The organism is Pseudomonas sp. 06C 126, from assembly GCF_001855215.1.
GTDB lineage: Bacteria > Pseudomonadota > Gammaproteobacteria > Pseudomonadales > Pseudomonadaceae > Aquipseudomonas > Aquipseudomonas proteolytica.
Window position 1 is genome coordinate 112,793 of sequence record NZ_MIFU01000086.1, and the last position, 56,268, is coordinate 169,060.

Sequence of the window (56,268 nt, forward strand, 5' to 3'; positions counted from 1 at the left end):
TACCCAAGTGGGTAATCGCGTCTTCACGGCTCATGCCGATACCGTTGTCTTCGAGGGTGACGGTCTTGGCGTCCTTGTCGAAGCTCACACGGATTTTCAGTTCCGCGCCACCTTCCAGCAACTCAGGCTTGGACAGGGCTTCGAAACGTAATTTGTCGACAGCGTCAGAGGCGTTCGAGATCAATTCGCGAAGGAAGATTTCCTTGTTGGAATACAGCGAATGGATCATGAGGTGCAGCAGCTGCTTCACCTCGGTCTGGAAGCCCAGGGTTTCCTTTTGAGTTTCCACACTCATGGTCATCAAACTCCAATTGGATGGCAGTGGCCGCGCCCGAGAGGGTTGGCGGCGGGTTGTCATCAAAGTTGGGGGCTAAGACCAGGATTTCAAGGGTGGCCCTGCTCCTGAATCTTGAAATGCGCACGAGCGGTGGCGATAGGCTCGGCCGGGGTGCTTTGCCAGGCGGTGATTGCCACATTGGCCACACGCCGTCCCTGACGCCATACCTGGCAGGTGGCGTAAGTGTCGCGAAACTGCCCGGCCCGCAGGTAATCCAGGGAAAAATCGACGATCTTGGGCAGGCCTTTTTCAACCCCCGGGGCCTCCGTGGCCACCCAGAGATGAAAGGCCGCCGACAACTCCATAAAGCCTGCGATCACGCCACCATGGATAGCTGGCAATATCGGGTTACCAATATTGTCCTTGTTGGCCGGCATGCGGAACAACAACTCATCCCCCAGGCGCGTGCACTCGACGCCGATCAGTCGGGCGTAGGGAATCAGCTCAAGCAACGCCTTATAGTCGCCGCGTTGGTGGGCCTGCTGCATCCGGGTCTTGAATTGATGGGTCATGCCTGTTCTCCCTTGATGCTGCTGCCCAATCCCTTGGTACCCTTCAACCGTTTGCCCATACGCATGAACGTACCCACCACATGGGCAATCGGCTGCTGGGGGTCGTCCTGGTAGGCAAAACCACGGGTAAAAATCACGTCACTGGTCACTCGATAACATTGGGCAAAGCCGAACACCGTCTTGTGGGGTTCGGCCGGGTGCATGTAGTCAATGCGCAGATCCAGAGTCGGGCAGACCTCGAACTCCGGCAACACGCACAGGGTTGCCATGCCACAAGCGGTGTCCATCAGCGAGGTCAAGGCGCCGCCATGGATGATCCCGGTTTGTGGATCGCCGACGATCTGCGGGCTGTAGGGCAAGCGCAGGGTCATGCCCTCGGCGTTTGCATCATGCACCTCGATGCCCAGCACCTGACAGTGACGCAGGGCCGAGACAAACCGTGCGGCACGCTCTAAAAGGGGGCTATCGGTCATTGGATAAAGACTCTTATTAGTAGTGATCCGGCGAAAGAAATACCCCGGAAGAAAGTTCCTTGGCGAAACGTCTTATATATCTGTGGGATTAAAGGAACTAATGCAGGCACCCCATGCTCGAAAGGCCAGTAGATATCTTCAATAAGGAGAAACACCCCATGCGCAAGACTTTCGCTGTTTCCTTGATGTTGGCTGCCGCCCTTGGCCTCGCTGCCTGCGATAAAAAATCCGAGGACAAAGCTCAGGATGCCAACCAGCATGCTGAACAAGCTCAAGAAAAAATGAGCGAAGCTCAGGATAAAGTGAACGACGCTGCAAAAGAAAACGCCGAAGCCGCCAAAGCCCAAGCTGAATCTGACGCAGCCGCCGCTAAAGAAGCTGCTCCAGCTACACCTGCAACCGGTTCCTGATACCGCGGTTTAAATACCATGTTGCAAAAGAAAGCCCGCTTACATAGCGGGCTTTACTTTGTGCGGGACTTTTATCAGATCAGCAAAGTGCGAAATGTAGGACTAACCATCAACAATAGTGAGCACAGCAACCCCACCAACCACACCAGGCTGCGTTGCCAGGCCAAGTCGGCCCAATAGCAGGCCAGATAGATTACCCGCGCAATCACAAAGATGATCGCCAGCCAGTCAATCAGGTAGCCCTGGGTCTGGGTGGTATGAGCCATCAAGACTCCCACCGCAAACAAGATAAAAGCTTCAAAACTGTTTTGATGCGCAGCCACTGCCCGCGCGCCGAAGCCGGTCAACTGCGCCTGTTGGTGGCGTGGAAGGTGGTTGTCATAACCCCCCTGCTCTTTCATGGCCTTGCCCACCGGCATGCGCGCCACGAAAATCAGCAGTGCGCTGATAAATACACACCAGAACGGAATACTCACGATATTGCCTCCTTGGGCGCTTCAGGCATCGGTGCCTCTGTAGGGGTATAGACCATCACCTCCAGAACGTCAGAATGAAATTCGCGCCGGTACAGTACCAGCACCACCCCGCTGCTCATCAGCATGAACAGCCAGGGGCTGACAAACCAGGCAAGCATGGTCATGCCGAAGTAATAGGAACGCAGACCGAAGTTGAACTGGTTGGCAGCCATCGAGATCACCCGCGCCGCCCGCGAGGCAAACGCCTTGCGTTCCTGCTCGGAGACGTGACGCTCACCGACCATCGGCGCCGAGCCAATCAGGATCGCCGCGAAGTTGTACTGGCGCATGCACCAACTGAAAGTAAAGAAGGCATAGACAAACACCAGGGCCAGGCACAGCAGCTTGATCTCCGACATGCCCTGGGATGCCTGTTGCACCATGGGAATGTCCGCCAGCAGCGATACCGCGCGCTCCGAAGCCCCCAGCACGGTGAGGATACCGGCGAGGATGATCAGGGTACTGGAGGCGAAGAACGAGGCGTTGCGCTCCAGGTTACCGATCACACTGGCGTCGGCGATGCGGTTGTCCCGCAGGAGCATGCGGCGCATCCAGTCCTCGCGATACAGGTGCAACACACTGGCAAGACAAGCAGTGTCCCGGGCTTTCCAACTGGCGTAGCGGGTATAGCCGCCCCAGCAGATGACAAACCATAGCGCGGCAAGCAAGTGAATCAGGTTGGCTTCGACGAACGACATGCGGGTCCTCTGAACAATAGGGCTGGCTAACTCGGTCAATGTGGGCGCTGGCTTGCCGGCGATGGCGTCCTTTCAGTCAGTATCAGGCCGACCGATATACCGCTATCGCTGGGAAGCCGGCTCCTACACCAACCGCGCTTGAGCTTTAGAATTGCGTACCCGTTCGACGTTAGCCCACAAAAAAAGACACTGCCCATCGCCCATAAAAAATGCCCCGGATCGATTGATACGGGGCATTTCGATGTCAGCGTGTAACGGGGCGCTTTAGGCGATGGCTTCGCTGCGTTTGCCCAGCATACGGTCAACCCCGAATGCGGCCACCAGGGTAATCACACAAGGTACCAGCCAGGCCAGGCCTTGTTCGCTCAATGGCAGGTTAGCCATTTGCGCAGGCATCCAACCGGCCAGGCCGGCGCCCTTGAGCGCGTCGATGGTACCGAAGATGAACGACACCAGCATCACCGGGCCAAGGATGCGGCCATGCTCATGCCAGAAGTCCTTGCAGAAGCTCAGGGCCACCAGGACGATGCACGGCGGGTAGATGGCGGTCAGGACCGGGATCGAGAACGCGATCAGCTTGGTCAGGCCCAGGTTGGAGACCAACAGCGAGAACGCCGCCAGGATCACTACCAGGGTCTTGTAGGACAGTGGCAGTACCCGGCTGAAGTACTCGGCGCAGGCACAGGTCAGGCCCACCGCCGTGACCAGGCACGCCAGGGAGATCAGCACGGCGAGGAAACCGCTGCCCAGGGAGCCGAAGGTGTGTTGCACATAAGCGTGCAATACCGCCGCGCCGTTGGCTGCGCCGGCGGCCACTTCATGGCTGCCCGAACCGAGGCGGAACAGGCTGATGTACACCAGCGCCAGGCCCACGCCGGCAATCAGCCCGGCAATGATTGCGTAGCGGGTGATCAACTGTGGAGACTCGACGCCACGGGAGCGAATGGCATTGACGATGACGATGCCAAACACCAGCGCGCCCAGGGTATCCATGGTCAGGTAGCCATTGATGAAGCCTTGGGAAAACGGTGCGGCGACGTACTCAGGCGTAGCAACGCCGATATCACCTGCCGGCAGGGCAAAGGCCGCGATACCCAGTACCGCCAGCGCAATGATCTTCAATGGCGCGAGGAAACGGCCGACGGTATCCAACAGGCGCCCTGGGTACAGGGAGATGAAGAACACCAGCAGGAAGTACACCGAGCTGTAGAGGAACAGGGCCAGCGGGCTTTCACCGGTCAATGGCGCCAGGCCTACTTCGAACGAGACCGTTGCAGTACGTGGCGTGGCGAACAGCGGGCCGACAGCCAGGTAGCACGCTGCAGCCAGGATGCCACCGGCGACCTTGCCGATGGGGCTGCTCAATGCGTCCATGCCACCGCCGACCTTGGCCAGGGCGATGACCGTGACGACCGGCAGGCCGACCGCAGTGATCAGGAAGCCCAGTGCTGCCATCCAGACATGAGGCCCGGACTGCAAACCGACGATAGGCGGGAAGATGATGTTGCCGGCGCCCACGAACAGGGCAAAAGTCATAAAGCCCAACGCCAGGATGTCCTGGCTTTTCAACACTTTCATTTGAGGAAATACCACACTACTGAATCGGAATTTAGAGAGGGATTCCCTATGGATGAGGGAAATGCTACCGGCCCTTATGGGGACCGGCCGGTCTAGCACGCGGCTTCCTTTTGGGATGCGGGCACATAAAGAGGCGGCTAGCGTACAGAATTTGCCTGACAAACGCACTGTTGCGGGGCGCACTGTCCGATAAGCGACACTTTGATGTCGCGTTTTCATACTTAACTTAACAATGCAGTCCACTGTGGGAGCTGGCTCGCCTGCGATGCAGACGGCGCGGTAATACAGGCAAGCCGAGGTGATGCAATCGCAGGCAAGCCAGCTCCCACAATGGACCGCGTCATCCCCAGAATGCACAAAGGCCACCCGAAGGTGGCCTTTGTGTGGTGAAGCGTCAGCTAAGCGCGAGGCTTACTTGATCGCCCAACCTGTCAGCTCGGACAAAGCCTTGCCGATGTCTGCCAGCGAACGCACGGTTTTCACGCCTGCGTCTTCCAGGGCAGCAAACTTCTCGTCTGCAGTGCCCTTGCCGCCAGAGATGATTGCGCCAGCATGGCCCATGCGCTTGCCCGCAGGGGCAGTCACACCAGCGATGTAGGAAACAACCGGCTTGGTCACGTGTGCCTTGATGTAGGCAGCCGCTTCTTCTTCAGCCGAACCGCCGATCTCACCGATCATGACGATCGCTTCGGTCTTCGGGTCTTCCTGGAACAGTTTCAGGATGTCGATGAAGTTCGAGCCTGGGATCGGGTCACCGCCGATGCCGACGCAAGTCGACTGACCGAAACCGGCGTCAGTGGTCTGCTTCACAGCTTCGTAGGTCAGGGTGCCGGAACGGGAAACGATACCGACTTTGCCTGGCAAGTGAATGTGACCTGGCATGATGCCGATCTTGCATTCGCCTGGGGTGATCACGCCTGGGCAGTTAGGGCCGATCAGGGTAACACCCAGCTCGTCGCACTTAACTTTAGCGTCCAGCATGTCCAGGGTAGGAATGCCTTCGGTGATGCACACGATCAGCTTGATGCCGCCGAATGCCGCTTCCAGGATGGAGTCCTTGCAGAAAGGAGCTGGAACGTAGATCACGCTGGCGGTAGCGCCAGTTTGAGCAACAGCCTCTTTCACGGTGTTGAACACTGGCAGACCCAGGTGCTCGGTGCCGCCTTTGCCTGGAGTTACGCCGCCAACCATCTTGGTGCCGTATTCGATGGCTTGCTCGGTGTGGAAGCTACCTTGCGAACCGGTAATACCCTGGCAGATAACTTTGGTGTCTTTATTGATCAGGACGCTCATTATTTGCCCTCCGCAGCTTTGACAACTTGTTGAGCAGCGTCGGTCAGGCTGGTAGCAGCGATGATGTTCAAACCGCTTTCTGCCAGTACTTTAGCGCCCAGTTCAGCGTTGTTACCTTCAAGGCGTACAACAACCGGGATTTTCACGCCGACTTCTTTCACTGCACCAATGATGCCCTCGGCAATCATGTCGCAACGAACGATGCCGCCGAAGATGTTGACCAGCACTGCAGCGACGTTGGAGTCGGACAGGATGATCTTGAACGCTTCGGTAACGCGTTCTTTGGTAGCACCACCGCCCACGTCGAGGAAGTTGGCTGGCTTGCCGCCATGCAGGTTGACGATGTCCATGGTACCCATGGCCAGGCCAGCACCGTTGACCATGCAACCGATGTTACCTTCCAGGGCTACGTAGTTCAGTTCGAACTTGGCAGCGTGCGCTTCGCGCGGATCGTCTTGCGACGGATCGTGGAAAGTCTTCAGCTTAGGCTGACGGTACATGGCGTTGGCGTCGATGTTGATCTTGGCGTCGAGGCAATGCAGATCGCCGTCAGCCTTGATCACCAGCGGGTTCACTTCCAGCAGGGCCAGATCGTGATCCTGGAACAGTTTGGCCAGACCTACGAAGATCTTGGCGAACTGGGCAACTTGCTTGCCTTCCAGACCCAGCTGGAAAGCCAGCTCGCGACCCTGGAATGGCTGAGCGCCAACCAGTGGATCGATAGTGGCCTTGAGAATTTTTTCTGGGGTTTCGTGAGCGATCTTCTCGATGTCCACGCCACCTTCGGTGGAAGCCATGAACACGATGCGACGGCTAGAACGGTCAACGACAGCGCCCAGGTACAGCTCTTTAGCGATATCAGTGCACGATTCAACCAGGATCTTGGTGACTGGCTGGCCATTGGCGTCAGTCTGGTAAGTCACCAGACGCTTGCCCAGCCACTGCTGTGCGAAGGCCTTGGCGTCTTCTTTGCTGCGAACCAGCTTAACGCCGCCCGCTTTACCGCGACCACCAGCGTGGACCTGGGCTTTGACAACCCACTCGGTGCCGCCGATTTTGTCGCAAGCTTCTGCTGCTGCTTCCGGGGTGTCTACTGCGTAGCCCTTGGAAACTGGCAGGCCGTATTCAGCGAACAGCTGCTTACCCTGATACTCGTGAAGATTCATGCTTTTTACCGTCTTCGTTAGGTACTGCGCATTCGGCGCTGCGCTCATTATGAGTGCCGCGCCACCTGTGACTGCTGCTCGCACAACTTGCCGAACTTAAGCCCGGTCAAGCTGCACAAGACTGCGTCCAGCGGATATTCCGCGGTGAGTCTTGCGCGCAAGGCTCACGACGGGCAACTCCGCCGTGGTTTCTTATTATCTCGCTTAGCGCTTCTTGCGGTTGGCGATGTGGATGGCGCCGCCATTCACAGCCAACGCTGCTTCGTGCAACGCTTCGGACAGGGTCGGATGGGAGAAGACCATCATGCCCAGGTCTTCGGCACTGGTGCCGAATTCCATACCGATAGCGCCCTGCTGAACCAGTTCTGCAGCGCTTGGGCCAATCACGTGGACGCCCAATACGCGGTCAGTCTTGGCATCAGCGATGACTTTGACAAAACCGCCAGTGTCGTTCGCTGCCATGGCACGGCCAGAAGCGGCAAACGGGAAGGTGCCGACGTTAACTTCAACGCCTTCAGCTTTCAACTGCTGTTCGTTCTTACCAACCCATGCAATTTCCGGGTGGGTGTAGATAACCGAAGGGATCAGGTCGTAGTTCATCTGGGTCTTGTGACCCTTGATGCGCTCAACCACCATGATGCCTTCTTCGGATGCCTTGTGTGCCAGCATCATGCCGCGAACCACGTCACCAATGGCATAGACACCAGGAACGGTGGTAGCGCAGTGATCGTCGACATGCACAAAACCACGCTCGTCGATGGTCACGCCGCTGTCGGAAGCCAGCAGATCAGTGGTCACTGGACGGCGACCAACGGCAACGATCAGCTTGTCGAAAGTGATGGTCTGTTCGCCATCCTTGTCGGTGTAGGTCACGACAACTTCTTCGCCGTTGACTTTCGAACCGGTCACGCGAGCGCCCAGCTTGATGTCCAGACCCTGTTTGGTCAGGGTTTTCAGCGCTTCTTTGGACACTGCGGTGTCGGCAGCCAGCAGGAACGTGTCCAGGGCTTCCAGCACGGTCACTTCGGAACCCAGGCGGGACCAGACCGAACCCAGTTCCAGGCCGATAACGCCAGCGCCGATCACACCCAGGCGTTTTGGTACCGATTGGAATTCCAGGGCGCCGGTCGAATCAACGATCACGTTCTGGTCAACTGGAGCCGGTGGAATATCGATCGGACGCGAACCTGGAGCCAGGATCACGTTTTCGGCTTCGATGATTTCGGTCGAACCGTCTGGCTTGGTGATTTCAACTTTCTTGCCGGCCAGCAGTTTGCCGTGACCTTGCAGGGAAGTGACGCCATTGGCCTTGAACAGGGTAGCAACGCCAGAGGTCAGGCCTTTGACGATGTTGGCCTTGCGGCCGACCATTGCTGGCACGTCCATGGTCACGCCAGCGTGGTTGATGCCGTGGATGGCAAAACCGTCCTGGGCTTCGTGGAATTTCCAGGAGCTGTCCAGCAGCGCCTTGGAAGGAATGCAACCTACGTTCAGGCAAGTACCGCCCAGCGCCAGTTTGCCTTCCTTGTCAGTGTATTTTTCGATGCAAGCAGTCGAGAGGCCCAGTTGAGCGGCCTTGATGGCGGCAACGTAGCCGCCAGGGCCCGCACCAATCACTACAACGTCAAATTTCTGCGACATGAAAAAAAATCCTCTTTAGCAAAAAAGCTTCAAGCCCGAGCCACAAGCCAGGCTGCAATTGTCTGCAGCTTGAAACTTGCGGCTCACGGCCGCTTTATCAGATATCCAGCAGCAGACGAGCTGGATCTTCCAGCAGGTTCTTGATGGTCACCAGGAAAGTCACGGCTTCTTTACCATCGATCAGGCGGTGATCGTAGGACAGTGCCAGGTACATCATCGGACGAATCACGACTTGGCCATTGATGGCCATAGGACGCTGGATGATGTTGTGCATGCCCAGGATCGCGGCTTGCGGCGGGTTGACGATCGGGGTCGACATCATCGAACCGAAAGTACCACCGTTGGTGATCGTGAAGGTACCGCCGGTCATCTCGTCGATGGTCAGCTTGCCGTCACGGGCTTTCTTGCCGAAGCCAGCGATGCCGCCTTCGATTTCAGCCAGGCTCATCAGCTCGGCGTTACGCAGGACCGGTACCACCAGGCCACGGTCGCTGGAGACGGCAACGCCGACGTCCGCATAGCCGTGGTAAACGATGTCGCTGCCGTCGATGGAAGCGTTGACTGCCGGGAAGCGCTTGAGTGCTTCGGTGGCCGCTTTCACGAAGAACGACATGAAGCCCAGGCGCACGCCATTGTGGGACTTCTCGAACAGGTCCTTGTACTTCGAACGCAGGGCCATGACTTCAGTCATGTCGACTTCGTTGAAAGTGGTCAGCATCGCCATGTTCGACTGTGCTTCAACCAGGCGCTTGGCCACGGTGGCACGAACGCGGGTCATCGGTACGCGCTTCTCGGTGCGGTCGCCAGCGGCGAACACAGGAGCAGCGGCAGCCGGGGCAGCAGCCTTGGCAGGTGCGGCAGCTGGAGCGTTTTTCTTGGCTTCAACCGCGGCAACCACGTCTTCCTTGGTCACACGGCCGTCTTTGCCGGTGCCTTTGATGGAAGCCAGGTTGATGCCGTTTTCTTCAGCCAGCTGACGCGCAGCCGGTGCAGCGATTGGATCTTCACCACCAGCGGCCGGAGCGGCAGCAGCAGGTGCGGCAGCCGGAGCAGCGGCGGCTGGAGCAGCGGCAGCAGCGCTGCCCGCTTCGATCGAGCCCAGGACCTGGTTGGACAGGACGGTTGCGCCCTCTTCGGCAACGATGGCACCCAGGACGCCGTCGGCTTCGGCCAACACTTCCAGGACGACCTTGTCAGTCTCGATGTCGACGATCAGGTCGTCACGCTTGACGGCCTCGCCTGGTTTCTTGTGCCAGGTGGCAACGGTGCCATCGGCAACCGATTCCGGGAATGACGGGGCTTTGATTTCGATAGCCATTATCTGTGGGTCCTTAAAATTCGGTTTCAGTCAGCGCGAAGGCGTTAAACAGTGAAAGCATCTTGCAGCAGTTTTTCCTGCTGCTCGGCGTGCATCGATGCATAACCACAAGCAGGTGCAGCAGAAGCATCACGACCGGCGTACTCCAGGCCCAGGGCCTTGTTGTGGTTGCCGATGCTGCGACGCAGGTGATGCTGGCTGCTGTACCACGCGCCCTGGTTCATCGGTTCTTCCTGACACCACACCACATTGGTGAGGTTGGTGTAAGGCGCGATGGCCTCCATCAGGTCGTCTTCCGGGAACGGGTAAAGCTGCTCGATACGCACGATGGCGATGTCTTCGCGGCCTTCGGCACGACGTTTTTCCAGCAAGTCGTAGTAAACCTTGCCGCTGCACAGGATCAGGCGAGTGACCTTGGCCGCGTCCAGGGTGTCGATTTCCGGAATAACGGTCTGGAACGAACCATCGGCCAGATCTTCCAGGGTCGAGATGGCCAATTTGTGACGCAACAGCGATTTCGGAGTCAGCACTACCAACGGCTTGCGCAGCGGGCGGATCACCTGACGACGCAGCAAGTGGTAGATCTGGGCCGGGGTAGTCGGCACGCACACCTGGATATTGTGCTCGGCGCACAATTGCAGGTAACGCTCCAGACGGGCCGAGGAGTGCTCCGGACCCTGACCTTCATAACCGTGTGGCAGCAACATGGTCAGACCGCACAGACGGCCCCACTTGTGCTCGCCGCTGGTGATGAACTGGTCGATAACCACCTGGGCACCGTTGGCGAAGTCGCCGAACTGGGCTTCCCAGATCACCAGCGCGTTTGGCGTGGTGGTCGAGTAACCGTATTCGAACGCCAGCACGGCTTCTTCGGACAGGAACGAATCGTACAGGTCGAAACGTGGCTGGCCTTCATACAGGTGCTGCAACGGGATGTAGGTGCCCGCGTCTTTCTGGTTGTGCAATACCGCGTGACGGTGCGAGAACGTACCACGGCCGATGTCCTGGCCGGTCATGCGGATCGGGTGACCTTCGAACGCCAGGGTCGCGTATGCCATGGTTTCGGCATAACCCCAGTTGATCGGCAGGCCGCCGGCTTGCATCTTCTGACGGTCTTCGTAGATCTTCGCAACCTGGCGCTGTACTACGAAGCCTTCCGGAATTTCCAGCAGCTTGGCGGACAGTTCCTGCAGGGTCTTCAGATCGAACGAAGTGTCGTGACGTGCAGTCCAGGCGTGGCCCAGGTACGGGCGCCAGTCCACGAACAGCTCTTTGTTCGGCTCTTTGACCAGGCTTTTTACTACATGCAGACCGTTGTCCAGCGCGTTGCGGTATTCATCGATTTTCGCCTGAACACGCGCTTCATCCAGCACGCCGGCCTTGGTCAGGCTTTCGGCGTACAGCTCACGGGTGGTGCGCTGCTTGGTGATCTGCTGGTACATCAACGGTTGGGTGCCGCTAGGCTCATCCGCTTCGTTGTGACCGCGACGGCGGTAGCAAACCAGGTCGATGACCACGTCACGCTTGAACTGCATGCGGTAGTCAATGGCCAGTTGGGTCACGAACAATACGGCTTCCGGATCATCGCCATTCACATGGAGGATCGGCGCCTGGATCATCTTGGCAACGTCGGTCGCGTACTCGGTAGAGCGCGCGTCCAGCGGGTTGCTGATAGTGAAGCCAACCTGGTTGTTGATGACGATGTGAACCGTACCGCCGGTCTTGAAGCCGCGGGTCTGCGACATCTGGAACGTTTCCAGGACCACGCCTTGACCGGCGAATGCCGCGTCACCGTGGATGGAAATCGGCAGGACCTTCTCACCGGTGGAATCGTTGCGACGATCCTGGCGAGCACGTACCGAACCCTCGACCACTGGAGAAACGATTTCCAGGTGGGATGGGTTGAACGCCATGGCCAGGTGAACTTCACCGCCGGTGGTCATCACGTTGGACGAGAAGCCCTGGTGGTACTTGACGTCACCGGAACCCAGCTCGACCTTCTTCTTGCCTTCGAACTCGTCGAACAGCTCGCGTGGGTTCTTGCCGAAGGTGTTGACCAACACGTTCAGGCGACCACGGTGAGCCATGCCGATAACGATTTCCTTGGTACCGTAGGAACCGGAACGCTGGATCAGTTCGTCGAGCATCGGAATCAGGCTTTCGCCGCCTTCCAGGCCGAAACGCTTGGTGCCCGGGTATTTGGTGCCCAGGTATTTTTCCAGGCCTTCGGCAGCGGTTACGCGCTCAAGCAGGTGGCCACGCACATCGGCGGACAGCACCGGACGGCCACGCACGCCTTCCAGGCGATGCTGGAACCAGTGACGCTGCTCGGAATCGGTGATATGCGTAAATTCAGCGCCGATGGTGCGGCAATATGTCTGCTGCAACGCTTCGTGAATTTCGCGTAGGCTCGCTTCCTCTTTGCCGATGAACAGGTCGCCGGCACGGAAAATCGTATCAAGATCGGCATTGGTCAAGCCATAGTGATTGATCGACAGGTCTGCAGGTGCAGGACGCTGCCACAGCCCCAGCGGGTCAAGCTGGGCTGCCTGGTGGCCACGCATACGGTAGGCCTGGATCAGTCGCAGTACTTCAACTTGCTTCTTCTCGTGCTCACTGCTCACGCTCCCGGCGGAAACCGGTTGGGCGCGGCGCTGGTTCTTTGCCAGCAGCACAAATTGATCGCGAATTGTTGCATGCGATACATCGGTGGCAGCGTTGCCGTCTGAAGACAACGTCTGAAATTTGGTGCGCCATTCTTCTGGCACAGCGTTAGGGTCGTGCAGGTAGAGCTCATAAAGCTCTTCCACATAGGCAGCGTTACCACCTGAAAGATAGCCGCTGTTCCACATGCGCTGCATCACGCTTTCTTGCATGCTTGGTCACCCTCGATTTGGGGACACCACCGGCGAAAACACCGAGTTTGCTTGCAAAAGGCCAAGTGCAGCGACCAAAACAAGCCACTTAGGATCACGCTGATAGTTCGGGTACCAACCCGAATGCCCCTGCTTGTCTCATTTCTTCAAAATAAGAGCTGCGGCTTTGTAAGTCGCTGCTCAAGTTAAAACTACGGCGCCGGTTGAAGCCTGCGCCGTAGCATTTACGGGCACAACGGTCCTGCTTTTGCTACAACGTCTTACACGCCGCTTTGCAGCAGCATATTACGGATGTGACCAATGGCCTTAGTCGGGTTCAGGCCTTTGGGACATACGTTGACGCAGTTCATGATCCCGCGGCAGCGGAATACGCTGAACGGGTCATCCAGTGAAGCCAGACGCTCGGACGTCTTGGTGTCACGGCTGTCTGCCAGGAAGCGATAGGCTTGCAGCAGTGCAGCTGGACCCAGGAACTTGTCCGGGTTCCACCAGAAGGACGGGCAAGAGGTCGAGCAGCAAGCGCACAGGATGCACTCGTACAGACCGTCGAGCTTCTCGCGCTCTTCCGGGGACTGCAGACGCTCGATGGCCGGAGCCGGCGTGTCGTTCTGCAGGAATGGCTTAACCTTCTCGTATTGCTTGTAGAAGATGCTCATATCGACGACCAGGTCACGGATAACCGGCAAACCTGGCAATGGACGGACAACGAGCTTGCCTTTCTTGACCACGGCAGACAGCGGCGTAACACACGCCAGGCCGTTTTTGCCGTTGATGTTCATGCCGTCGGAACCGCAGACGCCTTCACGGCAAGAGCGACGATAGGAGAAACCTTCGTCCTGCTCTTTGATCAGGGCCAGCACATCCAGCACCATCAGGTCTTTACCACCGGTATCGACCTCAAATTCCTGCATGAACGGCGCAGCGTCCTGATCAGGGTTGTAGCGATAAACACTGACTTTCAACATGGCAGCCACCCTTAGTAAGTCCGAATCTTCGGTTCAAACGTCGGAACCGTCTTCGGCGAGAAGTTCACGGCACGCTTGGTTACGCGCTTGTCACCCGGGAAGTACAGGGTGTGGCACAACCAGTTTTCGTCATCGCGATCTTCAAAGTCTTCACGAGCGTGGGCACCACGGGATTCTTTACGAACCTCGGCGGCGATCGCAGTCGCTTCAGCCACTTCCAGCAGGTTTTGCAGCTCAAGGGCTTCGATACGAGCGGTGTTGAACGCCTGGCTCTTATCGTTGATCTTGACGTTGGCAATCCGCTTGCGCAGGTCGGCCAGCTGGGTAATACCCTTCTGCATGTATTCGCCAGTACGGAATACACCGAAGTAGTTCTGCATGCAGCTTTGCAGCTCGCGACGCAGGGTTGCCACGTCTTCGCCATCAGTGCGCTCGTTCAGAGCGTTCAGACGCGCCAGGGCAGCTTCAATGTTGGCGTCGGTGGCGTCATCGTATTCGATGCCGTCGGTCAGCGCCTTTTCCAGGTGCAGGCCGGCAGCGCGGCCGAAGACCACCAGGTCGAGCAGCGAGTTACCGCCCAGGCGGTTGGCACCGTGAACCGATACGCAAGCCACTTCGCCCACAGCGAACAGACCATGAATGATCTCGTCCACGCCTTCGGCGTTCTGGGTGATCGCCTGGCCATGAATGTTGGTCGGCACGCCGCCCATCATGTAGTGGCAAGTTGGAACAACCGGAACCGGAGCAACAACCGGGTCAACGTGCGCGAAAGTCTTGGACAGTTCGCAGATACCTGGCAGGCGGCTGTGCAGCACTTCTTCGCCCAGGTGATCGAGCTTCAACATCACGTGGTCGCCGTTCGGACCGCAACCGTTGCCGGCGATGATTTCTTTAACCATCGAACGGGCAACCACGTCACGACCGGCAAGGTCCTTGGCGTTCGGAGCATAACGCTCCATGAAACGCTCGCCGTGCTTGTTGATCAGGTAACCGCCTTCACCACGGCACCCTTCTGTAACCAGTACACCGGCGCCGGCGATGCCGGTTGGGTGGAACTGCCACATTTCGATGTCTTGTACCGGAACGCCTGCACGCAGGGCCATGCCAACGCCGTCGCCGGTGTTGATCAGGGCATTGGTGGTCGATGCGTAGATACGACCTGCACCGCCAGTCGCCAGAACGGTAGCCTTGGCGCGGATGTAGGTGGTTTCACCGGTTTCGATGCAGATAGCGATCACGCCGACGAATGCGCCGTCCTGGTTTTTCACCAGGTCAACTGCGTAGTACTCGTTCAGGAACGTGGTGCCGGCTTTCAGGTTGCCCTGATAAAGGGTGTGCAACAGTGCGTGACCGGTACGGTCGGAAGCTGCGCAGGTACGGGCAGCCTGGCCGCCTTTACCGTAATCCTTGGACTGGCCACCGAATGGACGCTGGTAGATACGACCTTGCTCTGTACGGGAGAACGGCAGACCCATGTGGTCCAGCTCGAACACCGCGGCCGGGCCTTCCTGACACATGTACTCGATAGCGTCCTGGTCACCGATATAGTCGGAACCCTTGACGGTATCGTACATGTGCCAGCGCCAGTCATCGTTCGGATCGGCAGACGCGATGGCGCAGGTGATGCCACCCTGGGCCGATACGGTATGGGAACGGGTCGGGAACACCTTGGTGATCACGGCCGTCTTGTGACCGCCCTGGGCCAGCTGCAGTGCAGCACGCATGCCGGCGCCGCCGCCACCAATAATGATGGCGTCAAAAGAAATCGTTGGAATGTTAGCCATGAATCAGATACCCCAGAGAATCTGCACACCCCAGACGAAGTAAGCGAACATCGCGACGCCGCATACTGCCTGGAAAAGGAAACGTACTGCAGTCGCGGACTTGCCCAGCGCCATCGGCGTCAGGTAGTCGGTCGCGATGGTCCACATGCCGACCCAGGCGTGAGCGCCCAGGGCCACAAGGGCGAGCAGACTGAAGATACGCATCCCGTTATGGGAGAACAGACCGTGCCATTGGGCGTAGCCAATGCCAGGGTTTGCAACGAGGTACCCGATCAGGAAAATGAAATAAGCCGCGAGAACGACCGCAGACACACGCTGCGCCATCCAGTCATAGAGGCCCGAACGCGAAAGGTTCGTAACGCTGGTTACCATATCCAAACTCCTGCCAGAACGATCAGCACCACGGAAATGGCGACGATGATTTTCGAGCCCAGGCGGCCGCCTTCCAGCGTCTCACCGATGCCCATATCCATGATCAAGTGGCGCACACCGGCTACCAGGTGATACAGCAGAGCGGACAGGAGGCCCCATGCTACGAACTTGGCCAGCGGGCTGGTCAAGCATGCCTTCACCTCGGCGTATCCTTCCTCGGAACCCAGGGATTTGCTCAATGCATAAAGCATGATGCCCAAGCCCAGGAACAGGATGATGCCGGAAACACGGTGCAGGAACGACGTAACGCCGGTGATGGGGAGTTTGATGGTCCTTAGGTCTAGGTTTACAGGTCGTTGGCTATTCACGGCTTTTTTTCACACTGAAGAGCCCCTAACAATCAGGGCAAAGTTGTTGGGGAGTGCACTGGTCAGGTAAGCACCACCCAGGGAGTGCGACCCCCAATGAAAGCAAGCCCAAAAGCCCTTGGCGGTCGGTGGCCGAGTATAGACAGTTAGGCTACTAATGACAACGCGCGCTCCTCACCCTAATAGCTGATTGCGCTGACGGGATAAAAGGCGTAAACGGCAGGCAATTTCGAGGAAAAAGTACGGTTAAAGCCTTCTGGGGCAAGACTTTAGGCAAATTGACATCTGGATTTATATCAATATAGTGGTGCGGGCCCTGCGTGGGGGGTCTGTCTGATGATTTGAAGCATAAATAGGAGGCCACATGGCTGACAAAAAAGCGCAGTTGATCATCGAGGGCGCAGCCCCCGTCGAGCTGCCCATTTTAACCGGCACCGTTGGTCCCGATGTTATCGACGTACGGGGCCTGACGGCCACGGGCCGTTTCACTTTCGACCCAGGCTTCATGTCGACCGCTTCTTGCGAGTCGAAGATTACCTATATCGACGGCGACAATGGCATTCTGCTACATCGTGGCTACCCGATCGAACAACTGGCCGAGAAATCGGACTACCTGGAAACCTGCTACCTGCTGCTAAATGGCGAATTGCCAACAGCCGAGCAAAAAGCCCAGTTTGTCAGCACCGTGAAGAACCACACCATGGTTCACGAGCAGTTGAAGACCTTCTTCAACGGCTTCCGTCGCGACGCCCACCCGATGGCCGTCATGTGCGGCGTAGTCGGCGCCCTGTCGGCCTTCTATCACGACTCCCTGGACATCAATAACCCGCAGCATCGCGAAATCTCCGCGATCCGCCTGGTTGCCAAGATGCCGACCCTGGCCGCAATGGTTTACAAGTACTCCATGGGCCAACCCATGATGTACCCGCGCAACGACCTGACGTACGCGGAAAACTTCCTGCACATGATGTTCAACACCCCGTGCGAGATCAAACCGATCAGCCCGGTGCTGGCCAAGGCAATGGACCGGATCTTCATCCTCCATGCCGACCACGAACAGAACGCCTCGACTTCCACCGTGCGCCTGGCGGGCTCCTCGGGTGCCAATCCGTTCGCCTGTATCGCCGCGGGTATCGCCGCACTGTGGGGCCCTGCCCACGGCGGTGCGAACGAAGCCGTGTTGACCATGCTCGATGAAATCGGCGATGTGTCCAACATCGACAAGTTCATTGCCAAGGCCAAGGACAAGAACGATCCGTTCAAGTTGATGGGCTTCGGTCACCGGGTCTACAAGAACCGCGACCCGCGCGCCACCGTAATGAAGCAGACCTGCGACGAAGTATTGAAGGAACTGGGGATCAACAACGATCCGCAACTCGAACTGGCCATGCGCCTGGAAGAGATCGCCCTGACCGACCCGTACTTCATCGAACGCTCGCTGTACCCGAACGTCGACTTCTACTCGGGGATCATCCTCAAGGCGATCGGCATTCCAACCAGCATGTTCACCGTGATCTTCGCCCTGGCGCGGACCGTGGGCTGGATCTCCCACTGGAAAGAAATGCTCTCCAGCCCGTACAAGATTGGCCGCCCGCGCCAGCTGTACACCGGCTACGAGTCGCGTGACATTACCAAGCTGGAAGACCGCAAGTAAGCATTCAACTGCTTAGCTGCATTGAGAACGGCCTCCCTTAGTGGAGGCCGTTTTTGTTTGTGCTGTCTGACATAACGCTTTCGCGAGCAAGCCCGCTCCCACAGTTGACCGTGTACACCCTTTGAAATGCGGTCAACTGTGGGAGCGGGCTTGCTCGCGAAAGCAATAGCCCAGGCAACACAGAACCCCAGGCAAAAAAATACCCCGGCCTTTCGACCGGGGCATTTCTTATTGAGCTACAAGCTTAGTGGTTAACCGCCCCGCTCGCCCCCAGGCCAGTCTGCGAACGCACAAACTGCGGGAAGTACAGCGCTCGTTCTTTCACCGCCGCCGCCGACTTGTCGGTGATGGAGAAGAACCAGATACCCACGAACGCGATGATCATCGAGAACAACGCCGGGTATTCGTACGGGAAGATCGCCTTTTCATGATGCAGGATCGAGACCCAGATGGTCGGACCCAGGATCATCAGGCCCACCGCGCTGACCAGGCCCAGCCAACCGCCAATCATCGCGCCACGGGTGGTGAGGTTTTTCCAGTACATGGAAAGCAGCAGCACCGGGAAGTTGCAGCTGGCCGCGATGGAGAACGCCAGGCCGACCATGAACGCAATGTTCTGGCTTTCGAACAGGATACCCAAGCCAATCGCCAGCACTGCCAGGGCGATGGTGGTGATCTTCGACACGCGAATCTCATCCTTCTCGTTGGCCTTGCCTTTCTTGATCACGCTGGCATACAGGTCATGGGACACCGCCGAAGCACCGGCCAGGGTCAAGCCGGCAACCACCGCGAGGATGGTGGCAAACGCCACGGCCGAGATGAAGCCCAGGAAGATACTGCCGCCCACCGCGTTGGCCAGGTGCACCGCCGCCATGTTGTTGCCGCCCAACAGAGCGCCTGCTGCATCCTTGAACGCCGGGTTGGTGCTGACCAGCAGAATCGCGCCGAAGCCAATGATGAAGGTCAGGATATAGAAGTAGCCGATAAAGCCAGTGGCATACAGCACGCTCTTACGGGCTTCTTTAGCGTCACTCACGGTGAAGAAGCGCATCAGGATGTGTGGCAGGCCAGCGGTACCGAACATCAGGGCCAGGCCGAGGGAGAACGCCGAAATCGGGTCTTTCACCAGGCCGCCCGGGCTCATGATCGCCTCACCTTTAGGGTGAACCTTGATCGCCTCGGAGAACAGCATGTTGAAGTCGAAGTTGACGTGCTTCATCACCATCAGCGCCATGAACGAGGCACCGGACAGCAGCAGCACTGCCTTGATGATCTGTACCCAGGTGGTCGCCAGCATGCCGCCGAACAACACATAGAGGCACATCAGGATACCCACCAGGATCACCGCTACATGGTAATCAAGGCCGAACAGCAGCTGGATCAGCTTGCCCGCGCCGACCATCTGCGCGATCAGGTAGAACGCCACCACCACCAGCGAACCACAGGCCGACAGGCTGCGGATCTGGGTCTGCCCGAGGCGATAGGACGCCACGTCAGCGAAGGTGTACTTGCCCAGGTTACGCAGGCGCTCGGCGATCAGGAACAGAATGATCGGCCAGCCCACCAGGAAGCCGATCGAGTAGATCAGGCCATCGTAGCCAGAGGTGAACACCAGCGCGGAAATCCCCAGGAAGGACGCGGCCGACATATAGTCGCCGGCAATCGCCAGGCCGTTCTGGAAACCGGTGATCTTGCCGCCGGCCGCATAGTAGTCGGCCGCCGAGTTGTTACGTTTGGATGCCCAGTAGGTAATGCACAATGTTGCGCCGACGAAGGCGACAAACATCAGGATCGCTGCGATGTTCAGCGGTTGCTTGTGCACTTCACCGGCCAATGCGTCCGCCGCCCAAACGGCAGGAGCAAAAAGCGAAGCGCCGAATACAGCCAATAGACGACGGATCATTGCGCAGCCTCCTTGAGAATCGCATTGTTCAGGTCGTCGAATTCGCCGTTGGCGCGTCGCACGTAGATGCCTGTGAGAACAAAGGCCGAGACAATCAGCCCGACCCCGATAGGGATTCCCCAGGTTATGGACGATTCAGGACTGATCTTGCCCCCCAGGACTTGGGGTCCGTAGGCGATCAACAGGATGAATCCGGAGTAAAGCCCAAGCATGATCGCCGAGAGAATCCAGGCGAACTTTTCCCTTTTTCTTACCAGCTCCTTGAAGCGCGGGCTGTTTTGAATCGAGAGGTAAATGCTGTCGTTCATTGTTTTTATCCTCGCAGCACAGCTTTTTTATTATTGGAACGTATCCACTGTATGCGGCTGCAGGACAGGTTCCAGACGACCTTAGTCTTAGAACCAGTGTAGCGAGGGTTTGGGGGGCGACAGAAACAATTGCAGGAGCGAGCTTGCTCGCGAAAAACGTCAACGATAACGCGCACACCCTGGATGATTGCGGCGTCTTTGCGTTCTTCGCGAGCAAGCCCGCTCCTACAGGTTTATCCGATTATTGGGCGGTCCACTCGGCCACACGCTCAGGGTGCTTGGCGACCCAATCCTTGGCCGCCACGTCAGGCTTGGTGCCTTCCTGGATGGCCAGCATCACTTCGCCGATTTCATCCTTGGAGGCCCACTGGAATTTCTTCAGGAACGCCGCGACTTCCGGGGCTTTCTTTTCCAGGCCCTTGCTGCCGATGCTATTGACCGTCTCGGCGGCGCCGTAAATGCCTTTTGGATCGTCAAGGAAACGCAGTTTCCATTTGGCGAACATCCAGTGTGGCACCCAACCCGTCACCACGATGGAGTCCTGCTTGTCTTCGGCGCGGGTCAGTTCGGCGATCATGGCTGCGCCGGAACTGGCTTGCAGCTTGTAGTCCAGCCCGTATTGCTTGATGGCTTCATCAGTCTTGAGCATCACCCCTGAACCGGCATCGATGCCGACAATCTTGTTCTTGAAGGTGGTGTCGGTCTTCAAGTCCTCGATGGACTTGGCCTTGACGTACTCCGGCACGATCAAGCCGATCTTCGCATCCTTGAAGTTGGGGCCGTAGTCGACCACCTTGTCCTTGTTCTTGGTCCAGTACTCACCATGGGTCACCGGCAGCCAGGCCGACAGCATGGCGTCGAGCTTGCCGGTGGCCAGCCCCTGCCACATGATCCCGGTGGCGACCGCCTGCAGTTTCACGTCATAACCCAGCTTTTGCTTGATCACTTCAGCGGCCACGTGGGTGGTGGCGACACTGTCCGACCAGCCGTCCACATAGCCGATGCTCAGGGTCTTGCTGTCGGCGCTGGCCAGTGTGGAGCTCATCGCAACTACCAACGTGGCAGCTGCGCCCAAAAGTCGTCGCATCTTCATAGTGCTTCCCCGAAAGTGCTGCGCCCGGCGGATGCCGAGCGACGTCAACCTGTTGTCAGGTGGTGCCGTTCGATCATCAACCTGCTGCCCCTGTGGACCTGCTCTGACTACGACCTCAGCGGAGCAAGAAACGACATCACAACGCCAGTAGGACAATTCGCAGGAAGTAACGTCAAAATTCCGCCCGAACTTTGCATGTCAAAATTATGCGGCGCCCCTGAAAACCGGCAAATGCAGGTAAGATGCGCGCCTTTGCTCCCACACGGCCTGACCATGACCGCGACTGCCCGCTTCCCCTTCCTGCCTTATGTATTTGCCTTGTTGCTCGGCCTGTTTGCCCTCGGCGGCTACTGGTACGGCCTTGGCCAGCCAGTGGTGCTGCCGGACGTGGCCAGCGCCAGTCACAAGCTGCAATGCGCGTCCTACACGCCATTCGACAAGGACCAATCGCCATTCGACCAGCCGTTCAAGCTGCGCCCCGAGCGCATGGACGCCGACCTGGCACTGTTGGCCACGCGCTTTGAGTGCATCCGCACCTACTCCATGACCGGCCTCGAAGCCCTGCCCGACCTGGCGCGCAAGCATGGCCTGAAGTTGATGAGCGGTGCCTGGATAAGCAGCAACCCGGTGGACAATGCCAAGGAAGTCGACAAGCTGATCGCCTCGGCCAATGCCAACCCCGACGTGGTCACGTCGGTGATCGTTGGCAACGAAGCCCTGCTGCGCAAGGAAATCACCGCCACGCAGTTGGTAAAGCTGATCGAACAAGTCAAAAGCCAGATCCAGCAGCCAGTGACCTACGCCGACGTCTGGGAGTTCTGGCTGCAGCACCCGGAAATTGCCCCGGCCGTGGATTTCCTGACCATCCACCTGTTGCCGTACTGGGAAGATGACCCGGCAGGTATCGATCAGGCCCTGCGCCATGTCGGTGATATTCGCCAGACATTCGGCAACCGCTTCGCCCCCAAGGACGTGATGATTGGCGAAACCGGCTGGCCCAGCGAAGGCCGCCAGCGCGAAACCGCCGTCCCGAGCCGGGTCAACGAAGCCAAGTTCATTCGCGGTTTTGTCGCCATGGCCGAAGCCAATGGCTGGCACTACAACCTGATCGAAGCCTTTGACCAGCCGTGGAAGCGCGCCAGCGAAGGTGCGGTCGGCGGTTACTGGGGGCTGTTTGATGCCGATCGCCAAGACAAGGGCATTCTGGCCGGCCCGGTCACCAACGTGCCGTACTGGCCGGTGTGGCTGGGCGTTGGTGGGCTGATCCTGCTCGGCACCCTGGTGCTCGGGGGGCGTGTTCGCAGCACACGCGCCGCGTTGTTGCTGCCGTTGCTGGGCGCAGTGGCGGCCGGTTCCATTGGCAGCTGGGCCGAACTGACCCGGGTGACAGCGCGTTTCACTGATGAGTGGATCTGGGCCGGCCTGTTGCTGGCCCTGAACCTGTTGGTGCTGGCCCATGCAGCCCTGGCCTTGAGCGCTCGCCAGGGTTGGCGTGAACGGGCCTTCGCCTGGCTGGAGCAACGCGCTGGCTGGCTGATCGCATTTGCCGGGTTCGCCACGGCAGTGATGATGCTGGCGCTGGTGTTCGACCCCCGTTACCGCAGCTTCCCCAGCGCCGCCCTGCTGCTGCCGGCGCTGGTATACCTGCTGCGCCCGGTTACCGGACCACGGCGGGAAATTGCCCTGCTGGCCTTCATCATCGGTGCCGGCATTGCGCCGCAGCTGTACCGCGAAGGCTTGATGAACCAGCAGGCGCTGGGTTGGGCATTGGTCAGTGGTTTGGTGGTGGTTGCCCTGTGGCGTTGCCTGCGGGTGCGCAAACCCTGAGATTGCTATCGCGCGCTCCCACATTTTGATCTGTGAATACATTCAAATGTGGGAGCTGGCTTGCCTGCGATTGGCATCGGTATCTACACAACTTTTCCGCAACACCTAAATCCAAGCATATTGCGCAGTTGTGGCGAGCGGGCTTGCCCCGCGCTGGGCTGCGAAGCAGCCCAAAAAGCCCTCCACGTTTACCGGGTTTAGGGCTGCTTCGCCGCCCAGCGCGGGGCAAGCCCGCTCGCCACGGGGGGCGTCAGTTTCTGAAAGTTGTGTAGATACTTATGCTGCGATTGGCCCTATCAGACAGCCCGAGGCGCCCTGACCAACCGCAACCCGGCAATCACCAACGCAAACACCGCAAAATTGGTGTTGTACAACGCCAATGCCGGGATTCCGAACGCCAGCCCCAACACCGCCAACCCCCAGCCCGCACGGCCTGGCAGCAAGAACGCCAGAATAGACGTGACCAACGCGGCCCAACCCAGCACCCGAAAGTGAATCATCAACCCAAGATTGGCGCGCAACTGGCACTCCCAGCGGCTGGCGTCGTCAGCGCAGATGCCCACCCACTGCCCGTCTTCCATAAACCCGTAACGGGCGCCATAACTGGCGGCCAACCATAACGGCAAGGCCAACAGCAGTAGGATCAGCGGCAAACGAGGGGACATAAGGGCACTCCGATAGGCGAAAACGGCGCCCAGCTTAATCTCCCAGGGGCCATTGGCAAGGGTTGCACGCAGATAACTATTCATCAAAGCGTGCCAAAGTGTATCGTCTGGCTACTATTACCCCGATTCCTACGTTTTTTTCCGATATTTAGTGCCGATGGCTGGCACTTCGGTGACAACGCGGTGGTCATAGCCTGCGAACTTCATTCAGCACGTTTTCCTCTTAGGGATTTAGTCATGCTCCGTTCCTTGCGCTGTGCTGCCCTGTTGGGCGGCCTTTTTTTGAGTGCGTCAGCACTGGCGGTCGATATCGATCCGGCCAGCTATGGCTACCCTTTGACCAACCCGTTCGAAGCGACCATCGCCACAACGCCACCGGACCTGCGGCCGGACCTGCCATCCATCGATGACATCAACCAGTCCGACTACACCCTGACCATGCGCCCAGAGCGTGAATTCAGCCTGCCCGACAACTTCTGGGCGGTGAAGAAACTCACCTACCGCATTGCCAAGCAAGACCGTGCGGCACCGCTGATCTTCTTGATCGCCGGCACCGGTGCGCGCTTTGACAGCAGCCTGAATGAATACCTGAAAAAGCTCTACTACAAGGCCGGCTACCACGTCGTCCAATTGTCGTCGCCTACCAGCTTTGACTTCATCAGCGCCGCCTCGCGCTTTGCCACCCCCGGCATCACCCAGGAAGACGCCGAGGACATGTACCGTGTGATGCAGGCCGTACGCGCGCAAAACGCCACGTTGCCAGTCACCGACTTCTACCTCACCGGCTACAGCCTGGGCGCGCTGGACGCGGCGTTCGTCAGCAAGCTGGACGAAACGCGGCGCAGCTTCAACTTCAAGAAGGTGTTGCTGCTCAACCCGCCAGTCAACCTCTATACCTCCATCACCAACCTCGACAAACTGGTGCAGACCGAGGTCAAGGGCATCAACAACAGCACCACCTTCTATGAACTGGTGCTGAACAAGCTGACCCGTTACTTCCAGCAAAAAGGCTACATCGATCTCAACGACGCCCTGCTCTACGACTTCCAGAACTCCAAGGAGCACCTGACCAACGAGCAGATGGCGATGCTGATCGGCACCTCGTTCCGCTTCTCGGCGGCCGATATCGCCTTCACCTCGGACCTGATCAACCGCCGTGGCCTGATTATCCCGCCCAAGTACCCGATCACCGAAAGCACCAGCCTCACGCCGTTCCTCAAGCGTGCCCTGCAATGTGATTTCGACTGCTACCTCACCGAACAAGTGATCCCGATGTGGCGTGCCCGCTCCGACGGCGGCAGCCTGCTGCAATTGGTCGACCAGGTCAGCCTGTATGCCCTTGAGGACTATCTGCGCGACAGCCCGAAAATTGCCGTGATGCACAACGCCGACGACGTGATCCTCGGTCCTGGCGACCTGGGCTTTTTGCGTAAAACCTTCGGCGATCGCCTGACCGTCTACCCACTGGGCGGCCATTGCGGCAACCTCAATTACCGCGTCAACGCCGACGCTATGCTGGAGTTCTTCCGTGGCTAAACATCTCCTGCTTCTCGCGGCCTTACTCTGTGCAGGCGTTGCCAACGCGGACAACAGCAAGGCTCACGCACCGACCGTGGTCGACCAGGATGGCTTCAAAGAGCCCTTGAGCAAACTCAAGTTCAACCCAGGCCTGGACCAGCGCGAATTCGAGCGTTCGACCCTCAACGCCCTCAACGTCTATGACCCACTGGAGTCGTGGAACCGCCGGGTGTACCACTTCAACTATCGCTTCGACCAATGGGTATTCTTGCCGGTGGTCGATGGCTATCGCTACGTCACCCCAAGTTTCCTGCGTACCGGCGTCAGCAACTTCTTCAACAACCTGGGCGACGTGCCCAACCTGATGAACAGCCTGCTGCAGCTCAAGGGCCACCGCTCCCTGGAAACCACCGGCCGCCTGCTGGTCAACACCACCCTCGGCATCGCCGGCCTCTGGGACCCGGCGACCGCCATGGGCCTGCCCCGCCAAAGCGAAGACTTCGGCCAGACCCTGGGCTTCTACGGCGTACCCGGCGGCGCCTACCTGATCCTGCCGATCCTCGGCCCGTCCAACCTGCGCGACACCGGCGGACTGCTGGTGGACTACACCGCCGAATCCCAGATCAACTACCTCAACGTCGCCGAAGTCAGCTCCAACCACCCGGAAATCTGGGCGTTGCGCGCGGTAGACAAGCGCTACCAGACGAGCTTTCGCTACGGCCAGATGAATTCGCCGTTCGAGTATGAAAAGGTGCGGTACGTGTACAGCGAGTCGCGCAAGTTACAGATCGCGGAGTAATCGCTGCCCCACAAAAAAGGCCATTCGATTGAATGGCCTTTTTTATTGCCGAGCAGTCAGGCCTTGATCGATTGCCAGGCCTTGCCCACCACGCTGACCACCGCCAGCACCACCGCCCCAGCGATGATCCCTACGATGGCATTGAGCAGAGTCGGCATCAACCAAGTGATGCCGCCAACACTCTGGCTGACGCTCTCAATCCAGTGATGCACTACGGGCACGCCGTGAGTCAGGATGCCACCACCGACCATGAACATCGCCGCAGTGCCAATCACCGAGAGGCTTTTCATCATGTACGGCGCGGCCCGCAGAAGCCCGTTGCCGATATCACGTACCAGTTGGCCGGGCTTTTGCGCCATCCACAGCCCCAGGTCATCGAGCTTGACGATGCCGGCCACCAGGCCGTACACGCCGATGGTCATGACCAGGGCGATGCCCGACAACACGATCACTTGCTGCATCAACGGCGCGTCGGCCACGGTGCCCAGGGTGATGGCGATGATTTCGGCGGAGAGGATAAAGTCGGTGCGGATCGCGCCCTTGATCTTGTCCTTCTCGAAGGCCACCAGGTCTGTTGCGGGGTCGGCCACCGCTTCGACTAACTGCGCGTGCTCGGCCTGATCATCCGCCTTGCTGTGCAGGAATTTATGGGCGAGCTTTTCAAAACCTTCGAAACACAGATAGGCACCGCCGAGCATCAGCAGTGGCGTGACCGCCCACGGTGCGAAGGCGCTGATCAATAGCGCGGTAGGCACCAGGATCAGTTTGTTGATAAACGAGCCCTTGGCAACGGCCCACACCACCGGAATTTCCCGCTCGGCGCGCACGCCAGAGACTTGCTGGGCATTGAGCGCCAGATCGTCACCCAGCACACCGGCGGTTTTCTTGGCAGCCATTTTTGTCATCAGGGCCACATCGTCGAGAACCGCGGCGATGTCATCGATCAAAACCAACAAGCTGCTTCCTGCCATGAATCGGACGTCCTTAATGTGGGATATTTCGCAGCATAGCGTGGTACAAAGCGTCGCGGGCAGATTCTTGAGGCGCGCGGATCGCCGGTGCTACCATGCGCAACCGCCTGTCCTGGCAAGGAATGATCTGGTCTATGAGCACCATTCGCGAGCGCAACAAAGAACTGATCCTGCGGGCTGCCAGCGAGGAGTTTGCCGACAAGGGCTTCGCCGCGACCAAAACCAGTGATATCGCCGCCAAGGCCGGGCTGCCCAAGCCCAACGTCTATTACTACTTCAAGTCCAAGGACAACCTCTACCGCGAGGTGCTCGAAAGCATCATCGAGCCGATCCTGGCCGCCTCCACCCCCTTCAACCCGGACGGCGACCCCAAGCAGGTATTGAGCGGCTATATCCGTTCAAAAATCAGCATCTCCCGCGACCTGCCGTTTGCCTCGAAAGTATTCGCCAGCGAAATCATGCACGGCGCCCCCCACCTGAGCCCCGAGCAGGTGCAACAGCTCAACGCCCAGGCCAAGCACAATATCGATTGCATCCAGAGCTGGGTCGATCGCGGCCTGATCGCCGCGATTGATCCTCATCACCTGATGTTCAGCATCTGGGCGGCGACCCAGACCTATGCCGACTTCGACTGGCAGATCTCGGCGGTGACCGGCAAGGCCAAGCTCGACGAAGCCGATTATGAAGCGGCGGCGCAGACGATTATTCGGCTGGTGTTGAAGGGGTGCGAGCCGGACTGATGGGCGGTGGTGTGGCTATCGCAGGCAAGCCAGCTCCCACATTTGGGTCTGCACCAGACACAGCTTGTATGAACACCGCAAAGCCAATGTGGGAGCGGGCTTGCCCGCGATAGCAATCACTCAGACACATCCTGCTAAAAGCCTGCTCACCCAACCCAGCTTCCCGAATCTAGCCTCTCAGAACACTTTCTGGAGAGAGGCAATGGAATGCCTGACTTACCTGCATCAAACCGCCTGCGCATCGGGCGCTACAACGAACCCAATCGAATCTATCACCTCACCACCAATACACTGGATCGAACCCCGATATTCGAGGATTTTAGATTAGGTCGATTGGTGGTTCAGCAATTTAGAATCGCTCAAAGCCAAGGACTAGTGACCTCGCTGGCCTGGGTAGTCATGCCTGATCACTTCCATTGGCTGATTTCACTGGATCAAGGCTCTCTGGCCGATTTGATGCGCCAGGTAAAATCCAAAAGCACCCGGGTGGTCAATGCAGTAGCTGGTCGACAGGGACGCCTATGGCAACCCGGCTTTCATGATCATGCTGTGCGTCGGGAAGAAAGCCTCGAGAGTATTGCTCGATACATTGTTGCCAACCCCCTGAGGGCCGGCCTTGTAAAGACGTGCGGCGACTATCCGCTGTGGGATGCAATCTGGTTATGAGCACAGACCGAGTCGCCAGCATCGCAGGCAAGCCAGCTCCCACAATTGATTGCATGGCTCAAACAATGTGCGCAGGGCACCAATCCAGTGTGGGAGCTGGCTTGCCTGCGATGGCTATTGCCCTGTCACTACAACATCAAGCGGACACCCCCGCATCCGCCAACAACCCCAGCCCCTCAATCGCCGTGATCGCGCACTGCTCATCGATATCCGACGTATCCCCACTGATCCCGATCGCCCCAAGCACCACGCCCGCTGGGTCCCGTATCAACACCCCGCCCGGTGCCGGCACTACACCGCCCTGCCCCAGGCTGTTCAAGGCGGCAATAAACGCCGGCCGCTGTTGGGCATCCAGCGCCAGCAAGCGCGAGCCCTTGCCCAGGGCTATCGCGCCCCAGGCCTTACCGATGGCGATTTGCGGGCGCAGCAGGCTGGCGCCGTCTTCCCGTTGCAGGGTGATCAGGTGTCCGCCGCTGTCGAGCACCGCGATGGTCAGCGGTGCAGCGGCAATGGTGCGGCCTGCGGTGATGGCCTGGCTGACCAGGTTGACTGCGACTTTCAAGGTTAGAGCGCTCATGGGTGCCGTCCTTATCTTGTTATTGAGAAAGCCTTGGGGCTCTGATTGATCAGAAGCCTGATGCAACAAATAGAACACAATAGATTTATTTTTTGTATACAATATTTCGAAACATACGCACCACACGTCGAAATACTCCCGCTAAAAAGCCTTCCGACGAATGCACAGGCTCTGAGACAAAATGGATTGACCTGCGCCGCTCGCCGTGAATACACTTTGAAGCAACACCACTTGTATACAATTACAAAACGCAAGAGGCACCAAAACCATGAGCAAAATGAGAGCAATCGAAGCCGCTGTCCTGGTGATGCGCCGTGAGGGTGTAGACACCGCCTTCGGTATCCCAGGCGCCGCGATCAACCCGTTGTATTCCGCCCTGCAAAAGGTCGGCGGCATCGATCACGTCCTTGCTCGCCACGTGGAAGGCGCTTCGCACATGGCCGAGGGGTATACCCGCACCAAGGCCGGCAATATCGGCGTGTGCATCGGCACGTCGGGCCCGGCGGGCACCGATATGGTCACCGGCCTGTACAGCGCCTCGGCCGATTCCATCCCGATCCTGTGCATCACCGGGCAAGCGCCTCGCGCCCGGATGCACAAAGAAGATTTCCAGGCCGTGGATATCACCAGCATCGTCAAGCCCGTGACCAAGTGGGCAACCACCGTGCTAGAGCCTGGCCAGGTGCCGTATGCGTTCCAGAAAGCTTTCTATGAAATGCGCTCCGGCCGCCCCGGCCCGGTGCTGATCGACTTGCCATTCGACGTACAGATGGCTGAGATCGAGTTTGATATCGACGCCTACCAGCCACTGCCATTGGCCAAGCCACTGGCCACGCGCATCCAGGTCGAAAAAGCCCTGGCCATGCTCGATCAGGCCGAGCGCCCGCTGCTGGTCAGCGGTGGCGGCGTGATCAATGCCGACGCCAGCGAACTGCTGGTGGAATTCGCCGAACTGACGGGTATCCCGGTGATCCCGACCCTGATGGGCTGGGGCACTATTCCCGACGACCACCCGCTGATGGTGGGCATGGTCGGCCTGCAAACCTCGCACCGCTACGGCAACGCGACGATGCTCAAGTCGGACATGGTGCTGGGCGTCGGCAACCGCTGGGCCAACCGCCACACCGGTTCGGTGGAGGTGTACACCGAGGGGCGCAAGTTCATTCACGTTGACATAGAGCCGACACAAATCGGCCGCGTGTTCACCCCGGACCTGGGCATCGTGTCCGACGCCGGTGCCGCGCTGACCCTGTTTATTGAAGTGGCCCGCGAATGGAAAGCCGCCGGCAAGCTCAAGGACCGCAGCGCCTGGCTGCATGATTGCCAGCAGCGCAAAGCCACCCTGCACCGCAAAACGCACTTCGACAACGTACCGGTCAAGCCGCAACGGGTGTACGAAGAGATGAACCAGGTGTTCGGTAAAGATACCTGCTACGTCAGCACCATCGGCCTGTCGCAGATTGCCGGCGCGCAGTTCCTGCACGTCTACAAGCCACGCCACTGGATCAACTGCGGCCAGGCCGGCCCGCTGGGCTGGACCATTCCTGCTGCGCTGGGCGTGGTCAAGGCCGACCCGAGTCGCAAGGTGGTGGCACTGTCGGGCGACTATGACTTCCAGTTCATGATCGAAGAGCTGGCCGTGGGCGCGCAGTTCAAGCTGCCGTATATCCACGTGGTGGTGAACAACTCGTACCTGGGGCTGATCCGCCAGGCCCAGCGCGGTTTTGAAATGGACTACTGCGTGCAGTTGTCTTTCGACAACCTCAACGCCCCGGAACTCAACGGTTATGGCGTCGACCACGTCGCAGTCGCTGAAGGCCTGGGTTGCAAGGCCCTGCGTGTATTCGAGCCGGGCCAGATCCAGCCAGCGCTGCGCAAGGCCCAGGCAATGATCGAAGAGTTCAAGGTGCCGGTGATTGTCGAGATCATTCTGGAGCGCGTGACCAATATTTCCATGGGCACCGAGATCAACGCCGTCAACGAATTCGAAGATCTGGCACTGGTGGGCAACGACGCACCGACTGCCATTTCAATGCTCGATTAAGGAGAACACCATGCCGCGTTTTGCCGCCAACCTGTCCATGCTGTTTACCGAACAGGACTTTCTCGCACGCTTCAAAGCCGCCGCCGACGCCGGTTTCAGTGGGGTGGAATACCTGTTCCCCTACGAGTTCAGCTCTGCCGAAATCAAGGCGCAACTCGACGCCCACGGCCTGACCCAAGTGCTGTTCAACCTGCCGGCCGGCGACTGGGCCAGCGGCGAGCGCGGCCTGGCCTGCCACCCTGAGCGGGTCGAGGAATTCCGCGCGGGGGTCAACCTGGCCATCGCCTATGCCCAGGTGCTGGGCAATACCCAGATCAACTGCCTGGCGGGGATTCGCCCTGCCGGCGTGGATGACGCCACCCTGGAAAAAACCTTTGTCGCCAACCTCAAGTACGCCGCCGACAAGCTGCAAGCGGTGGGCATCAAGCTGGTGATGGAAGCGATCAACACCCGCGACATTCCCGGTTTCTACCTGAACAACACGGCCCAGGCCCTGGCGATCCGCGAACAAGTGGGCAGCGCCAACCTGTTCCTGCAATACGACATCTATCACATGCAAATCATGGAAGGCGACCTGGCTCGCACCATGGCCACTCACCTGGATCAGATCAACCATATCCAGTTGGCCGACAACCCAGGGCGCAACGAGCCGGGCACGGGTGAGATCAACTACCGCTTCCTGTTCGAGCATCTGGAGCGGATTGGGTATCAGGGCTGGGTGGGCTGCGAGTACAAGCCGTTGACCACGACCGAAGCCGGCCTTGGCTGGCTCAAGACCCATAACGCGATCTGACCGACCCCATAAAACCTGTGGGAACTGGCTTGCCTGCGATGCAGACACCTCGGTGTATCAGGCATACCCAGGTGAAGCCATCGCAGGCAAGCCAGCTCCCACAGGGGGCAGTGCAAAACCTGCATAACGAATAAAAAGAGGATTTGATCATGGCTAAAATCGGCTTTATCGGCACCGGCATCATGGGCCAACCCATGGCCGCGAACCTGCAGAAAGCAGGTCATCAATTGTTCCTGTCCGAGCACCATGGCAAAGCACCCGCCGAGCTGATCGCCGCCGGTGCCGTGGCCCTGGCAAACCCGCAGCAAGTGGCCCAGGAAGCAGAGTTCATCATCGTCATGGTGCCCGACACCCCTCAGGTCGATGACGTGTTGTTCCGCGCCGATGGTGTAGCGGCCGGCCTGTCGCCGAACAAAGTGGTGATCGACATGAGTTCGATCTCGCCCACCGCCACCAAGGCTTTTGCCGCGAAGATCAACGCCACTGGCGCGCAGTACCTCGACGCCCCGGTATCGGGCGGTGAAGTCGGCGCCAAGGCCGGGACCCTGAGCATCATGGTCGGCGGCGAGCCGCAGACCTTCGAGCGCGCCCTGTCGCTGTTCCAGAGCATGGGCAAGAACATCACCCTGGTGGGTGGCAATGGCGATGGCCAGACCGCCAAGGTGGCGAACCAGATCATCGTCGCCCTGAACATCCAGGCCGTGGCTGAAGCGCTGCTGTTTGCTTCGAAGAACGGCGCAGATCCGGCCAAGGTACGCGAAGCGCTGATGGGTGGCTTCGCCTCGTCGAAGATCCTCGAAGTGCATGGCGAGCGCATGATCAAAGGCACCTTCGACCCGGGCTTCCGTATCAACCTGCACCAGAAGGACTTGAACCTGGCCCTGGCCGGTGCAAAGGAGCTGGGGATCAACCTGCCCAATACCGCCGGCACCCAACAAGTGTTCAGTACCTGCACCGCGATTGGCGGCGGCAACTGGGACCATTCGGCGCTGATCAAGGGCCTGGAGCATATGGCGAACTTCTCGATTCGCGATAAGTAACCCCGCCTGCGATCCACCTTTGGAACGGGATCAAAATGTGGGAGCGGGCTTGTCGGGTCGCCGCATCGTCGCGATCGCGGTGTTCCAGTCAGCATGGATGTTGAATGTAAGACCATCGCGAGCAAGCCCGCTCCCACATTTTGATCCGGTTCCAAGCTTCAAATCCAATAACAAAAATCCGGGAGCCCGCTTATGTCGGTCGATCCGCAACACCTGCTTCGCGAGCTGTTTGCCACAGCCATCGACGCTGCCCACCCCCGGCAAGTCCTCGAACCTTACCTACCCGCTGACCGCAGCGGCCGCGTGATCGTGATCGGCGCGGGCAAAGCTGCGGCCGCCATGGCCCTGGTGGTGGAAAACAGCTGGCAAGGCCAAGTCTCAGGCCTGGTGGTCACCCGCTACGGCCACGGCGCGCCCTGCCAGAAAATCGAAGTGGTCGAAGCCGCGCACCCAGTGCCCGATGCTGCTGGCCAGGCCGTGGCCAAGCGCGTGCTGGAGCTGATCAGCAACCTGACCGAAGACGACCGCGTGATCTTCCTCTTGTCCGGCGGCGGCTCCGCCCTGCTGGCCTTGCCGGCCGCGGGGATTACCCTGGCCGACAAGCAAGCGATCAACAAGGCCCTGCTTAAATCCGGCGCCACCATCGGCGAGATGAATTGCGTGCGCAAGCACCTCTCGGCGATCAAGGGCGGGCGATTGGCCAAGGCATCCTGGCCCGCCACCGTCTACACCTACGCGATTTCCGATGTACCGGGCGATCAAGCCACAGTGATTGCCTCGGGCCCGACCGTGGGCGACCCGAGCACCTCGCAACAAGCGCTGGCGATCCTCAAGCGTTACCAGATCGACATCCCGGCCTCGGTGCGCAGTTGGTTGCAAAGCCCTGAGTCGGAGACCGTCAAACCCGGCGATCCGTGCCTTGCGCGCAGCCATTTCCAACTGATCGCACGGCCGCAGCAGTCTTTGGAAGCAGTGGCGGTAAAAGTGCGCCAGGCCGGTTTCAGCCCGCTGATCCTCGGCGACCTGGAAGGCGAAGCCCGGGACGTGGCCAAGGTTCACGCCGGCATCACCCGGCAGATCATCCAGCACGGCCAGCCACTGGCAGCGCCCTGCGTGATCCTGTCCGGCGGCGAGACCACCGTGACCGTGCGCGGCAATGGCCGTGGCGGACGCAACGCCGAGTTCCTGCTAAGCCTGACCGACAGCCTCAAGGGCCTGCCCGGCGTGTACGCCCTGGCCGGCGACACCGACGGCATCGACGGTTCCGAAGACAACGCCGGGGCGATCATGACCCCCACCAGTTACGCTCGCGCCGAGGCCCTGGGCCTGTCGGCCAGCGATGAGCTGGACAACAACAATGGCTACGGCTATTTCGCGGCACTCGACGCGTTGATCGTCACCGAGCCGACCCGTACCAACGTCAACGACTTCCGCGCCATTCTGATACTTGAGAGTCCTGAACATGACGCCTGACAAGAAGGTCAAAATCCTCGCCACCCTGGGGCCGGCCACCGACGGCATCGATGACATCCGCGAGCTGGTGCAAGCCGGGGTGAATATCTTCCGCCTGAACTTCAGCCATGGCGATCACGCCGACCATGCCCAGCGCTACCAGTGGATCCGCCAGGTCGAGCGCCAGCTCAACTACCCGCTGGGGATCCTGATGGACCTGCAGGGGCCGAAACTGCGCGTCGGGCGTTTTGCCGAGGGCAAGGTGCAGCTGGTGCGTGGCCAGGCCTTGCGCCTGGACCTTGACCCCACGCCGGGCGACCAGCGCCGGGTCAACCTGCCCCATCCGGAAATCATCAAGGCCCTGGAGCCGGGGATGGACCTGCTGCTGGACGACGGCAAGCTGCGCCTGCGGGTGATTACCAAACATGCCGATGCAATCGACACCACGGTATTGAATGGCGGTGAACTGTCCGACCGTAAAGGGGTGAATGTCCCACAAGCCTTGTTGGAACTCAGCCCACTGACCGCCAAGGATCGCCGCGACCTGAGCTTCGGCCTGGAACTGGGCGTGGACTGGGTGGCGCTGTCGTTTGTGCAGCGTCCCGAAGACATCCGCGAAGCCCGCGAGCTGATCGGCGACAAGGCGTTCTTGATGGCGAAGATCGAGAAGCCCTCGGCGGTGCGCTACCTGCAGGAAATCGCCGAGCTGAGCGATGCGATCATGGTCGCCAGAGGGGATCTGGGTGTGGAAGTGCCGGCCGAAAGCGTGCCGCAAATCCAGAAAGACATCATCAGCACCTGCCGCCAGTTGGGCAAGCCGGTGGTGGTGGCCACGCAGATGCTCGAATCCATGCGTTTCTCGCCGGCCCCCACCCGCGCCGAAGTCACCGACGTGGCCAATGCCGTCGCCGAGGGCACCGATGCGGTGATGTTGTCGGCCGAAACCGCCTCCGGCGAGTACCCATTGGAAGCGGTGCAGATGATGAGCAAGATCATTCGCCAGGTGGAGAACGGCCCGGATTACCAGACCCAGCTGGATGTAAGCCGACCCAAGGCCGAGGCCACGGTGTCCGACGCCATCAGCTGCGCAATCCGCCGGATCAGCAGCATCCTGCCGGTGGCGGTGCTGGTGAACTACAGCGAGTCGGGTAGCTCCAGCTTGCGCGCGGCGCGGGAACGGCCGGCGGTGCCGATCCTCAATCTCACGCCGAACCTGTCCACCGCCCGGCGCCTGAGCGTGGCCTGGGGCGTGCATTCGGTGGTCAATGATCGGTTGCGGCAAGTGGACGAGGTGTGTTCCACGGCGCTGGAAATCGCCCAGGCCCAGGGCATGGCGCAGCGTGGGGATACGTTGTTGATCACCGCGGGGGTGCCCTTTGGGCAGCCGGGGTCGACCAACTCGCTGCGCATTGAGACGTTGATCTAGCGTCTGTTCGAGCCTTATCGCGGGCAAGCCCGCTCCCACACTTGATTGGGTTCGCCAATCAAAATGTGGGAGTGGGCTTGCCCGCGATAAGGGCAACTCGGTCTCCCTGACTCCCTCACTATGCCCAACCCAACCTGCCCCGACTGGGCCGAAGCCCTGCTCAACGGCTTCAGCCAGATCTTCCTGCAGCGCCACCCGCTGTGTGGCCTGCTGTGCCTGTTGGCAATCCTCTCCTGCGCCCCGGCCCTGCTTGGCGGTGCGCTGCTGGGCGGGGTCGCCGGTTTGCTCACCGCCCAGCGCCGCGACTACCCCAAGGCCGAGCGCCAGGCCGGGCTCTATAGCTATAACGGTGTGTTGCTGGGTTTGCTGATCAGTCAGCACTTCGCCTGGTCGGCGCTGGTACCGCCGCTGATCCTGGCGTGCGGTGGCCTGAGTGCGATCCTGACCCGGCAATGGGTCAAGCGCATGGTCCATGGCGATGACCTGCCGGCCTATACCGTGCCCTTCGTGGCCATCGGCTGGTTGTTGCTCGGCACGGTCTCACCCGCCGCGCTGCCGGCAACCCCAGCGGCCTCCCTCGCCTGGCTCGGCGCCCCACTGGTCGGCCTGGGCCAGATCATACTGTTGGATCAACCACTGGCCGGCTTGCTGATCGCCCTTGGCCTGCTGCTGGCCAGCCCTCGCGCGGCACTTTGGGCGATGCTCGGCGCCAGCAGCGGCGTGGTACTCGGCCTGTTGCTCGACGACCCCACCGGGGCCCTGCTCGGCCTGCACAGCTACAACCCCGCGCTTGCCGCCCTGGCTCTGAGCCAGTACCGGCGCCAACCCTGGCTGCCTTTGCTCGGCATCCTCCTGGCAAGCCTGCTTGCCCCCGGTTTTGCCGGCCTGCACCTGGCGCCGCTGACGGCACCGTTTATCCTGGCCTGCTGGCTGGTGCGCGCGACGTTGCGCCTGCGGCACAGGGCCAACATGGACAGCCCGTTCGAATCCCCCTAGGCTTCGCAGACCTTCGATTCAGGCGGACTACATGGACAGCAACAACGACTGGCGCCAGCGGCTCTACGTCATGGTATTCCAGAGCGACACGGCAGCCGGGCGGCGTTTTGACGGCATCCTGTTGCTGATCATCCTCGCAAGCCTGGTGATCGTGATGCTCGACAGCATCGACGAAGTGCACCAGAACTACGCTGATGTGCTGGCCTATATCGAGTGGGGCTTCACGCTGATCTTCGCTATCGAGTACGGCCTGCGCCTGTATTGCTCGCCCAAGCCGTTGCGCTATGCCTTCAGCTTCTACGGGTTGGTGGACTTGCTGGCCATCGTCCCCGGCATCCTTGCCCTGTACTACAGCGACGCCCAGTACCTGCTGATTATCCGCATCATCCGCATGCTGCGGATCTTCCGTGTGCTCAAGCTCAGCCCGTACCTCAAGCAAGCCAACTACCTGATGTCGGCGCTGCGCGGCAGCAAGCAGAAGATCGTGGTGTTCCTGGTCAGCGTCTGCACCCTGGTAACGGTGTTCGGCACCCTGATGTACGTGATTGAAGGCCCGGAGCATGGTTTTACCAGCATCCCCAAGGGTATTTACTGGGCTATCGTGACCCTGACCACCGTGGGCTTTGGCGACATCGTGCCCAAGACCCCGCTGGGCCAGGTGATCTCGTCGCTGGTGATGATCACCGGTTACTCGATCATCGCCGTGCCTACCGGGATTTTTACCGCCGAACTGGCCAACGCCATGCGCGGCGAGCAACTGCAACATGATTGCCCGGTGTGCAAGAAAAATACCCATGAACCCAACGCGGCCTTCTGTTCGCGCTGTGGCAACGGGCTCTATCAGAAAGTGGAATAAGCAAAGTTCTTTTTAATCTTTAAGCGTCTATGCTGCCCCGGCTATAGTCGTGGGCTATAAGCCACTACCTTCTCGAACAACAAGGAATGAGCAGTGAAAAAACTCGTTAGCGCTTCTCTCCTGGCCGCAGGCCTTGCACTGTCTATCGGTGCCCAGGCTGCCTCGACCACCCTGCTCAACGTCTCCTATGACGTGATGCGCGACTTCTACAAGGATTACAACGCCGCGTTCCAGAAGCACTGGCAAGCCGAGCACCCGGACGACAAGTTGACCTTGCAGATGTCCTTCGGCGGTTCCAGCAAACAGGCGCGCTCGGTCATCGACGGCCTGCCGGCTGACGTGATCACCATGAACATGGCCACCGATATCAATGCCCTGGCCGACAACGGCAAACTGGTGCCAGACAACTGGGTCACCCGCCTGCCGAACAACAGTGCGCCGTTCACGTCCGCCACCGTGTTTATCGTGCGCAAGGGCAACCCCAAGGCCCTGAAAGACTGGCCGGATCTGCTCAAGGATGGTGTGCAGGTGATCGTGCCCAACCCCAAGACCTCGGGTAACGGTCGCTATACCTACCTGTCGGCCTGGGGCTATGTGCTGAAGAACGGCGGTGATGAAAACAAGGCCAAGGATTTTGTTGGCAAGCTGTTCAAGCAAGCACCGGTGCTCGATACCGGTGGCCGTGCCGCCACCACGACCTTCATGACCAACCAGATCGGCGACGTGCTGGTGACCTTTGAAAACGAAGCGGAAATGATTGCCCGCGAATTCGGCCGCGATCAATTCGAAGTGGTCTACCCAAGCGTCTCTGCCGAAGCCGAGCCACCGGTGTCGGTGGTCGATAAAGTGGTCGACAAAAAAGGCACCCGTGACGTTGCCAATGACTACCTGAAATACCTGTGGTCGGCCGAAGGCCAGGAAATTGCCGCCAACAACTACCTGCGTCCACGGGACCCGGCAGTGCTGGCCAAATACACCGATCGCTTCCCGAAAGTCGACTTCTTGTCGGTGGAGAAGACCTTTGGTGACTGGCGCACCGTGCAAAAGACCCACTTCAATGATGGCGGGGTATTCGACCAGATCTACAGCGGCCAGTAACTGAATGTGAGAGCGGGCTTGTGTGGGAGCGGGCTTGCTCGCGAATGGGGTGTATCAGTCAAAAACTATTTGTCTGACCCACCGCATTCGCGAGCAAGCCCGCTCCCACAAAAGCCCGCTCCCACACATTGGCTTGCGCGTAAGGCATCAATGCCGGGCATGACTGAAATCATCAGTAACACTTACTCCCTTCCTTCGCCTACCCTTTACCCTTCACGCCCTCCTTCCCCGCTTTCACGAGAACACCATGATCGCTACCCCGTCCGCGACCGCCCCCCTGACCCGTGGCATGGTGCTGCTGTTTGCGTTCTGCTGCGGCGCCATCGTCGCCAACATCTATTACGCACAACCGATCATTGAACTGATCGCCCCGGATATCGGCCTGACACCCGCCATGGCCAGCCTGATTGTGTCCCTGACCCAGATCGGTTATGCCCTGGGTCTGTTCTTCCTCGTGCCGCTGGGCGACCTGTTGGAAAACCGCCGGCTGATGATCATCACCACCGTGGTTGCCATTGCCAGCCTGCTGGGCGCGGCGTTTACCGAACAACCCAACCTGTTTTTGCTGGTGTCGTTGCTGATCGGCTTCAGCTCGGTGTCGGTACAGATCCTGATTCCCCTGGCCGCGCACCTGGCGCCGGCCGAATCCCGTGGTCGGGTGGTGGGCAGCATCATGGGCGGCCTGTTGCTGGGCATCCTGCTGGCACGTCCGGTTTCCAGCCTGGTCGCCGACCACTTCGGCTGGCGGGCGATGTTCATGGCGGCGGCAGCGATGATGGCCGCTATCAGCCTGGTGCTGTGGCGGACCGTGCCCAAGCGCCAGCCCGACCACAGCGCCAGCTACGGCCAGTTGCTGGGGTCGTTGGGCTCACTGCTGCGTCAGCAACCTTTGCTGCGCCAACGGGCGTTCTACCAGGGCTGTATGTTCGCCGCCTTCAGCCTGTTCTGGACTGCCGCCCCCCTGGAGCTCTCGCGTAACCACGGCCTGAGCCAAAGTGAAATCGCCCTGTTTGCCTTGGTGGGTGCCCTCGGCGCCATTGCCGCGCCGATCAGCGGACGCCTGGCAGATGCCGGCCATACCCATCGTGCTTCGCTGCTGGCAATGTTGTTGGCAACCTTGAGTTTTCTGCCTGCGTTGGTACACCCGGCCTACAGTGTCATCGGCTTGATGGTCACCGGCGTGGTCCTGGATTTCTGCGTGCAAATGAACATGGTCCTCGGCCAGCGCACCATCTACGCCCTCGATGCCCATAGCCGCAGCCGTCTGAATGCGCTGTACATGACCAGTATCTTCATCGGCGGTGCCCTGGGCTCGGCGATTGCCAGCAGTGTGTATGAACACGGCGGCTGGTTTGGGGTGATTCTGGTGGGCAGCGCGTTCCCCCTGGTGGCCCTGTTGCGGTTCATGAGTGTTTCCAGAGGCGCTTCGACAGTGAGCGCCTGACGTTCAAGACCACGCCGCCACGCCCAGGATCCTGCCTAGGGTTTACCAGTCCCAAGCAACCGCAAGAGCCCCTGGAGCATCATGAGCGTCCCCTGCAGAAGACTCGTTAACATCCCCAAAGCGTCTGGTTCAGGCACAGGGGTCGGGGTCGGGGTCGGGGTCGGCGCCGGTGCAGGCGCCGCTCCGCCGGTCACGATGTCGCCAGGTTGAATCTTGCCCACGGTGTTCACCAGCAAGTCCGGCTTGCCATTGCCGCTCATATCAATCGCCAGGCTGCCACGCCCTGTACTCGCATCATGGCTCAGTACCGCATTACCGGGTCGTCCGTTGAATTGGCTGGAAAAGGTGAGCCCCTTGACACCGGCCTCCCTCAACGCACCCGACACATCAATCTTGTCGGTGCCGCTGGTGAAATCTTCGATCAGGTCGGGATTGTGTGGCGTGGAATCACTGGCCTTGTCGTAGACGAAGGTGTCTGCACCCACGCCCCCTCGCAACCTGTCTGCCCCCGCACCACCCTTGAGACGGTTGTCTGCGTCATTGCCCGTGAGCACATCATCGCCCGGTCCGCCGACGGCGTTTTCCAGGGTTACGCCCTTGGCGATGGAAACGTTACCTCGCATGCCGCCCACGTCCGAGAACGACTGCGCATTAAGGTTGATCTTCTGGTTCTGCGCATACCCGGAAAAATCCAGGGTGTCATTCCCACCGCCATCCCACACACAGAACACCGCTGAATCAGCAGCGCTCTTGAGGCTCAGCACTTCGCGGCCGGTGTTGGAATTGAAGCCATAGGTCGTGTCAGTGTTGCGCGTCTTGCGATTAGCCCCATAAATGCTCTGAATCGCCGCGATGTCATACATCATCGGCGCCGACGGCAATACACCCTTGAAGTTGTGGTCGGCGTTCTTACGCTCCGACCAGTAACTCATGACCGTGCCGGCCCGTGTGTCCTGGGCAAACTTTGCATCCCGCTCGTACGATCCCCCGCCGTTGTACGCACCGGGATGCGCCAGCCCCAGACAATGGCCGATCTCATGGACCATGGTGGTATGAAAGTAACTCCCCTCCTTTGGCGCAGGTGATGCCTGTTGTGTACCGACCAAGGCTCTTGCGGCTGAATTACGCCCACTCGGCCCCCATGCGACACCACCACCCATCCGATCGGAGCCGGATATCTGAATAGATCCGTCAGGCGCGCGGGCATTTTCATGAAAACTGATATCGGCCACGTCCTGCCACGACTGCAGAGCCCGACGAGCGCAGGTTTTCTGCTGCTCGGTAAAAGCATCAAGTTTGACAGAAACCTGCGTTTTGCCGTCTCCGTCCCGGTCTTTAAAACGCGTACCGCTGCGCGTCAGATGCTGGATGACCTGATCGGTATTGAGGGAGCGTTTCCCATAAGCCGAAAGCGACTTCATGGGAGGCTGGTGCGCTGGCACGGGCTGATGGCTACCAGGCTGAATACGCATAGTGTTGATTTGACTCATGGCGATCTCCGACTCGATTGATGGCTGGGATAACAGGTTCCCACCGCGTCAACTTCATCGCAGAAAGCCGCATCGGTCACCGTCATCCGTGCCTAATCTTTCATGCAGGAAATCACCCCACCACCCGCATTTTGAGTCTTGTTGAAACGCTTTGGCCTGCTGTCTGGTTTGCTGACAAAACACATGGATTCTTACAAACCCTGCGGATTACTCAGTCTCGAAATCTCATGTCCAAGTGGTTGGCCGCCATAAAAAAAAGCAAAAAGGAACAGTATTTTTCAAGACAAATCGTCAGTTGCTCAAGAAACATCCGATCTACATTCAGCCCAGCACAATCAAGAACGCACCAACTTCTCCAACGCCGCATCCGCCAGGAATGATGAGCGGCTCTTCACCTTGTGCTCGCGTACATACCGGTCAATGCGCTGGATCACATACCCTGGCAAGGTCACATTGACCTTCTCGGTCTTGCCCAGGTAAGGCGAGATATCGAGCTCCAGCATGCCCCAGCCCATCCCGGCGTATTCCTCGTTGCCGTGGTGCGCCGCGACCGAGGTCGGCATGGGAATCGCCCGGCCTTCACTGGCCATCTCTTGCAGCATGATGTGCGCCACTTCCACTGCCCCGTTGTAAGCCTCTTCAAAACTGTCCCCGGCGGTCACCGCACCTGGAATATCGGGGATCTGGATACCGGTGGCGGTAAAGTCATCGCCCCATTCGATACAGATTGGGTATTGCATGAATATTCTCCTTAAAAACCGCTCTAGAACGAAAACAGCCCGGCACGCTGCCTGATACTTCGCACGGTGCCCAAGGGCAGGTCCTTCTTGGGATGTGGCACCGGTATCGTGTACGGGTTATAGCGATGCGTGAAAATATGATGGCTGCCCGTGACCCGATCCAGCACCCAGCCCGCCGCTTGCAGTTCCTTGATCAATAGCCTGCTTTGCACCACAGCCTCCTTGCTCTGGCCCGAATAAAAATAACCCCAGAGTTATCTTTACTCAAGCACAGATTTATCGAGGCAGACTGGCGGTTGTTTTGCCGGATATTGAAAAGCCGAAGGCCTTGGGTTAAAGCACCCGCCCATCCCAGCCCACCGTCACATGCCCCGGCAGCTCAGCGCGATGCTGCAGCAGCCAGGCATCCAGCGTGTGCCCGACGTGGGTCAACACCCCAAGCTCGGCGCCGCACGCGTCGATGCAGTGCAGGGCCAATGTCAGGTCATTGTGATTGCGCGGCGCCTGGGGTTGCGGTGGCATGGAGCAGTCGATGACCATCACATCCAGGGGCTCGCGGCGCAACCAGGCAATGGTTGTCGGCGGCAGGCCCGTGGTATCGGTCAGATAGGCCAGGCGCCGCCCCTGCCCTTGCAGCAGGTACCCGAACGTCGGCTTGGAATGCTGGAGGGGCAACGCGGTGACTGCCAGTTCGCCAAACTGCCGGGTCTCGAGCTCGGCAAAGGGCTGGCTGAAATCAAGGATACCGGGGTGTTTGTAGAGGTCCGACAGGCCTTCGGGATCGGCCGGGCCATGCACCGCAATGATCAGGCCCTGGCCCCAGCGCAGATGCAGCAGGCCCTGGGCATGATCCGCATGGTAGTGGGTCTGCAGAATGCCGTTGAGGCTGCGTGGCGGGAAGCGCTCGGTCAGGTCTGTCAGCCCGCTGTCGATCAACCAGCGCTGGTCGCCGCACTCGATCAGCGCGCTGCACGCGCGGCGGCGCAAGTGTTCATGGCTGCGCGCCAGGGCACAGGCGGCGCATTCGCAGCCATACACCGGGACTTGACGGGCATCGCCGGTGCCCAGCAGGGTCAGGCGCATGCCGAATGCCCCGGCTCCAGACAATCGAGCAATCGGGCGACGGTGTGCGCCAACGGCCCGGAGTTATCCAGCAGGAACACCCCGGGCGCGGCCTTCAGGCTGTCGCTGAACTGTGCGTTGCGGGCCAGGCGTGCGTCGATTTCTGCCACCGACTCACGGCCCCGCGCCAGCAAGCGTTGGCGCAACACCGCCTGGTCCACCGTCAGCAGCACCACCAACAGCGTCGGATAACGGGCGCGGGTTTGCGCCAGGTGCCCACGGGAGCCATTGACCAGCACATCGTCGCCGGCCGCCAGCCAGTCGTCGATCTGCCGTGGAATACCATAAGACAAACCATTGGCCTGCCAACTGAGGGCAAAGCCACCCTCGGCTTGCAGTGTCGCGAATTGCGCGGGGCTTACGCCCTGGGCGGCCTCGCCCACCGCTTCCGCCGAACGGGTGATGACCCGCCGCACAATACGGCAGCCGCGTTCGGCCAATGGCGCACGCGCGGCATCCAACAGGCTGTCCTTGCCCGAACCCGATGGCCCGATGAGATAGATCAACCTGCCCGCCATCAAAACACCCTCTTGGCTTGTCGCCAGACTTGTTGGACTACCGGCAGCCCGCCCGGCGCTGGCCACATTAACCCAGTGGGCCCCACCACGCACCAGCGGCTATGAAGATTTTAGCGTGTGCAATGCACTGTAGGAGCTGGCTTGCCAGCGAAGGCCCTCAACGATGACGCGGGTCATCAGGATGACCGCGGCGCCTGGGGGGTTTTCGCTGGCAAGCCAGCGCCTACAGGAGAGGGGCGATGGCAGCGATGTTTGATCGGCGTTGATGGGCCGCCGGTGTGCCAGGCGGGCAAGAAAAAGGCGACCCGAAGGTCGCCTTTTGTCATTTCGCGTACTGCTTGCTCAACCCCGGCGGTACACCCTGCACATTCGTCTCTTCCCATGGCCCGTTCGGGCTGATGGAGCGGCTCCAGCCGTTGCTCCAGCGGTAGTAGGTGCGCTGGCGGTAGAAGGTGTCCGGTTGCTCGTCCAGCACGTAGACCTGCATCTTGCCGTCCCAATGGCTGGCAGCGCCGGGAGGCGGGGCGAAGGTCGGGGACTTGCTCGGCAAGGGTTTGGGCGGGGCGATGACCGGGCCGCTGGGTTTGCTGCTCGGCTGGGTCGATGGGCCCGACGGAGGAATGGTCGGGCCCGTAGGAGCTGGTGGTGGCCGATGAACCGCGCAAGCACTCAAGCCCAATACCAGGCTGAGCAGGGTGATACGAGCGATGGCGGTCATGGGCGTTTCCTCGAAATTATTGATCCGGACTGTCGATGGTCAACTGCTGGGTCGCGGTGGTGCTGCTGGCCAGGGGTTGACTGCGGCCGATCCACTCGCCGGCAGTCGGTTGACCGGCCCGTGAGATGCGCGCAACCAGTTGGACTTCGGCGAAGTTGGACAGTTTCAACTGCGGCATCATCGCGTCGGCATCGCCCAGTTCGACGGTCACCGGCAGGTCGGCCACGGTCACGCGCTTGGCCGCCAGTGGCGCCGGCGGGCCGGAAACGGCACGGGCGAAGATGAAGACGCTGTCAGTCGGCAGCGCACGGGCTTTGACGTCAGCCGCGAGGTCCACACGCACTTTCATCACGGCGCTCTTGACGGTCGGGGCGACAACACCGCCACCTTCTTTCAACTTCTCGGCGGCGCGGTCGATGCCGCCTTGCAGCGCTGCGCGGGAGTTGTCGTGCTCCGGCAACTGGGCCAGCAGGCGATTCCAGTAGTCGATGGCGTCCTGGTACCGCTGGCCCTCAAAGGCGGCGATGCCCAGCAGGCCGAGGCTGGTGACTTCCTTCGGATCGAGCTTCAGCGCTTCGTCGGTCAAGGCCTGAAGCTGCGGCGACCATTGCTTGTTGTTGGCAAAGTACTGCGCCTGGGCCCACTGCCCGAGCAGTTCCGGCTGGCGACCGGCCAGGGCCACGGCGCGCTCGAAGACCTTGGCCGCATCCGCCGAGCGGTCCTGGGCCATGTAGGCGCGCCCCAGGAAGTACAGGCCTTCGGCCGAATCCGGTTGCGCCGCCGCTGCCCGTTCCAGGCGCTGGGTCATGTCGGCGAGGGACACCGGCGGCTCGGCGAACTCGCGGGTCAGTTCAACTTTGTCGATGGCGCCGTAATGCAGGTACAGCGCCAGGCCCAATACCGGCACCAGCACCGCGGCCAGCAGTGGCAGCGGTTTGCCCAGGCGCGATTCCCGGGGCTTCTCCACACCTTCGGTATCGGCCAGCAATTCACGGGCGGCTTCGGCACGACCGGTGTCGAGTTGCGCCGCGTTGAGCACGCCTTCGCTTTGTTGGGTTTGCAGTTCGGCAACACGTTCCTGATACAGCGCGACGTTCAGCGCGGTACGGTCTTCTTCACGCTGGGCGCGGCGTACGCGCAACACCGGGATCAACAGGAAACTCAAGGCAACCAGGAGCAGCAGGCCAGCTGCGAGCCAGAAATCAATCATCAGTTTTTTTGTCCAGCAGTTGGTCGAGGCGTTGGCGCTCTTGGGCAGATAGCGCGTCGCTGCCATCGGTGGGAGCCGCACGGCGACGGCGGACGATCACGGCCATGACCACCAGGCCGCCCAGCAACAGGGCAGCGGGGCCAAACCAGAGCAAGGCGGTCTTGCCGGTCAACGCCGGCTTGTAGCGGACGAACTCACCGTAGCGATCAACCATGAAGTCGATGATCTGCTGGTTGTCCTTGCCCTCGCCCAACATGCGGAAAATCTCTTTGCGCAGGTCGGCGGCAATCGGCGCGTTGGAGTCGGCGATGTCCTGGTTCTGGCACTTGGGGCAGCGCAGTTCCTTGGTCAGCTCGCGGAAACGCTCGCGGTCGCCATCCCGGGCGAATTCATAGGTGTCGATGGCGGCATGGGCCACGCCCACCAGCCCCAACGCCAATACAGCAGCGGTCAGCCAACGCTTCATGGCTTGGCCTCATCCACCAGGGCCTGGTACTTGGCCGCCAGTTGTTCGCGCCAGACCACTTCGTCGATCACCCCCACGAACTTGTCGCGGATCACGCCCTTGGCGTCGATAAAGAAGGTTTCCGGGGCACCGTAGACGCCGAGGTTCAGGCCCAGGTTGCCGTCTTCATCGCGCACGTCCAACTGGTACGGGTTGTGGAATTCCGCCAGCCACTTCAAGGCCGCCGCATTGTCGTCCTTGTAGTTGATGCCGTAGATCACCACGCCCTTCTCGGCCAGTTTGTTCAGCACCGGGTGCTCCACGCGGCACGAGATGCACCAGGTGGCCCACACGTTGACCAGGGCCGGTTTGCCGATCAGATCGGCCTGGGTCAGGGTTTTGTCGCCCTGCACCGTCGGCAGCGAAAACGCCGGGAACGGCTTGCCGATCATCGCCGACGGCAGTTCGGCCGGGTCCAGGTACAGGCCGCGATACAAAAACACCGCGACCAGCAGAAACAGCGCCAGCGGCAATACCATCAACCAACGCTTCATACAGCGGCTCCTTGCATGCCAAGGGCTTCACGCACCCGGCTCTTGACCTTGACCCGGTAACGCCGGTCCATCGCGGCCAGCAACCCGCCGAAGCCGGTCAGCAGGCCACCGAACCAAATCCAGCGCACAAACGGTTTGACGTGCACGCGCACGGCCCAGGCGCCATCGCCCAACGGCTCGCCCAGTGCCACGTAGAGATCACGGGTGAACCCGGCGTCGATCCCGGCTTCGGTCATCATCGAGCTTTGCACGGTGTACAGGCGTTTCTCCGGGTGCAGCACGGCGATTTGCTTGCCGTTGCGCACCACGCGCACGGTGCCTTTGTCGGAAGTGAAGTTCGGCCCTTCGAAGTGCTTGGCGCCTTCAAACACGAACTGGTAGCCCGCCAGGTCCATGGACTCGCCAGGGGCCAGGCGCAAGTCGCGCTCGGCGCTGTTCTGGCTGGACAACACCACGCCCAGGGCACACACGGCGATGCCGATGTGGGCGATCTGCATGCCCCAGTAGCTGCGGGTCAGGGTCGGCAGGCCTTTGATCAGGCCCTTGTGGCGGGTCTTGTCGAAGATATCGCGCACGCCGGCCAGCAACACCCAGGCCGCCAGCATGAAGGTCGCGAGCACGGCCCAGTTGAAGTCGCCGTAGGCAATCCCGGCAATCACCGACAAGGCGGCACTGCCCAGCAGCACCGGAGTGAGCATGCCCAGCAGCCATTTGACCGGGGTGTCTTTCCAGCGCACCAGCACGCCAATCGCCATCACCACCATCAGCAGGCCCATCAACGGGATGAACAAGGCGTTGAAGTACGGCGGGCCGACCGACAGCTTGGCGCCGGTCAGGGCATCGAGCACCAGCGGGTACAGGGTGCCCAGCAGGATCATCGAAGCGGCGACCACCAGGACCAGGTTGTTCCCCAGCAGCAGGGTTTCCCGCGACCACAGGTTGAAGCCCACGTGGCTCTTGACCACCGGCGCACGCAGGGCGAACAGGGTCAGCGAGCCGCCCACCACGCACAGCAGGAAGATCAGGATGAACACGCCGCGCTCAGGGTCGGCAGCGAACGCATGCACCGACGTCAGCACGCCGGAACGCACGAGGAAGGTGCCCAGCAGGCTCAGGGAGAAGGCGGCAATGGCCAGCAACACCGTCCAGCTCTTGAACACGCCGCGTTTTTCGGTGACTGCCAGGGAGTGAATCAGCGCCGTGCCCACCAGCCAGGGCATGAAGGAGGCGTTTTCCACCGGGTCCCAGAACCACCAGCCGCCCCAGCCGAGTTCATAGTAGGCCCACCAGGAGCCCAGGGTGATGCCGATACCCAGGAAGGCCCAGGCGACGATGGTCCACGGCCGCGACCAGCGCGCCCAGGCGGCGTCGAGACGCCCGCCGAGCAAGGCGGCGATGGCAAAGGCGAAAGCCACGGAGAAGCCCACATAGCCCATGTACAGCATCGGCGGGTGGACGATCAGGCCGATATCCTGCAGCAGCGGGTTGAGGTCGCGACCGTCCACGGGAATCTGCGGCAGAATCCGCTCGAACGGGTTGGAGGTCATGATCAAGAACAGCAGGAAGCCGATGCTGATCATGCCCATCACCGCCAGCACGCGCGCCAGCATCACTTGCGGCAACTGCCGGGAGAACACCGACACCGCAAAGGTCCAGCCGCCAAGGATGAAGGCCCACAGCAGCAGGGAGCCTTCGTGGGCACCCCAGACGGCGCTGAACTTGTAGTACCAGGGCAAAGCGCTATTGGAGTTGCTGGCGACATAGGCGACGGAAAAGTCGTCGGTCATAAAGGCGTAGGTCAGGCAACCAAAGGCGAACGCCAGGAACGCGAACTGACCCCAGGCGGCGGGTTGCGCCAGGCTCATCCACAGCCGATCACCGCGCCAGGCGCCCAGCAGCGGCACGATGGCCTGGACGATGGCAAAGCACAGGGCGAGGATCATCGCCAACTGGCCCAACTCGGGAATAAACAATGTAGAGGTCATTGCTTAACCCTCCTTGGCTGGGGTTGGCGCGGATTGGCCGCTTTCTTTCAGGGCCTTGGTCACTTCCGGCGGCATGTATTTTTCATCGTGCTTGGCCAGCACTTCATCGGCCACCACCACGCCGTCGGCGTTGATCTTGCCGAGGGCCACGATGCCCTGCCCTTCGCGGAACAGGTCCGGGAGGATGCCACGGTAGGTGATGGTCACGGACTTGTTGAAGTCGGTGACCACGAAGGTCACGTCCAGGGAGTCGCCGGAACGCTTCAGGGAGCCGGCCTCGACCATGCCTCCGGCACGGATGCGCGTGTCTTGCGGCGCTTCGCCATTGGCGATCTGGGTCGGGGTATAGAACAGGTTGATGTTCTGCTGCAAGGCGCTCAAGGCCAGGCCCACGGCAACGCCGACGCCCACCAGGATGGCAAGGATGATCAACAGACGCTTTCTACGCAGCGGATTCACTTATCGGTCTCCCGGCGCAGACGACGCGCCTCTTGTTGCAGGTAACGCTTGCGGGCCAGGATCGGCGCAACGACGTTGAGGGCCAGGACTGCCAGGCTGATGCCATAAGCGGTCCAGACGTACAGGCCGTGGTGGCCCATGGCGAGAAAATCACTGAAAGAGGCGAAACTCATCCACGGGCTCCCAGGCTGTTTTGCACTTCGACCTTGACCCAGCTGGCGCGGGCTTCACGCTTGAGCACTTCGAGGCGCATGCGCATCAGCAGCACCGCGCCGAAAAAGCAGTAGAAGCCCAGGACCATCAGCAGCAGCGGCGCCCACATTTCCACGGGCATAGCCGGTTTTTCGGTGAGGGTGAAGGTGGCGCCCTGGTGCAGGGTGTTCCACCACTCCACGGAGTACTTGATGATCGGGATATTGATCACGCCGACAATCGCCAGCACCGCGCAGGCCTTTGCGGCACTCTCACGATTGCTGATCGCGTTGCCCAGGGCAATCAGACCGAAGTACAGAAACAGCAGGATCAACATGGACGTTAGTCGCGCATCCCAGACCCACCACGAACCCCAGGTCGGCTTGCCCCAGATCGCCCCAGTCAGCAGCGCCACCGCGGTCATCCACGCACCGATGGGCGCGGCGCATTGCAGGGCGACGTCGGCCAGCTTCATCTTCCATACCAGGCCGACGATGCCGCACACCGCCAGCATCACGTAGCAGGACTGGGCCAGCAGCGCGGCGGGAACGTGGATATAGATGATGCGAAAGCTATTGCCCTGCTGGTAGTCCGGCGGCGCGAAGGCCAGGCCCCAGACCAGGCCGATACCGATCAGCAGGAAGGCGGCGACGGCGAGCCAGGGCAGCATTTTGCCGCTGATGCCATAGAACCACTTGGGCGAGCCGAGCTTGTGAAACCAGGTCCAGTTCATTGCTGTTTCCATCACGGTTGCTTCTTGTCGTTGCAAGAAGCTTAGGGTCTTTACTGACTCAGTGAAAACACTGGGTCAGACCTCATTATTCGCCGACGCTGATCTTCAGGCCGGCCGCTATAGCAAAGGGTGTCAGGGTTACCGCCAGGGCGGTCAGGCTGCCAAGCCACAAGAGGTAACCGGTCGCCGGCATCCCCATGAGCGCGGCCTGCAAGGCACCGCTGCCCAGGATCAACACCGGGATATACAAAGGCAAAATCAGCAAGGCCAGCAACAGCCCACCGCGCTTCAAGCCGACGGTCAGTGCCGCACCGACGGCCCCCAGCAGGCTCAGCACCGGGGTGCCTAGCAACAACGAGGCCAGCAACACCGGCAGGCATTCGGAAGGCAGCCCCAACATCATCGCCAGCAGCGGCGCGAGCAGGACCAGCGCCAGGCCGGAGAAGGCCCAGTGTGCCAGCACCTTGGCCAGTACCAGAAGAGGCAGGGGGTGCGACGAAAGGACCCACTGTTCGAGGGATCCATCTTCGAAATCACTGCGAAACAGCCCGTCCAGCGAGAGCAGGACGGACAAAAGTGCCGCTACCCACACCAGTCCCGGAGACAAGGTTTGCAACAGTTTAGTCTCGGGGCCGACCGCCAAAGGGAACAAGGCGATGACAATCGCAAAGAACACCAGCGGGTTGGCCAACTCGGCCGGGCGACGACACAGCAAGCGAGCTTCGCGGGCGACCAGCAGGGCAAAGACACTCATACCGACCACCGCCCCAGGTCCAGGTCACGGTAGCCGGCTGGCATGCGGGTCAAGGTGTGATGGGTGGTGAGGACCACCATGCCACCCTGCTCGCAATGCCGGGCCAGGTGTTCTTCAAGCTGGGCCACGCCCTGTTTGTCGAGGGCAGTGAACGGTTCGTCGAGGATCCACAGCGGCGGACCATCCAGGTACAGCCGGGCCAGGGCCACGCGGCGTTGCTGGCCGGCCGACAGGGTATGGCAGGGAACATCTTCGAAACCCTTCAGGCCCACGGCGGCCAGGGCCTGCCAGATGGACTCGCGCGTAGCCGGGTGATGCAGGGCGCTGAGCCAACTGAGGTTTTCTTCAGCCGTCAGCACATCCTTGATTCCGGCGGCGTGGCCGATCCACAGCAGGTTGCGCGCCAGCTCCGTGCGTTGTTCGTGCAGCGGTTTGCCGTTAAGGCGCACCTGCCCTGCCGTAGGCTGCATCAAACCGGCCAGCAGGCGCAGCAGGCTGGTCTTGCCGCTGCCGTTGGGCCCACTGATCTGCACCATATCGCCGCCCGCCAGACGCAGTTCGAGGTGTTCGAACAGCATCCGCAGGTCTCGCTCACAGGCAAGCGCAACGGCTTCAAGTAGTGGACTGGTCACAAGATCGCGGGCCTTTACGGTTCAAGTCGGCGGTGGAACGGCCGTTAAAGAGATGCACAATAACTGCATTGGCGGCCTGTTTTAGAGAGCTGGATCAATCAGTTGTGATGTTTTTGACCCGCTCTTTGAAGACGGGCGGCATTATACATGCGATGCCCTACTCTAAAGAGGGCAATTTCCTTGAGACGGCGGCCACGATGACCGGTGACATCAACCTTCCGACCCTCCCCCCAGCCCCGGCCACCGGGCCCAGGCCTGCGCCTGCAGTGGGCGAACTGCTAAAACTGCTGGAGCCCCAGACAGGCTTGATCGACGCCGGAAAAACCGTGAACGCCGAGGTGCTGGCGCTCAAGCAAGGCGGTGAAGCCTTTCAGCTATTGCTCAAGCTGACCCTCGAAGGTGGCCGCCAAACCCTGGTACAGGCCGCCAGTAGCCAGCCGCTGCCCCTGGGCAGCAATGTCGCGGTGAGCCAGACGGCGTCCGGCGACCTGGCGATCAGCCTGCAACAGGCCCTCAGCGCCAATGTCGCGGCCCTGACCCGTATCGACACCAATCAATTGCCGTTGGGCACCTTGCTGCAAGCCAAGGTCCTGACCTCGCAGATGCTGCCCCAGGGCGCCGGGCAACCGGCGCTATACCGCTCGCTGGTGTCGGTGCTCAACAGCGCCTTGAGCGGCACCACCCTGACCCTGGAAAGCCCGCAACCGCTGCGCGTCGGCAGCTTGCTCAGTGCCGTGGTACAGGGCGCGCAGACTCTGGATTTCGTGCCCTTGAGCGGGCTGCGCGATCAACTGGCAGTCAGTCAGCAATTGGCGACTCAGCAAAGCCGCCAGGGCTCACTGGAAGGCCTGCTCAGCGCCCTGCAAAACCTGCCGCGCACTGCCGACCTGCCGGCGGATCTGCGCGCAGCGGTAGAGCGGGTGCTGGCCGGCATGCCCGACCTGGCCCAAGTCAGTAACCCCAAGGTGCTGGCGCAATTGCTGCACAACAGCGGCGCGCTGCTGGAAGCCAAGCTGCTGGCCGGGCAAAATCCGTTGGTCCCGCCTCTGGACATGAAGGGCAGCCTGCTGCGCTTGGTGGCCGAACTGATGCCCGCCCTCCCCGCCAGCACCAATCTCAATGCCATCCTGGCCGCCAACACCCTGGCGCAGATGCTGCCCAGTTTTGTGCGTAGCCCCTTGGGCACCCTCGGCCAGATGGGCGCCCGCACCGCACCGGGCGGCTTCCCTTTGCCGGAGCGGCTGTTGCAGCGCCTGGAGGGTGAAAACAGCCTGGAAAACCTGCTGCGCCTGGCCGCCGGCGCCATCTCCCGTTTGCAGAGCCACCAATTGTCGAGCCTGGAACAGACCGGCACCACCGCCGACGGCCGCCTGCAAACCACCTGGCAGATGGAAATCCCCATGCGTACCCTGCAGGACATCGTGCCACTGCAGGTCAAATTCCAGCGTGAAGAACCGGCGCCGGACAAGGACGAGCCTGAACGCAGGATCGAACGCGACGCCAAAAAAATGCTCTGGCGCGTGGAGTTGGCGTTCGACATGGAGCCCCTGGGCCCGTTGCAGGTCCAGGCGCAACTGAGCGAAGGCAAACTCTCCAGCCAGTTGTGGGCCACCCGCCCGTTCACCGCCAGCCTGATCGAAAGCCACCTAGGTAGCCTGCGCGAACGCCTGGTGTCGTCGGGCCTCAACGTCGGCGACCTCGACTGCCACCTCGGCACCCCGCCCCGCGGGCCAAAGACCGGGCTGGAACAACGCTGGGTGGATGAAACCGCATGAAAAACCCCAACCCACCGCGCCAGGCCATCGCCCTCAAATACGACGGCAAAGCGGCTCCCGCCCTGACCGCCAAAGGCGACGACGCCCTGGCCGAAGCCATTCTGAAGTTGGCGCGGGAGCACGAAGTACCGATTTATGAAAATGCCGAGCTGGTGAAATTGCTGGCGCGCATGGAACTGGGGGACAGCATTCCCGAAGAGCTGTACCGGACCATCGCCGAGATCATTGCGTTTGCCTGGACGTTGAAGGGCAAATTCCCGGTGGGCTATGACCCGAATGCCGAGCCAGAGGAGCGGGATGTGACGGCGCGCGGGGATGATTACTGACGTTTCGAGGATGCACAGATCAAAAAATGTGGACCTGGCTGTTGTGGCGAGCGGGCTTGTCGGAACGCCGCATCGCCCGAGCTGGGCTGCGCAGCAGCCCCAGTAGGCCGAATGCGCAGTGTCAGATACACCGTAGCGGCTGGTTTTGGGGCTGCTGCGCAGCCCAACGCGGGGCAAGCCCGCTCGCCACAACAGCCCGCTTCCACATGGGAACTGCGGCCAGTTCAGCTTTTGTGCAATTTGCTCATCAACTGCGCCTCGGCCTGGGTCAGGCCGCAGGATTGGGTCAGTTCGTCCACCGTGGCGCCCATGCCCACCAGCTTCGCCGCTTGGGCGAAGGACAGGTTGGCCGGGTCGCGCTGTTCCAGTGCCGACAGTTTGTCGGGCAACGGGGCGAGGATTGAACGCAGTTCATGCACGTCCTCCCCCACCCGCACGGCGCTTTGCTGGTAGTTGTCCACGCGCTTGGCGATCTCGCGCAGGCGTTGGTCGCGCACGGCGTCGCGCTCGGCCTGCTGCAGCACCAATTCGCGTTGTTGGCGCATATGGCGCAGCAACACCACCAGGGTCCCGACCCACAGCAGGGCCAGGACGATTACCGCTACCTCAAGCATCAATCAGATGTTCTCCAGGTCCGACCACTCTTCTTCGCTCATCATCTTGTCCAGCTCAACCAGAATCAGCAGCTCGCCGTTCTTGTTGCATACGCCCTGGATAAACTTGGCCGACTCTTCGTTGCCGACATTCGGCGCAGTCTCGACTTCCGACTGACGCAGGTAAACCACTTCGGCCACGCTGTCGACCATGATCCCGACCACTTGCTTGTCGGCTTCGATGATGACGATACGGGTGTTGTCGTTGACTTCAGTCGGCATCAGGCCAAAGCGCTGGCGGGTGTCGATCACGGTCACGACGTTGCCGCGCAGGTTGATGATGCCCAGCACGTAGCTCGGCGCACCCGGCACTGGCGCGATTTCGGTGTAGCGCAGCACTTCCTGCACGCGCATCACGTTGATGCCGTAGGACTCGTTGTCCAGCTTGAAGGTCACCCATTGCAGAATCGGATCATCCAAACCCTGTGCGGACGCTGACGACTTGTTCATACCCCTGACCCCTTCAAATACCGTTGATAACGGCGTGTGTTCTTCTTTGGCAGCACCGTGGCGCTGCGCCTCTTATCAAGTACGTTTGTTACCTGGCAGATCCTTTACCGCGCCGCTGGCAATCAGCTCCGCCAATTCGGCGACATCCAGCAGCGCGCACATATGTTCAATCACCGTGCCCGCCAGCCATGGCCGCTGGCCACGGTGGCTGCGCCATTTGATTTCGTTGGGGTCCAGGCGCAGCGAACGGCTGACCTGATGCACCGCCAGCCCCCATTCGTAGCCCTGCACCGAAATCACGTATTGCAGGCCCTGGCGAAAATCATCGCGATAGCGGTCGGGCATCACCCAGCGCGCAGTGTCCAGCACCTTGAGGTTGCCGGCCTGGCTCGGCAGGATCCCGAGAAACCACTCCGGCTGGCCGAACAACGGCGTCAGTTCCTGGCCTTCCAGGGAATAGATCGACCCCAGGCACACCAGTGGCACCGCCAGTGTCAGCCCGGCGACATCGAACAGCAGGCACTCGAACGACTCGGCAGCCCAGGCCGGTCGACCATCGGTTTCCACCGGTGGCGGGGTAATGCTCGGCGGCCGATGCACCTCGGCCACCGGCGGCACCAGCACCAGCGGTACAGGCTCAGGCACGACCACGACGGCAACCGGCACCACCACCGCATCACGGGCCTGCTCTTCCAGGACCGCCAGTTGAAACTCATCCAGGCCGGCCTCAGCCTCGACCACAGGCAGCGCCAGCGCTTCATCCAGCACCAGGATCGGCTCGGGCAGTACTTCCTCGGTCGCCTCTTGCAGCAGCGCGTCCAGGTAGGACTGCAGCGCCAGTTGCGGCCGGGTCTTGATATCGACAGGACGACTCATCTGTATGCCCACGCGCAAGCCCCGTTAACCGTGTATTCAAAGGTTATCGGCGCGATGCCCCGTGGACTTGAATTCAGGTTCATTTCACGCCACCTGCGCCACAAGTTGCTGGGCCAGCAGGTGCTTGAGCAAGGCGCGGTACGCCAGTACGCCACGGCTCTTGCCATCGAATTGCGACGGCGCCAGGCCCGCGCGGCTGGCGTCACGCAGGCGCGTATCCACCGGGATATAGCCTTGCCAGATGGTGTCCGGGTAAGCATCGCGCAGTACGCGCAAGGTGCCCAGGGAAGCCTGGGTACGACGGTCGAACAGGGTCGGCACGATGCTGAACGGCAACGCCTGCTTGCGTGAGCGGTTGATCATGGTCAGGGTGCTGACCATGCGCTCCAGGCCCTTGACCGCCAGGTGTTCGGTCTGCACCGGGATCACCAGTTGCTGGCTGGCCGCCAGGGCATTGACC

Annotated in this window: 58 protein-coding genes (2 of these 58 only partly in view); 18 read left to right on the forward strand and 40 right to left on the reverse strand. The window is 60.3% G+C overall.

Going from position 1 to position 56,268, the window contains the following annotated elements:
* The 3 genes from htpG to BHC62_RS14800 form a co-directional block, all read right to left on the reverse strand.
* Positions 1 to 295, reverse strand: the 5' portion of a protein-coding gene (gene htpG / locus BHC62_RS14790; RefSeq protein WP_029292695.1) for a molecular chaperone HtpG. The gene continues 1,610 nt to the left of window position 1, outside the view; only the first 295 of its 1,905 coding nucleotides appear in the window; its start codon is at positions 293 to 295; its stop codon lies off the left edge, out of view.
* Between the two features lie 89 nt (positions 296 to 384).
* Positions 385 to 849, reverse strand: coding sequence for a PaaI family thioesterase (locus BHC62_RS14795; protein ID WP_029292693.1), 465 nt, complete (start codon positions 847 to 849; stop codon positions 385 to 387).
* Positions 846 to 1,322, reverse strand: a complete 477-nt coding sequence (locus BHC62_RS14800; protein WP_070995402.1) for a PaaI family thioesterase — start codon at positions 1,320 to 1,322, stop codon at positions 846 to 848. Before BHC62_RS14800 ends, BHC62_RS14795 begins: the two co-directional genes overlap by 4 nt.
* Positions 1,323 to 1,480: 158 nt before the next feature.
* On the opposite strand from BHC62_RS14800, the gene BHC62_RS14805 reads away from it, so the two are divergent.
* Positions 1,481 to 1,732, forward strand: a complete 252-nt coding sequence (locus BHC62_RS14805) for a hypothetical protein (protein ID WP_029292691.1) — start codon at positions 1,481 to 1,483, stop codon at positions 1,730 to 1,732.
* A gap of 74 nt (positions 1,733 to 1,806) precedes the next feature.
* Here the strand turns inward: BHC62_RS14805 and BHC62_RS14810 are convergent, their stop codons facing one another.
* The 12 genes from BHC62_RS14810 to sdhC form a co-directional block, all read right to left on the reverse strand.
* On the reverse strand, positions 1,807 to 2,208 hold the full coding sequence (locus BHC62_RS14810) for an MAPEG family protein (RefSeq protein ID WP_029292690.1): 402 nt from the start codon (positions 2,206 to 2,208) through the stop codon (positions 1,807 to 1,809).
* Positions 2,205 to 2,945 carry a DUF599 domain-containing protein gene (locus BHC62_RS14815; protein WP_029292689.1) on the reverse strand — a complete coding sequence of 247 codons (741 nt, stop codon included), beginning with the start codon at positions 2,943 to 2,945 and terminating at the stop codon, positions 2,205 to 2,207. The genes BHC62_RS14810 and BHC62_RS14815 overlap by 4 nt, the downstream gene beginning before the upstream one ends.
* A 264-nt stretch (positions 2,946 to 3,209) precedes the next feature.
* Positions 3,210 to 4,523, reverse strand: coding sequence for a branched-chain amino acid transport system II carrier protein (gene brnQ / locus BHC62_RS14820; RefSeq protein ID WP_029292687.1), 1,314 nt, complete (start codon positions 4,521 to 4,523; stop codon positions 3,210 to 3,212).
* Between the two features lie 411 nt (positions 4,524 to 4,934).
* Positions 4,935 to 5,816, reverse strand: a complete 882-nt coding sequence (gene sucD, locus BHC62_RS14825; RefSeq protein ID WP_070995403.1) for a succinate--CoA ligase subunit alpha — start codon at positions 5,814 to 5,816, stop codon at positions 4,935 to 4,937.
* Positions 5,816 to 6,982 (reverse strand): ADP-forming succinate--CoA ligase subunit beta, encoded by a 1,167-nt coding sequence (sucC, locus tag BHC62_RS14830; RefSeq protein ID WP_003233235.1) that lies wholly within the window; start codon positions 6,980 to 6,982, stop codon positions 5,816 to 5,818. Before sucC ends, sucD begins: the two co-directional genes overlap by 1 nt.
* A 204-nt stretch (positions 6,983 to 7,186) precedes the next feature.
* Entirely contained in the window at positions 7,187 to 8,623 is a 1,437-nt protein-coding gene (gene lpdA, locus BHC62_RS14835) for a dihydrolipoyl dehydrogenase (RefSeq protein ID WP_029292680.1), read from the reverse strand.
* 97 nt (positions 8,624 to 8,720) lie between these two features.
* A complete protein-coding gene (gene odhB, locus BHC62_RS14840; protein WP_070995404.1) occupies positions 8,721 to 9,941 on the reverse strand; it encodes a 2-oxoglutarate dehydrogenase complex dihydrolipoyllysine-residue succinyltransferase in 1,221 nt (406 codons plus the stop codon).
* A gap of 44 nt (positions 9,942 to 9,985) precedes the next feature.
* Entirely contained in the window at positions 9,986 to 12,817 is a 2,832-nt protein-coding gene (locus tag BHC62_RS14845; protein ID WP_070995405.1) for a 2-oxoglutarate dehydrogenase E1 component, read from the reverse strand.
* Positions 12,818 to 13,077: 260 nt separating this feature from the next.
* Positions 13,078 to 13,782 carry a succinate dehydrogenase iron-sulfur subunit gene (locus BHC62_RS14850; protein ID WP_029292674.1) on the reverse strand — a complete coding sequence of 235 codons (705 nt, stop codon included), beginning with the start codon at positions 13,780 to 13,782 and terminating at the stop codon, positions 13,078 to 13,080.
* Between the two features lie 11 nt (positions 13,783 to 13,793).
* Positions 13,794 to 15,566 carry a succinate dehydrogenase flavoprotein subunit gene (gene sdhA / locus BHC62_RS14855; RefSeq protein ID WP_029292672.1) on the reverse strand — a complete coding sequence of 591 codons (1,773 nt, stop codon included), beginning with the start codon at positions 15,564 to 15,566 and terminating at the stop codon, positions 13,794 to 13,796.
* Between the two features lie 3 nt (positions 15,567 to 15,569).
* Positions 15,570 to 15,938, reverse strand: coding sequence for a succinate dehydrogenase, hydrophobic membrane anchor protein (gene sdhD, locus BHC62_RS14860; protein ID WP_029292670.1), 369 nt, complete (start codon positions 15,936 to 15,938; stop codon positions 15,570 to 15,572).
* A complete protein-coding gene (sdhC, locus tag BHC62_RS14865) occupies positions 15,932 to 16,306 on the reverse strand; it encodes a succinate dehydrogenase, cytochrome b556 subunit (protein ID WP_070995406.1) in 375 nt (124 codons plus the stop codon). Before sdhC ends, sdhD begins: the two co-directional genes overlap by 7 nt.
* Positions 16,307 to 16,670: 364 nt before the next feature.
* Between sdhC and gltA the strand changes: the two genes are divergently transcribed.
* Entirely contained in the window at positions 16,671 to 17,960 is a 1,290-nt protein-coding gene (gltA, locus tag BHC62_RS14870) for a citrate synthase (RefSeq protein WP_003222994.1), read from the forward strand.
* Positions 17,961 to 18,204: 244 nt separating this feature from the next.
* Here gltA and BHC62_RS14875 read toward each other — a convergent pair whose 3' ends face one another.
* The 3 genes from BHC62_RS14875 to BHC62_RS14885 all read right to left on the reverse strand — a co-directional run bounded on the left by BHC62_RS14875 (position 18,205) and on the right by BHC62_RS14885 (position 21,264).
* On the reverse strand, positions 18,205 to 19,863 hold the full coding sequence (locus BHC62_RS14875) for a cation acetate symporter (RefSeq protein ID WP_029292658.1): 1,659 nt from the start codon (positions 19,861 to 19,863) through the stop codon (positions 18,205 to 18,207).
* On the reverse strand, positions 19,860 to 20,171 hold the full coding sequence (locus BHC62_RS14880; protein WP_070995407.1) for a DUF485 domain-containing protein: 312 nt from the start codon (positions 20,169 to 20,171) through the stop codon (positions 19,860 to 19,862). The genes BHC62_RS14875 and BHC62_RS14880 overlap by 4 nt, the downstream gene beginning before the upstream one ends.
* Positions 20,172 to 20,412: 241 nt before the next feature.
* Positions 20,413 to 21,264 (reverse strand): glycine betaine ABC transporter substrate-binding protein, encoded by an 852-nt coding sequence (locus BHC62_RS14885; RefSeq protein WP_029292653.1) that lies wholly within the window; start codon positions 21,262 to 21,264, stop codon positions 20,413 to 20,415.
* Positions 21,265 to 21,537: 273 nt separating this feature from the next.
* Here BHC62_RS14885 and BHC62_RS14890 point away from each other — a divergent pair, with 273 nt between their 5' ends.
* The gene (locus BHC62_RS14890; RefSeq protein ID WP_070995440.1) at positions 21,538 to 23,091 is read left to right on the forward strand and encodes a glycosyl hydrolase family 17 protein; all 1,554 of its coding nucleotides are present in this window, start codon (positions 21,538 to 21,540) and stop codon (positions 23,089 to 23,091) included.
* 296 nt (positions 23,092 to 23,387) lie between these two features.
* Here the strand turns inward: BHC62_RS14890 and BHC62_RS14895 are convergent, their stop codons facing one another.
* Complete coding sequence (locus tag BHC62_RS14895; protein ID WP_029292649.1) at positions 23,388 to 23,756, reverse strand: hypothetical protein; 369 nt, start codon at positions 23,754 to 23,756, stop codon at positions 23,388 to 23,390.
* A 237-nt stretch (positions 23,757 to 23,993) separates the two neighbouring features.
* On the opposite strand from BHC62_RS14895, the gene BHC62_RS14900 reads away from it, so the two are divergent.
* Both BHC62_RS14900 and BHC62_RS14905 read left to right on the forward strand, forming a co-directional pair.
* Positions 23,994 to 25,292, forward strand: coding sequence for a serine/threonine protein kinase (locus BHC62_RS14900; RefSeq protein ID WP_029292647.1), 1,299 nt, complete (start codon positions 23,994 to 23,996; stop codon positions 25,290 to 25,292).
* Positions 25,285 to 26,073 carry a VacJ family lipoprotein gene (locus BHC62_RS14905; protein WP_070995408.1) on the forward strand — a complete coding sequence of 263 codons (789 nt, stop codon included), beginning with the start codon at positions 25,285 to 25,287 and terminating at the stop codon, positions 26,071 to 26,073. Before BHC62_RS14900 ends, BHC62_RS14905 begins: the two co-directional genes overlap by 8 nt.
* 56 nt (positions 26,074 to 26,129) lie before the next feature.
* On the opposite strand, the gene BHC62_RS14910 is transcribed toward BHC62_RS14905, so the two are convergent.
* On the reverse strand, positions 26,130 to 27,044 hold the full coding sequence (locus BHC62_RS14910; protein ID WP_029292643.1) for a DUF808 domain-containing protein: 915 nt from the start codon (positions 27,042 to 27,044) through the stop codon (positions 26,130 to 26,132).
* A gap of 134 nt (positions 27,045 to 27,178) precedes the next feature.
* On the opposite strand from BHC62_RS14910, the gene BHC62_RS14915 reads away from it, so the two are divergent.
* Both BHC62_RS14915 and BHC62_RS27440 read left to right on the forward strand, forming a co-directional pair.
* A complete protein-coding gene (locus BHC62_RS14915) occupies positions 27,179 to 27,784 on the forward strand; it encodes a TetR/AcrR family transcriptional regulator (protein ID WP_029292641.1) in 606 nt (201 codons plus the stop codon).
* A gap of 207 nt (positions 27,785 to 27,991) precedes the next feature.
* Positions 27,992 to 28,450 carry a transposase gene (locus tag BHC62_RS27440; RefSeq protein ID WP_071610039.1) on the forward strand — a complete coding sequence of 153 codons (459 nt, stop codon included), beginning with the start codon at positions 27,992 to 27,994 and terminating at the stop codon, positions 28,448 to 28,450.
* A 136-nt stretch (positions 28,451 to 28,586) separates the two neighbouring features.
* Here BHC62_RS27440 and BHC62_RS14920 read toward each other — a convergent pair whose 3' ends face one another.
* Entirely contained in the window at positions 28,587 to 29,027 is a 441-nt protein-coding gene (locus BHC62_RS14920; protein WP_029292638.1) for a heme-binding protein, read from the reverse strand.
* A gap of 268 nt (positions 29,028 to 29,295) precedes the next feature.
* Between BHC62_RS14920 and gcl the strand changes: the two genes are divergently transcribed.
* The 9 genes from gcl to BHC62_RS14965 all read left to right on the forward strand — a co-directional run bounded on the left by gcl (position 29,296) and on the right by BHC62_RS14965 (position 40,176).
* Positions 29,296 to 31,071 (forward strand): glyoxylate carboligase, encoded by a 1,776-nt coding sequence (gene gcl / locus BHC62_RS14925; RefSeq protein ID WP_029292636.1) that lies wholly within the window; start codon positions 29,296 to 29,298, stop codon positions 31,069 to 31,071.
* A gap of 10 nt (positions 31,072 to 31,081) precedes the next feature.
* Complete coding sequence (gene hyi, locus BHC62_RS14930) at positions 31,082 to 31,864, forward strand: hydroxypyruvate isomerase (RefSeq protein ID WP_070995409.1); 783 nt, start codon at positions 31,082 to 31,084, stop codon at positions 31,862 to 31,864.
* Positions 31,865 to 32,013: 149 nt separating this feature from the next.
* Positions 32,014 to 32,904 (forward strand): 2-hydroxy-3-oxopropionate reductase, encoded by an 891-nt coding sequence (locus BHC62_RS14935; protein WP_029292631.1) that lies wholly within the window; start codon positions 32,014 to 32,016, stop codon positions 32,902 to 32,904.
* A 192-nt stretch (positions 32,905 to 33,096) separates the two neighbouring features.
* A complete protein-coding gene (locus BHC62_RS14940) occupies positions 33,097 to 34,377 on the forward strand; it encodes a glycerate kinase (RefSeq protein ID WP_070995410.1) in 1,281 nt (426 codons plus the stop codon).
* Positions 34,367 to 35,782 carry a pyruvate kinase gene (gene pyk, locus BHC62_RS14945; protein ID WP_029292627.1) on the forward strand — a complete coding sequence of 472 codons (1,416 nt, stop codon included), beginning with the start codon at positions 34,367 to 34,369 and terminating at the stop codon, positions 35,780 to 35,782. The genes BHC62_RS14940 and pyk overlap by 11 nt, the downstream gene beginning before the upstream one ends.
* A 120-nt stretch (positions 35,783 to 35,902) precedes the next feature.
* A complete protein-coding gene (locus tag BHC62_RS14950; protein WP_070995411.1) occupies positions 35,903 to 36,778 on the forward strand; it encodes an urea transporter in 876 nt (291 codons plus the stop codon).
* A gap of 31 nt (positions 36,779 to 36,809) precedes the next feature.
* Complete coding sequence (locus BHC62_RS14955) at positions 36,810 to 37,634, forward strand: ion transporter (protein WP_029292622.1); 825 nt, start codon at positions 36,810 to 36,812, stop codon at positions 37,632 to 37,634.
* A 93-nt stretch (positions 37,635 to 37,727) separates the two neighbouring features.
* Entirely contained in the window at positions 37,728 to 38,732 is a 1,005-nt protein-coding gene (locus BHC62_RS14960) for a sulfate ABC transporter substrate-binding protein (protein WP_029292620.1), read from the forward strand.
* Between the two features lie 247 nt (positions 38,733 to 38,979).
* Positions 38,980 to 40,176, forward strand: coding sequence for an MFS transporter (locus BHC62_RS14965; protein ID WP_070995412.1), 1,197 nt, complete (start codon positions 38,980 to 38,982; stop codon positions 40,174 to 40,176).
* A gap of 35 nt (positions 40,177 to 40,211) precedes the next feature.
* On the opposite strand, the gene BHC62_RS14970 is transcribed toward BHC62_RS14965, so the two are convergent.
* The 15 genes from BHC62_RS14970 to ccmA all read right to left on the reverse strand — a co-directional run bounded on the left by BHC62_RS14970 (position 40,212) and on the right by ccmA (position 51,728).
* Positions 40,212 to 41,666: a M10 family metallopeptidase C-terminal domain-containing protein gene (locus BHC62_RS14970; RefSeq protein ID WP_070995413.1), complete on the reverse strand. Its 1,455-nt coding sequence runs from the start codon at positions 41,664 to 41,666 to the stop codon at positions 40,212 to 40,214.
* A 335-nt stretch (positions 41,667 to 42,001) separates the two neighbouring features.
* On the reverse strand, positions 42,002 to 42,406 hold the full coding sequence (locus tag BHC62_RS14975) for a type II toxin-antitoxin system HicB family antitoxin (protein ID WP_070995414.1): 405 nt from the start codon (positions 42,404 to 42,406) through the stop codon (positions 42,002 to 42,004).
* Positions 42,407 to 42,429: 23 nt separating this feature from the next.
* Positions 42,430 to 42,618: a type II toxin-antitoxin system HicA family toxin gene (locus BHC62_RS14980; RefSeq protein WP_029292612.1), complete on the reverse strand. Its 189-nt coding sequence runs from the start codon at positions 42,616 to 42,618 to the stop codon at positions 42,430 to 42,432.
* A gap of 121 nt (positions 42,619 to 42,739) precedes the next feature.
* The gene (gene phnP, locus BHC62_RS14985) at positions 42,740 to 43,489 is read right to left on the reverse strand and encodes a phosphonate metabolism protein PhnP (protein WP_070995415.1); all 750 of its coding nucleotides are present in this window, start codon (positions 43,487 to 43,489) and stop codon (positions 42,740 to 42,742) included.
* Positions 43,480 to 44,046, reverse strand: a complete 567-nt coding sequence (gene phnN / locus BHC62_RS14990; protein WP_070995416.1) for a phosphonate metabolism protein/1,5-bisphosphokinase (PRPP-forming) PhnN — start codon at positions 44,044 to 44,046, stop codon at positions 43,480 to 43,482. Before phnN ends, phnP begins: the two co-directional genes overlap by 10 nt.
* Before the next feature lie 322 nt (positions 44,047 to 44,368).
* On the reverse strand, positions 44,369 to 44,764 hold the full coding sequence (locus BHC62_RS14995; RefSeq protein ID WP_029292605.1) for a hypothetical protein: 396 nt from the start codon (positions 44,762 to 44,764) through the stop codon (positions 44,369 to 44,371).
* A 16-nt stretch (positions 44,765 to 44,780) separates the two neighbouring features.
* Positions 44,781 to 45,974 (reverse strand): c-type cytochrome biogenesis protein CcmI, encoded by a 1,194-nt coding sequence (gene ccmI / locus BHC62_RS15000; RefSeq protein ID WP_070995417.1) that lies wholly within the window; start codon positions 45,972 to 45,974, stop codon positions 44,781 to 44,783.
* Entirely contained in the window at positions 45,967 to 46,440 is a 474-nt protein-coding gene (locus BHC62_RS15005) for a cytochrome c-type biogenesis protein (RefSeq protein WP_029292601.1), read from the reverse strand. Before BHC62_RS15005 ends, ccmI begins: the two co-directional genes overlap by 8 nt.
* The gene (locus tag BHC62_RS15010; RefSeq protein WP_029292599.1) at positions 46,437 to 46,973 is read right to left on the reverse strand and encodes a DsbE family thiol:disulfide interchange protein; all 537 of its coding nucleotides are present in this window, start codon (positions 46,971 to 46,973) and stop codon (positions 46,437 to 46,439) included. Before BHC62_RS15010 ends, BHC62_RS15005 begins: the two co-directional genes overlap by 4 nt.
* Positions 46,970 to 48,958 (reverse strand): heme lyase CcmF/NrfE family subunit, encoded by a 1,989-nt coding sequence (locus BHC62_RS15015; protein ID WP_029292597.1) that lies wholly within the window; start codon positions 48,956 to 48,958, stop codon positions 46,970 to 46,972. The genes BHC62_RS15010 and BHC62_RS15015 overlap by 4 nt, the downstream gene beginning before the upstream one ends.
* A gap of 3 nt (positions 48,959 to 48,961) precedes the next feature.
* The gene (ccmE, locus tag BHC62_RS15020) at positions 48,962 to 49,417 is read right to left on the reverse strand and encodes a cytochrome c maturation protein CcmE (protein WP_029292595.1); all 456 of its coding nucleotides are present in this window, start codon (positions 49,415 to 49,417) and stop codon (positions 48,962 to 48,964) included.
* Complete coding sequence (gene ccmD, locus BHC62_RS15025) at positions 49,414 to 49,590, reverse strand: heme exporter protein CcmD (RefSeq protein ID WP_029292593.1); 177 nt, start codon at positions 49,588 to 49,590, stop codon at positions 49,414 to 49,416. The genes ccmE and ccmD overlap by 4 nt, the downstream gene beginning before the upstream one ends.
* On the reverse strand, positions 49,587 to 50,342 hold the full coding sequence (locus BHC62_RS15030) for a heme ABC transporter permease (RefSeq protein ID WP_029292590.1): 756 nt from the start codon (positions 50,340 to 50,342) through the stop codon (positions 49,587 to 49,589). Before BHC62_RS15030 ends, ccmD begins: the two co-directional genes overlap by 4 nt.
* Before the next feature lie 85 nt (positions 50,343 to 50,427).
* Positions 50,428 to 51,096, reverse strand: a complete 669-nt coding sequence (ccmB, locus tag BHC62_RS15035) for a heme exporter protein CcmB (RefSeq protein WP_029292588.1) — start codon at positions 51,094 to 51,096, stop codon at positions 50,428 to 50,430.
* Positions 51,093 to 51,728, reverse strand: a complete 636-nt coding sequence (gene ccmA / locus BHC62_RS15040; protein WP_029292586.1) for a cytochrome c biogenesis heme-transporting ATPase CcmA — start codon at positions 51,726 to 51,728, stop codon at positions 51,093 to 51,095. The genes ccmB and ccmA overlap by 4 nt, the downstream gene beginning before the upstream one ends.
* A 197-nt stretch (positions 51,729 to 51,925) precedes the next feature.
* Here ccmA and BHC62_RS15045 point away from each other — a divergent pair, with 197 nt between their 5' ends.
* Positions 51,926 to 53,503 carry a flagellar hook-length control protein FliK gene (locus tag BHC62_RS15045; RefSeq protein ID WP_070995418.1) on the forward strand — a complete coding sequence of 526 codons (1,578 nt, stop codon included), beginning with the start codon at positions 51,926 to 51,928 and terminating at the stop codon, positions 53,501 to 53,503.
* Positions 53,500 to 53,829 (forward strand): EscU/YscU/HrcU family type III secretion system export apparatus switch protein, encoded by a 330-nt coding sequence (locus tag BHC62_RS15050; RefSeq protein ID WP_029292582.1) that lies wholly within the window; start codon positions 53,500 to 53,502, stop codon positions 53,827 to 53,829. The genes BHC62_RS15045 and BHC62_RS15050 overlap by 4 nt, the downstream gene beginning before the upstream one ends.
* Positions 53,830 to 54,053: 224 nt before the next feature.
* Here BHC62_RS15050 and BHC62_RS15055 read toward each other — a convergent pair whose 3' ends face one another.
* From BHC62_RS15055 to BHC62_RS15070, 4 genes are all read right to left on the reverse strand, one after another.
* Entirely contained in the window at positions 54,054 to 54,446 is a 393-nt protein-coding gene (locus BHC62_RS15055; RefSeq protein ID WP_070995419.1) for a DUF2802 domain-containing protein, read from the reverse strand.
* Entirely contained in the window at positions 54,447 to 54,932 is a 486-nt protein-coding gene (locus BHC62_RS15060; protein WP_029292578.1) for a chemotaxis protein CheW, read from the reverse strand.
* Positions 54,933 to 55,007: 75 nt separating this feature from the next.
* The gene (locus BHC62_RS15065) at positions 55,008 to 55,808 is read right to left on the reverse strand and encodes a CheW domain-containing protein (RefSeq protein WP_070995420.1); all 801 of its coding nucleotides are present in this window, start codon (positions 55,806 to 55,808) and stop codon (positions 55,008 to 55,010) included.
* An 84-nt stretch (positions 55,809 to 55,892) separates the two neighbouring features.
* A protein-coding gene (locus tag BHC62_RS15070) for a ParA family protein (protein ID WP_029292574.1) crosses the window boundary here: on the reverse strand, positions 55,893 to 56,268 show its end. 413 nt of this gene lie beyond the right edge of the window; 376 of the gene's 789 nt are visible here — the last part of the coding sequence; its start codon lies beyond the right edge, outside the window; the stop codon is at positions 55,893 to 55,895.

Coding starts and splice junctions, on each gene's coding strand:
- BHC62_RS14975 (WP_070995414.1), bottom strand. CDS start 42,406: ATGCAATACCCAATCTGTATCGAATGGGGCGATGACTTTACCGCCACC.
- BHC62_RS14940 (WP_070995410.1), top strand. CDS start 33,097: ATGTCGGTCGATCCGCAACACCTGCTTCGCGAGCTGTTTGCCACAGCC.
- BHC62_RS14935 (WP_029292631.1), top strand. CDS start 32,014: ATGGCTAAAATCGGCTTTATCGGCACCGGCATCATGGGCCAACCCATG.
- BHC62_RS15065 (WP_070995420.1), bottom strand. CDS start 55,808: ATGAGTCGTCCTGTCGATATCAAGACCCGGCCGCAACTGGCGCTGCAG.
- BHC62_RS14885 (WP_029292653.1), bottom strand. CDS start 21,264: ATGAAGATGCGACGACTTTTGGGCGCAGCTGCCACGTTGGTAGTTGCG.
- ccmD (WP_029292593.1), bottom strand. CDS start 49,590: ATGAGTTTCGCCTCTTTCAGTGATTTTCTCGCCATGGGCCACCACGGC.
- BHC62_RS14880 (WP_070995407.1), bottom strand. CDS start 20,171: ATGAACGACAGCATTTACCTCTCGATTCAAAACAGCCCGCGCTTCAAG.
- BHC62_RS15005 (WP_029292601.1), bottom strand. CDS start 46,440: ATGAAGCGTTGGCTGACCGCTGCTGTATTGGCGTTGGGGCTGGTGGGC.
- BHC62_RS14900 (WP_029292647.1), top strand. CDS start 23,994: ATGCTCCGTTCCTTGCGCTGTGCTGCCCTGTTGGGCGGCCTTTTTTTG.
- ccmB (WP_029292588.1), bottom strand. CDS start 51,096: ATGAGTGTCTTTGCCCTGCTGGTCGCCCGCGAAGCTCGCTTGCTGTGT.
- BHC62_RS14800 (WP_070995402.1), bottom strand. CDS start 1,322: ATGACCGATAGCCCCCTTTTAGAGCGTGCCGCACGGTTTGTCTCGGCC.
- BHC62_RS14995 (WP_029292605.1), bottom strand. CDS start 44,764: ATGACCGCCATCGCTCGTATCACCCTGCTCAGCCTGGTATTGGGCTTG.
- BHC62_RS14910 (WP_029292643.1), bottom strand. CDS start 27,044: ATGGCAGGAAGCAGCTTGTTGGTTTTGATCGATGACATCGCCGCGGTT.
- BHC62_RS15015 (WP_029292597.1), bottom strand. CDS start 48,958: ATGACCTCTACATTGTTTATTCCCGAGTTGGGCCAGTTGGCGATGATC.
- phnN (WP_070995416.1), bottom strand. CDS start 44,046: ATGGCGGGCAGGTTGATCTATCTCATCGGGCCATCGGGTTCGGGCAAG.
- BHC62_RS14805 (WP_029292691.1), top strand. CDS start 1,481: ATGCGCAAGACTTTCGCTGTTTCCTTGATGTTGGCTGCCGCCCTTGGC.
- hyi (WP_070995409.1), top strand. CDS start 31,082: ATGCCGCGTTTTGCCGCCAACCTGTCCATGCTGTTTACCGAACAGGAC.
- BHC62_RS14850 (WP_029292674.1), bottom strand. CDS start 13,782: ATGTTGAAAGTCAGTGTTTATCGCTACAACCCTGATCAGGACGCTGCG.
- BHC62_RS14815 (WP_029292689.1), bottom strand. CDS start 2,945: ATGTCGTTCGTCGAAGCCAACCTGATTCACTTGCTTGCCGCGCTATGG.
- phnP (WP_070995415.1), bottom strand. CDS start 43,489: ATGCGCCTGACCCTGCTGGGCACCGGCGATGCCCGTCAAGTCCCGGTG.
- BHC62_RS14950 (WP_070995411.1), top strand. CDS start 35,903: ATGCCCAACCCAACCTGCCCCGACTGGGCCGAAGCCCTGCTCAACGGC.
- BHC62_RS14795 (WP_029292693.1), bottom strand. CDS start 849: ATGACCCATCAATTCAAGACCCGGATGCAGCAGGCCCACCAACGCGGC.
- brnQ (WP_029292687.1), bottom strand. CDS start 4,523: ATGAAAGTGTTGAAAAGCCAGGACATCCTGGCGTTGGGCTTTATGACT.
- gltA (WP_003222994.1), top strand. CDS start 16,671: ATGGCTGACAAAAAAGCGCAGTTGATCATCGAGGGCGCAGCCCCCGTC.
- BHC62_RS14895 (WP_029292649.1), bottom strand. CDS start 23,756: ATGTCCCCTCGTTTGCCGCTGATCCTACTGCTGTTGGCCTTGCCGTTA.
- sucD (WP_070995403.1), bottom strand. CDS start 5,816: ATGAGCGTCCTGATCAATAAAGACACCAAAGTTATCTGCCAGGGTATT.
- lpdA (WP_029292680.1), bottom strand. CDS start 8,623: ATGTCGCAGAAATTTGACGTTGTAGTGATTGGTGCGGGCCCTGGCGGC.
- BHC62_RS14890 (WP_070995440.1), top strand. CDS start 21,538: ATGACCGCGACTGCCCGCTTCCCCTTCCTGCCTTATGTATTTGCCTTG.
- BHC62_RS15010 (WP_029292599.1), bottom strand. CDS start 46,973: ATGAAGCGTTGGTTGATGGTATTGCCGCTGGCGCTGTTTCTGCTGGTC.
- BHC62_RS14970 (WP_070995413.1), bottom strand. CDS start 41,666: ATGAGTCAAATCAACACTATGCGTATTCAGCCTGGTAGCCATCAGCCC.
- BHC62_RS14845 (WP_070995405.1), bottom strand. CDS start 12,817: ATGCAAGAAAGCGTGATGCAGCGCATGTGGAACAGCGGCTATCTTTCA.
- BHC62_RS15030 (WP_029292590.1), bottom strand. CDS start 50,342: ATGAACTGGACCTGGTTTCACAAGCTCGGCTCGCCCAAGTGGTTCTAT.
- ccmI (WP_070995417.1), bottom strand. CDS start 45,974: ATGATTGATTTCTGGCTCGCAGCTGGCCTGCTGCTCCTGGTTGCCTTG.
- BHC62_RS15050 (WP_029292582.1), top strand. CDS start 53,500: ATGAAAAACCCCAACCCACCGCGCCAGGCCATCGCCCTCAAATACGAC.
- sdhA (WP_029292672.1), bottom strand. CDS start 15,566: ATGGCTAACATTCCAACGATTTCTTTTGACGCCATCATTATTGGTGGC.
- pyk (WP_029292627.1), top strand. CDS start 34,367: ATGACGCCTGACAAGAAGGTCAAAATCCTCGCCACCCTGGGGCCGGCC.
- BHC62_RS14955 (WP_029292622.1), top strand. CDS start 36,810: ATGGACAGCAACAACGACTGGCGCCAGCGGCTCTACGTCATGGTATTC.
- BHC62_RS14965 (WP_070995412.1), top strand. CDS start 38,980: ATGATCGCTACCCCGTCCGCGACCGCCCCCCTGACCCGTGGCATGGTG.
- sdhD (WP_029292670.1), bottom strand. CDS start 15,938: ATGGTAACCAGCGTTACGAACCTTTCGCGTTCGGGCCTCTATGACTGG.
- BHC62_RS14915 (WP_029292641.1), top strand. CDS start 27,179: ATGAGCACCATTCGCGAGCGCAACAAAGAACTGATCCTGCGGGCTGCC.
- BHC62_RS15060 (WP_029292578.1), bottom strand. CDS start 54,932: ATGAACAAGTCGTCAGCGTCCGCACAGGGTTTGGATGATCCGATTCTG.
- BHC62_RS27440 (WP_071610039.1), top strand. CDS start 27,992: ATGCCTGACTTACCTGCATCAAACCGCCTGCGCATCGGGCGCTACAAC.
- sucC (WP_003233235.1), bottom strand. CDS start 6,982: ATGAATCTTCACGAGTATCAGGGTAAGCAGCTGTTCGCTGAATACGGC.
- BHC62_RS15045 (WP_070995418.1), top strand. CDS start 51,926: ATGACCGGTGACATCAACCTTCCGACCCTCCCCCCAGCCCCGGCCACC.
- BHC62_RS14875 (WP_029292658.1), bottom strand. CDS start 19,863: ATGATCCGTCGTCTATTGGCTGTATTCGGCGCTTCGCTTTTTGCTCCT.
- odhB (WP_070995404.1), bottom strand. CDS start 9,941: ATGGCTATCGAAATCAAAGCCCCGTCATTCCCGGAATCGGTTGCCGAT.
- gcl (WP_029292636.1), top strand. CDS start 29,296: ATGAGCAAAATGAGAGCAATCGAAGCCGCTGTCCTGGTGATGCGCCGT.
- BHC62_RS14920 (WP_029292638.1), bottom strand. CDS start 29,027: ATGAGCGCTCTAACCTTGAAAGTCGCAGTCAACCTGGTCAGCCAGGCC.